Source organism: Sphingopyxis sp. LC81 (assembly GCF_000756375.1).
Lineage (GTDB): Bacteria > Pseudomonadota > Alphaproteobacteria > Sphingomonadales > Sphingomonadaceae > Sphingopyxis.
This window is the reverse complement of sequence record NZ_JNFD01000001.1, coordinates 57230-111183: the sequence shown is the minus strand read 5'-3', so window position 1 is coordinate 111183 and position 53954 is coordinate 57230. Positions and strand designations below refer to the sequence as shown.

Genomic DNA, 53954 nt, shown 5'->3' with positions numbered 1-53954 from the left:
ACGGGCTGTCGCCGGCGATCAGCATCGAGCAGAAGACGACGAGCCGCAACCCGCGCTCGACCGTCGCGACGGTGACCGAGATCTACGACTATATGCGCCTGCTGTGGGCGCGCGTCGGCATTCCCTATTCGCCGACAACCGGCGAGCCGATCAGCGCACAGACCGTGACCGACATGGTCGACCGCGTGATGGCGCTGCCCGAGGGGACGCGCGCCTATCTGCTCGCTCCCGTCGTGCGCGGGCGCAAGGGCGAGTATAAGAAAGAACTCGCGCAGTGGCAGAAGGACGGCTTCACGCGCGTCCGCATCGACGGCGAGTTCTACGAGATCGGCGAAGCGCCGACGCTCGACAAAAAGTACAAGCATGACATCGAGGTCGTCGTCGACCGCATCGCGGTGCGCGAAGGGCTGGGCACGCGGCTGGCCGACAGCTTCGAGACGGCGCTCAAGCTCGCCGAGGGGCTCGCCTATGTCGACCTCGCCGACGGCCCGGTTCCGGGCCGCGAGGAAGAGGATACCGGCGGCGCGATGAAGGGCGCAGGCATCCCCGCCAACCGCCTGATCTTCTCCGAAAAATTCGCCTGCCCCGTCTCGGGCTTCACGATCGCAGAGATCGAGCCGCGGCTGTTCAGCTTCAACGCGCCGCAGGGCGCGTGCCCCGCGTGCGACGGGCTGGGCGAGCGGCAGGAGTTCGATCCCGATCTCGTCGTCCCGAACCATGCGCTCAGCCTGAAAAAGGGCGCCGTGGTGCCGTGGGCGAAATCGAACCCGCCCTCGCCTTATTATATGCAGGTGCTCGAAAGCCTCGGCAAAGCCTATGGTTTCGACCTCACGACGCCCTGGCAGGACTTGCCCGGCGAGGTCCAGCTGATCATTCTCTACGGCAGCGGCGGCAAACCCGTCGAGCTGACTTTCAAGGACGGCAAGCGCAGCTACACGACGCACAAGGCGTTCGAGGGCGTGATCGGCAACCTCAACCGCCGCCTGCTGCAGACCGAAAGCGCGTGGATGCGCGAGGAGCTGAGCAAATATCAGGCGCCGCATCCGTGCGAGACGTGCCACGGCGCGCGCCTCCGCCCCGAACCGCTCGCGGTAAAAATCGCGGGCGAGGATATCAGCATGTCGGCGCAGCGCTCGGTGGCCGATGCGCTCGGCTGGTTCAGCACGCTCGACGAGAAGCTGAACGACACGCAGCGCCAGATCGCCAAGGCGATCCTGAAAGAAATCAACGAGCGGCTCGGCTTCCTCAACAATGTCGGGCTCGATTACCTCAACCTCAACCGCACATCGGGCACGTTGTCGGGTGGCGAGAGCCAGCGCATCCGCCTCGCCTCGCAGATCGGCAGCGGCCTGTCGGGCGTGCTCTACGTGCTCGACGAGCCGAGCATCGGCCTCCACCAGCGTGACAACGACCGGCTGCTCGCGACGCTCAAGCGCCTCCGCGACCTCGGCAACACCGTCATCGTCGTCGAGCATGACGAGGATGCGATCCGCCACGCCGACTATGTCGTCGACATGGGCCCCGGCGCGGGGCTTCACGGCGGCGAGATCGTCGCCGAGGGGACGCTCGACGAAGTGCTCGCGAACACGAAGAGCCTGACCGCGGCCTATCTGACGGGTGCGAAGCGGATCGAGGTGCCGAAGCATCGCCGCAAGGGCAACGGCTTCGACCTCGTGCTCAAGGGCGCGCGCGCGAACAATCTGCAGAATGTCACCGCGAAGATCCCGCTCGGCACCTTCACCTGCGTCACCGGTCTGTCGGGCAGCGGCAAGTCGAGCCTGATCATCGACACGCTCTATGCCAGCGCGGCGCGCGTGCTCAACGGCGCGCGGATGATCGCGGGGCCGCACGACAGCCTGAAAGGGCTGGAGCATTGCGACAAGGTGATCGACATCGACCAGTCGCCGATCGGCCGCACCCCGCGATCGAACCCCGCGACGTACACCGGCGCTTTCACGATCATCCGCGACTGGTTCGCGGGCCTCCCAGAAAGCCAGGCGCGCGGGTACAAGCCGGGGCGCTTCAGCTTCAACGTCAAGGGCGGGCGCTGCGAGACGTGCACCGGCGACGGGCTGATCAAGATCGAGATGCACTTCCTGCCCGACGTCTATGTGACGTGCGAGACGTGCCACGGCAAACGCTACAACCGCGAAACGCTCGAGGTGAAGTTCAAGGGCCACAGCATCGCCGACGTGCTCGACATGACGGTCGAGGATGCCGCCGAATTCTTCAAGGCGGTGCCGTCGATCCGCGAGAAGATGGCGATGCTGGTGCGCGTCGGGCTCGGCTATATCAAGGTCGGGCAGCAGGCGACGACGCTGTCGGGGGGCGAGGCGCAGCGCGTCAAGCTCGCGAAGGAACTCTCGCGCCGCTCGACCGGACAGACGCTCTACATCCTCGACGAGCCGACCACGGGCCTGCATTTCGAGGACGTCCGCAAGCTCCTCGAAGTGCTCCAGGCACTCGTCGACCAAGGCAACAGCGTCGTGGTGATCGAGCATAATCTCGACGTCATCAAGACCGCCGATTACATCCTCGACCTCGGCCCCGAAGGCGGGGTCAAGGGCGGCGAAATCGTCGCCGCGGGCACGCCCGAGCAAGTGGTGAAGGAGAAGCGCAGCTTCACCGGCCAGTATCTGGCGCCATTGCTGAAGTAATTGGCGCGCCCCACAGCAACGGGCCCGATTGACAAGGCACTGACAGCCTTGCAAGTAACTTCCGGCCGCACTCTGCGGCTTGGGGGAAAATGGATGAATTACCTGAGGGGCGCGGCCGCTTTTGCGGTCTCTTTTACCATGCTTTCGATTTCGGTTCAGGCGCAGGAAGCCGCGGCACCCGCCGCGACGGCCGAGCCCGCTGCCGTCGCCGAACCCGCCGCCACGCCGGCTGCGGTTCCGGCCGTTGCCGCCGCACCTGCGCTCGCCGTCGCGGCGCGGGCGCCCGGCCTGATGCTGCCGTCCTATACCGAAGTGATCCTGACGCCCGACGCCGAGGCGAGCAGCAAGAAATTGCGCGAGGGGCACACGGTGCCGATGCACACCGTCTTCGACGTGATGCACAATGGCGTCGTCGTGATCCCGAAGGGCACGCGCGGCATGGGCACCGTGACGTGGCGCACCGGCAAGGGCGCGTTCGGCAAGTCGGCGAAGATGGAAATCACCTTCAACGAGCTGACGCTGCCCAACGGGCACCGCCTGCCGCTGGCGGGCATGCACCGGCAGGAAGGCGAAGGAAACACCGGCGCCGCGGTCGGCGCGGCGATCGCGGTCGGCGTGTTCGGCGCTTTTGTCACCGGCAGGTCGGCGATCATCCCGAATGGCCAGCATCTGATGGCGCGGACGAACGAGGCGCTCGCCTATTCGATCCCAGCGGGTGCGGTGGTCATCCCGACCGCGCAGCTGGCCCCCGCGGCCAGCGTCGCGGTGGTGACGCCCGCAGCCGAAGCGCCGGCCCCGGCCGCGCCCACGGCTGGCAGCACGCCGACCACCGACTGATTGGACCGAAGGATGGGGGTCCCGAACGACATTTCGGGACCCTTCCCTTCGCGACTCCCGCTGGAGAAACCGCGCAGAGGCGGCTAAGCTGCGTGCATGATTTGCGGCGGGAGTTTTATCCGATGCCTATCGATCCTGTATGCCTTGCCCTTCCCTTCATCGCGGCGCTGCTGGCGGCCGCGCCCGCGGCAGCGGCACCAGCGCCGTCCTCACCCGAAGCCGCGCTCGAAGCATATGTCGACGGGCTGCGCACGGGGCGGGTCGAGCGGCTGCAGGCGCTGTTCCTGCCCGACGGGCAATTCTGCACGTTGGCAAAGGAAGGCGCTGCGCCGATCGGCTGCAAGCGCTTTTCCGAGGTGCTCGGCGACTGGGCGGCGCGGCCCGATCCCGCCGCGACCGGGCGCGTCCTCGACCGCCGCGACGCGACGCCGTCGATGAGTGCGGTCACCTATGAACTGCATTTCGGCGGCGACCGGTACGTCGACCAGCTCCTGCTCTATCGCACCGACGCCGGATGGCGCGTCGTCGCCAAGACCACCGCGATCACCGCCGCCCGGTAAATCAGGGCCACACCGCCTACGCCATCAGCTTCGCGGTGACATCCTCGGCGGCATAAATCCGGATCACCGGCTCCTCAGGCGACAGCGCGCGCATTTCGGCGACGAAGGAGGCCGAGGCGGGCACCGCGAAATGGGCGCGGACCGCGTCGACGCTCTCCCACTCCTCGACGAAGACGAGCCGCATCGCGTCCTCGACATCGACATGGCAATGATGCGCCAGACACCCCGCCTCACCGCGCGACCGCGCGCTATGCTCGGCGCCGAGCGCGATCATACCCGTGGCGTTCTCTGGGGTCATGATGACCTGGCCGGTGATGAGGATCATAATCTCTCCACAACATGGCGATAGACAAGGTCTTCCGGATCCAGTCGCGGTGCGCTCCTGTCGAGATACGCCCCGAGCCGCTCCGCTACGGCAATCGACTGCTGGTTCTGCGGATCGACATAGCTCACCAGATCGCGAAGACCGAGCATCTCTCCCGCCCAATCTCGCAGGGCAGCCGCCGCCTCCGTCGCATAGCCATGCCGTTCATAACCTTCATAGATCAGCCACCCCAATTCCTTCTCGGCAAACAGGGGGCCGTGGTTGATCCCGACCTGTCCGATGCACTCACCGGTAACCGAATGGTCGATCATCAACGCGCCATGACCAAAGAGTGCCCATCCCGCTACATCATGACAAAATAGTCCCCAAGCTTCCTTCATTGAATATGGGCCGCCCATACCTCGGGCGCGTGGCGAGGCGAGCATCGCGGCATATGCGGGAAAATCATCAATACCGGGCGCGCGCAAGATCGTGCGCTGCGTTGTGATCGTTGGAATTCCCCGTTCCTGCATATGCCGTCCTGTCCCTTTCCCGTCGAGCGCCCTATGAAGAGCCGTTCTCGATGACACATATATGACATCACCTGTCACATACACGTCACACAACGCGCCCAAATGGCCCTCAGCGAGTCGCCGCGGGGGTGGTGGCTTGGATCGGTAACGACCCCCTCAACAGGATTACCCATGCTGCAGAAATTCGCCCTTATCGCTGGTGCCGCGACGTGCGCGCTGGCGCTTTCCGCGTGCCAGGATCAGGCGTCTTCGGGCGGCGGTGCACGCGATTATATCAGCGCGGTCGGCTCCTCGACCGTCTATCCCTTTGCCACCGCGGTCGGCGAAAAGTTCGCCGAAGCGACGGGCAACAAGACCCCCAAGATCGACAGCACGGGCACCGGCGGCGGTTTCGAGCGTTTCTGCTCGGGCGTCGGCGGCGATACCCCCGACATCGCGAACGCGTCGCGCCGCATCAAGAAGAAGGAATTCGACACCTGCGCCGCGAACGGCGTGAAGGAGATCGTCGAAATCCAGGTCGGCATCGACGGCATCGCGCTGGGCGAAGCTTCGCGCGGCCCCGGCTTCAAGCTGTCGGAAGAAGACGTCTATAAGGCGCTCGCCGCCAACCCCTATGGCAAGCCGAACACCGCGAAGACGTGGAAGGACGTGAACCCCGCCCTCCCCGCAGTCGCGATCTCGGTCTTTGGCCCGCCGTCGACCAGCGGCACCTATGACGCGTTCAAGGAGCTGATCCTCGGCAAGGGCTGCGACGCCAATGCGGAGATGAAGGCGCTGAAGGACAGCGACAAGGAAAAGCATGAGGCGACCTGCACCACGCTGCGCGGCGCGCCCTATTATGTCGAGCAGGGCGAGAATGATAACCTCATCATCTCGAAGCTCGACAAGAACCCGACGAGCCTCGGCATCTTTGGTTTCAGCTATCTTGATGCCAATAAGGACAAGATCAAGGCGGTTCCGGTGCAGGGCGTAGCGCCCAGCTATGCCGCGATCGCCGACGGCAGCTATCCCGGTTCGCGCCCGCTGTTCATCTATGTGAAGAAGGCGCATGTCGGCGTCGTCCCCGGCCTCGCCGAATATGTCGCCGAGTTCCTGAAGGGTGCGGGCGAAGGCGGTTACCTCAACGCCAAGGGCCTGATCGTGTCGCCGAAGGCGATCGCCGATACCGCGGCGGCGAACGGCAAGGGCATGACCGCGCTGAACGGCGCCGAGCTGAAGTAAGTTTCCTCCCGCTGGTGGCCGGGCGGGTTCGCCCGATCCGGCCACCGACTTTTTTGATTTGTGCAGGACGGATATCGCGACGTGACCTTCAACGCCGCCGCCCTTTTGCTTTTGATCGCGGGTCTCGCGCTGATCGGCTGGCTCGCCGGCCGCGCGCGGTCGAACCTGCTGGCCGGCCGTGCGGGCGAAAAGCTGCATTCGCGCCCGCAATATCATGGCTGGTATGTCGCGCTGTGGCTGTTCGCCCCCGCGGCGCTGTTCCTCGCCGTCTGGTCGTCGGTCTCCCCGGCGCTGATCACCAATCAGGTGCTGGCGACCGAGGCCGCGCAATCGCTGCCCTCCTTCGGGTTCGAGCGCGGCGCGATCCTGTCCGACGCGCGCAGCGTCGCCGAGGGCAAGCAGGCCGACGTGCGGCTGCCCGCCGCCGCGCCGCTGGTGAAGCCTTACGCCGACGCGAGCCACAAATATGCGTGGATCGGCATCGCCGCGATGCTCGCACTGGCGCTCGCGGGCGGGCTTTACGCCTTCACGCGCATCCGCCCCGATTTCCGTGCGCGGACACGGGTCGAAAAGATCGTGATGCTGGTGCTGCTGCTCGCGTCGCTCGTCGCGATCCTCACGACCTTTGGCATCGTGCTCTCGCTGCTCTTTGAATCGATCCGCTTCTTCCGCCTCGTTTCGCCCACCGAGCTGTTGTTCGGCACCGAATGGGCGCCGACGAGCGGGGCGCCACAGCCCGACACATTCGGCGGCATCCCGCTCTTCTGGGGCACGATCCTGATCGGTGCGATCATCGCGATGATCGTCGCGATCCCGATCGGGATGATGACCGCGGTCTATCTCACCCAATATGCCGCGCCGACGGTGCGCAAATGGGTGAAGCCTTTGCTCGAAATCCTCGCGGGCGTGCCGACGGTCGTCTACGGTTATTTCGCCGCGCTGACCGTCGCCCCCGCGCTGCGCGAATTCGCGGTGATGCTCGGCATTCCGAACGCTTCGACCGAAAGCGCGCTTGCCGCGGGCATCGTGATGGGCGTGATGATCATCCCGTTTGTCTCCTCGATGGCCGACGACAGCATCAACGCGGTGCCGCAGGCGATGCGCGACGGCAGCCTCGCATTAGGGGCAACGCCGAACGAGACGATCCGCCAGGTGCTGATCCCCGCCGCGCTTCCGGGCGTGATGGGCGGCATATTGCTCGCGGTCAGCCGCGCGATCGGCGAGACGATGATCGTGGTGATGGCGGCGGGCCTGTCGGCCAACATGACCGCCAACCCCTTTGCCAGCGTCACCACGGTGACCGCGCAAATCGTCAAGCTGCTCACCGGCGACCAGGAGTTCGACAGCGCGAAAACGCTCGCCGCCTTCGCGCTGGGGCTCGTCCTGTTCATCGTTACGCTGCTGCTCAACATCGTCGCGCTGCGCATCGTCAAAAAGTATCGTGAAGCTTATGAATAGGCAGACCGCCCCCACCGACTGGAAAGGCGCCGTGATGCAGAAACGCATCGCCGGCCGCTACGCCGCCGAACGCCGCTTCAAGCTCATTGGGCTGGGCGCGGTGCTGCTCTCGGGCGCTTTCCTCGCTTTCCTGCTCTTCGTGATGGTCGGTAACGGCGCGCGCGGATTTATGTACACCCATGTCGCGGTACCTGTCGATTTCAAGGCGATGCCGCTGACGATCGACACGACGCGGCTCGGCGATGCCGACGCCGACCAGGTGATCGCAAACGCGGGGCTCGCCGACATCGTCGCCTTTGCCGCCGACGAGGCGCTGGGGACCGACGGATCGAAGCTGATTTCCGAAAATGCGTGGAAGGAAGTGCGCAGCGCGATCAAGGACGATCCCGAATTGCTGAACGGCAAGACGGTGTTTGAACTGCCCGCTTCGTCCGAAGTCGACATCGCCGCCAAGGAAGGCGCGAAGGGCGCACTCGGCGCGAAGGTCGCTGCGCTGGAGAAGGACGGCAAGCTGTCGACGGGCATCCACTGGCCCTTCTTCAAGAACGCCGACGCCACCGACCCCGCGGTCGCGGGCATCTGGGGGGCATTGAAGGGCTCGGTGCTGACGATCTTCATCGCCTTCCTCATCGCCTTCCCCACGGGCGTGCTCGCGGCGCTCTATCTCGAAGAATATGCGCCGAAGAACCGCTGGACCGACCTCATCGAAGTGTCGATCAACAACCTCGCCGCGGTGCCATCGATCATCTTCGGCCTGCTCGCGCTCGCGGTGTTCATCAACTGGTTCGGATTGTGTCAAGCGAGCCCGCTCGTCGGCGGACTGACGCTCGCGCTGATGACGATGCCGGTGATCGTGATCGCCAGCCGCAACGCGATCAAGTCGGTGCCGCCGTCGATCCGCGACGCGGCGTTGGGTGTCGGCGCCAGCCCGGTGCAGGTGGTTTTCCACCACGTCCTGCCGCTCGCGCTGCCGGGCATCCTGACCGGCACGATCATCGGCATGGCGCGCGCGCTGGGCGAGACCGCACCGTTGCTCCTCGTCGGCATGCGCGCTTTCATCGGCGACGTTCCGGGCGGCGTCTGCTCGCCCTCGACCGTGCTGCCGATGCAGATATTCCTCTGGTCGGACGAAGTCGACCGGGGCTTTGTCGAGAAAACCTCCGCCGCGATCATCGTGCTGCTTATCGTGCTGCTGTCGATGAACGCCTTTGCGATCTATCTTCGCAACAAATTCGAAAAACGCTGGTGAATATGACCCAAGACGATCTTACCATCGCCGATCCCAAGATGAAGGCAGAGGGCGTCAACGTCTTCTATGGCGAGAAGCAGGCGATCAACGACGTCTCGATCGACGTCGGCACCGACCTTGTCACCGCCTTCATCGGCCCGTCGGGCTGCGGCAAATCGACCTTCCTGCGGTCCTTGAACCGCATGAACGACACGGTCGCAAGCGCGAAGGTGTCCGGCCGCATCACGCTCGACGGCGAGGATATCTATGCGCCGTCGATGGACGTCGTGCAGCTGCGCGCGCGCGTCGGCATGGTGTTCCAGAAACCGAACCCCTTCCCCAAGTCGATCTATGACAATGTCGGCTATGGCCCGCGCATCCACGGCCTCGCGCCGAACAAGGCCGACCTCGACGTCATCGTCGAGCGCGCACTGGTACGCGCCGGCCTGTGGGACGAGGTCAAGGACCGGCTGGCCGAAAGCGGCACCGCGCTGTCGGGCGGCCAGCAGCAGCGCCTGTGCATCGCGCGTGCGATCGCGGTCGACCCCGAAGTCATCCTGATGGACGAGCCCTGCTCGGCGCTCGACCCGATCGCGACCGCGAAGATCGAGGAACTGATCCACGAATTGCGCGGCAAATATGCGATCGTGATCGTCACGCACAACATGCAGCAGGCGGCCCGCGTGTCGCAGCGCACCGCCTTTTTCCACCTCGGGACGCTGGTAGAGTACGGCAAGACCACCGACATCTTCACCAACCCGAAGCAGGAACGCACCAAGGACTATATCACTGGCCGCTACGGTTAAGCCGCAGCCAAAAGGACAAGAGTGATGGCACTAACGAACGATCATACGGTCAAAGCCTTCGACGAAGACCTCAACCGCCTGCGCGGGCTGATCAGCGAAATGGGCGGCCGCGCCGAACAGGCATTGCTCCAGGCGATGACCTCGCTCAGCAAGGGCGACCTCGATCTCGCGGCGCAGGTCGTGCGCGACGACAAGAAGATCGACGCGCTCGAGGCCGAGGTCGAACAGCTCGCGGTGCAGACGATCGCGCTCCGCGCGCCGATGGCCGACGACCTGCGCGAAATGATCGCGGCGCTGAAGATCGTCTCGGTCGTCGAGCGCATCGGCGACTATGCGAAGAATATCGCCAAGCGCGTCGCGCTGATGGACCAGACGCGCTCGATCGAGGCGATCCCGCTGCTGATGTCGATGTCGAACATCGTCGCCGAGCTGATCCACGACGCGCTCGACAGCTTCGCGGCGCGCGACGCCGAACTCGCGGTGCGGGTGACGGTGCGCGACAAGAATGTCGACGATTTCTACAACAGCATCTTCCGCACGCTCGTCACCTTCATGATGGAAAATCCCAAGTACATCACCGAAAGCGCGCACCTGTTGTTCGTCGCCAAGAACCTCGAGCGCATGGGCGACCATGCGACGAACATCGCCGAGATGGTCTATTATGTCGTCACCGGCGAACATATGGAGGAACGCGAACGCGGCGAGACCCCCGAGGACAGTGCGTCAGCGGAGCAGGAGCAAGGCTGATGCCGCAGCCCGACCTGCTGCTGATCGAAGATGACGAGGCGATCGCCGAACTCATCGTCTGGCATTTCGCGCGCGAGGGCTTTTCGGTCCGCCAGACCCCCGACGGCGAGCAGGCGCTCGTCCTTGTCGAGGAACGCGTGCCCGACATCGTCCTGCTTGACTGGATGATCGAGAGCCTACCCGGGATCGAGGTTTGCCGGCGCCTCCGCCGCAATCCGAAATCGGCGAACGTCCCGATCATCATGCTCACCGCGCGCGGCGAGGAAGAGGATCGCATCCGTGGGTTAGAGACCGGCGCCGACGATTATGTCACCAAGCCATTCAGCCCGCGCGAACTGGTCGCGCGCGTCCAGGCGGTGCTCCGCCGCCTGCGCCCTGCGCTGGCGGGCGAGATGCTGACCTATGCCGACATCGAGCTCGACTCGGTCGCGCACAAGGTCGTGCGCAACAGCCAGATCGTCGCGATGGGGCCGACCGAATTCCGCCTGCTCCGCCATTTCATGGAGCATCCAGGCCGCGTCTTCTCGCGCGGGCAATTGCTCGATAGCGTCTGGGGCCAGGACAGCGACATCGAACTGCGCACCGTCGACGTCCATATCCGCCGCCTGCGGAAAGCGATCAACCTGCCCGGCACGAGCGACATCATCCGCACCGTACGCTCGGCCGGTTATGCGCTGGATGCAGGCAAGAGCGTCTAACGTCAGGCACGCTCGTCGACGTTGAATTCCACCGGCAGGCCGGATAGATGTCCGGCGTGCCGAGAATAGAGTAGCAGGCTGGTATCTCCTGCGCCCGCTTGACGGGTTCTTCTCCGCCACGGCGCCAACCAGCCTTTGCGGCAGGTGGCGCTCAATTGCAGTTGCCGCCCCGCCGCCACCGACGACGGAGCATCGCCATGCAATATATCTACCTCGCCATCGCCATCGTTGCAGAGGTCATTGCAACAAGCTTTATGAGACAATCGGAAGGCTTCACGAAGCTGGTTCCGTCGCTGATTACCGCCGGCGGCTATATCGTCGCCTTCTACTTCCTGTCGCTGACCCTCAGAACCTTGCCCACGGGAATCGCCTACGCGATCTGGTCCGGCGTCGGGATCGTCCTGATCGCGGCGATCGCGTGGGTGTTTCAGGGCCAGAAGCTCGACACCCCCGCCATGGTCGGCATGGCGCTGATCATAGGCGGCGTGGTGGTGATGAACGGCTTTTCGAACAGCACCGCACACTGATCCCGGACAGGACCTACAGCTGCGGTCGCGCGCTACGGGAGCGACCGGCCCCTAGTCGGGCGCCATCTGGCAATTGGGGCCGACCCACTTGTTGACCGACGTGTCGAGCTCGTTATCCATCATGGAAGCAGTGCACACCGGATACCGGTCATCGCCACGCCGGGCCATGCTGAGATCTTTATATCGGCGAAGAAGGGCAGCGCGGTCGGGAGGCTGATGGCGGCGCTGCTCCAGCGAAAGCTGCAACATGCAATTGGCGAAAGCATCCGTACCTTCCTTGAATCCAAAGTCGGTACATTCCTCCCTGATTCCCGCTTTTTCACGAGAATTTGCTTCACCGGTCAGGAAAATCGCCAACAATCCGGCTATCAATAAAGACAGCATAAAGGAAAAATCACGCATCCGGTGCCTCCTTTGTGAACTATAATCTTTTTGAGCATGGGAAATGTGTCAGAAGATACGGACTTTTGCAATCGGCCTTCCAGCGACACCGCACGCCCTTCAGGAGCGGCCGCTTGTAAACACCCTGTTCCCGATCAGAGGCCCGGAAGTCCGCTAGCGCCCGGTTGCAGACGCCAATCTCCCCTCCCGCTTGCGGGAGGGGTCGGGGGTGGGCCAGTAACGTTGCGATCAGCCCACCCCGCTGCGGCTAGCCAGCAAGCCGGCAAGCCTCGCTGCCCCTCACGCAAGCGGGAAGGGAAATCGGTTCGTTGCTGCAACGGCCGATCACCGCCGCAACGGCTTCTCTTATTCGCTAGTAATAATCGTTTGCAATAAAGCATCAGGCTTGCCAATGATCGGGCATGGCTCGCCGCCCGCGCGCAGCGAGCCCGCTTGCAGATATTCGGCAAAGGAAACCGGCATGAAAAAATGGCTCGCTCCGCTTCTGGTCATAAGCGCCGCCGCCTCGCCCGCTGCGGCGCATGAGGTCTGGATCGAACGCGACGGCGCCGCTCCGGCGCGCATCTATCTTGGCGAGCCGGCCGAAGCGGTTCCCGAAAGCGGGGATCCCGAATTCCCGAAACTGAAAACGCCGGTGCTGTTTGCCGACAGCCGCGACCGCCCTGCTCCGCTCGTCCGCCGCGCCAACCATATCGAAGCCGCGGTTCCGGGAATGGGCGACGTCCGGCTGGTCGACGACAATGTCTTCGAACCCTGGGCGGGCGAGGACGGCAAGCTGAAGGGCGTCGTCTATCATGCCCGCGCGGGCCGCACCGAGACGCGCCATGCGCTCGACCTGGAAATCGTTCCGCTGGCCGCGGGCGGCGACAGCTTCGCGGTCCTTTGGCGGGGCAGCCCGGTTCCCGGCGCCAAGTTGACGATCATCGACCCCGACCGGTGGGCGAAGTCGACGCTCGCCGACGACAAGGGCGTGGTCGCGGTCCCGGCGCGCGGCAAGGGGCGCTACCTGCTGTCGACGACGCACGAGGTCAAAGGCGACCGCGTCCTTTCGGGCAAGCCGGTCGCCAGCGCGGTCCATGTGTCGACCTTGACCTACGTCGCGCCATAGGACTGGCGGCCATTCACCCGTTTCCGTCATTCCGGCTTTCGCCGGGAGACGGAAACCAGTCGTTGCCCGGGTCAGAAATCGATCTGTGTGCGCAGCCCGAAGGTATCGGCCGTATAGCTGCGGTCGCCGTTCGCTGCCGCGACGCGCGCGTCGTCGAGCCACAGCTTGCCGTAGTTGGCGGTGATACGGATATAGTCGATCGGTGCCCAGACAAGCCCGATCAGCGCCGTCTTTTGCTGCCCCCCGCGCACGCCCGCATCGTTGAGGTCGAGATAGTCGTAGCGCGCATTGACCTCGATCGCGCCGATCCCGCCGGCGGTGATCGGCTTCGACGGCTTGAGGCGATCGAACGCGCCATCCTTGTAGCCGCGCGCATCACCGGGGGTGAGCACCATGCCGACCTCGGCATAGCCGCCGAAGAAGGTCGGATCGGCGGCGGCGGTGCTGCGCTTGACGCTCTGCCAATAGGCTTCGCCCGCGGCGTGGAACGGCCCGGCGAGCACCGCGCCTTCGAGGCCAAGGCCGCGCTCGCTCGATATGTCGAGCAGCCCCGTGTCGACCAGCCGCACGTCGGTCGTGTGGACGAACGGCCGCGCACGGTAGCGGTTCGTCGCCGCGGGGTCGTTGGGGTCGCGGTAATGGCCCGATGCGGCAAGGTGAAGCTGCGTATTGCCAAGCTTCGGCATGAACACGACGCGGCCATCGACGCTGAGGCTGTGGTTGCTGTCGGTCAGGTCGCGGGCGTTGTCGCCGAACACCCCGCCCTGCAGCAGCACGGTCTTGCCCTTATATTGCGCCGACAGGCCGACGCGGCGCTCGAAACCGAATGCTTGCACGAATGCAGCGCGTTCCATGAAGCTCGTGAACAGGTCGCTCGTCATATCGTCGAGCCCCCAGAAGGGCTTGATCTGACCCGCAGTGACCGACAGCGGCCCGGTGCCGTAGGTCAGGTAAATGTCGGTGAGTTCGACCTCGCTGTTCGCGACATCGGCCTCGATGCGGTACGAAAAACCGCCCGGGATCTTGCCGTCGACGCCGAGGTAGATGCGGCGGAATTCGGTCGCGGTGCCGCCGCGGATGCCGGTGACGCCCGCCGGCGCGTCGATGCCCGCGACGTCGAGCTGGACGCGCCCGCGCGGCTTGAAGCTCCAGCCGTCGGCGGTCTTGATCTCGGGCGCGCCCTTCCAGCTGATCTCGGTCGCGGGCTTCGCGGTCACCGAAGGCGGCGCGGGCGTCGGCACCGGAGCCGGTGCGGGCGCCAGCTGCGGAGTCGCGGTGTCGAGCCGCGTCTCGAGCGTCTGGACCTTGGCCTTCAGCTCCGCGAGTTCGGCGCGCAGCTGCGCCGCTTCCTCGGCCGTCATCGCCTGGGCATGGGCGGCGGTCGGCAGGCTGAACATCGACGTCGCCAGCAGGGCGGCGGTCAGGGCGTGGCGCATGAGGGATTTGCTCCGTTGCGAAAGGGTGACAATCTGCGGGCGCTGTTATGACCGATATGTGACAGTTGCACGTCTTTAAGATGACATTTCCGTTGCAATCGGCATTTTCTCTCCCTCTTGCCAGCCGGGAGCGAACGGCTAAGGACGTTCCAGTTTTTTCGGGCAACCTTTCTTCGGGGCGGCCCCTACCGGGAGACCATCATGACGATCAAATTTGACGGCCGCGTTGCTATTGTCACCGGCGCCGGCGGCGGCCTTGGCCGCGCCTATGCGCTCGAACTCGCGCGGCGCGGGGCAAAGGTGGTCGTCAATGACCTCGGCGGATCGCGCGACGGCACCGGCCATTCGGACGCGGCGCTGCAGGTAGTCGAGGAAATCCGCGCCGCGGGCGGCACCGCCATCTCGAACGGCGGCAGCGTCACCGAATATGAACAGATGGTCGAGATGGTCGCCAAGGCGAAGGAAGAATGGGGCGGCGTCCACGTCCTGATCAACAACGCCGGCATCCTGCGCGACAAGAGCTTCGCCAAGATGGAGCCCGCCGATTTCGACCTGGTGCTAAAGGTGCATGTCAGCGGCAGCGCCAACGTCACCAAGGCGTGCTGGGACCTGATGCGCGAACAGGCCTATGGCCGCATCCTGATGACCGCATCGTCGACCGGCCTCTACGGCAATTTCGGCCAGGCCAATTACGGCGCGGCGAAGCTGGGCCTCGCGGGCCTGACCAAGACGCTCCACCTCGAAGGCGCGAAGTACAACATCCGCTGCAACACGATCGCACCGGTCGCGGGCACGCGCATGACCGAAGACATCTTCCCCGCCGAGCTGTTCGAAAAATTCACGCCCGAGAATGTCGTTCCGGCGGCGCTCTATCTGGTCAGCGAAGACGCCCCGACCAACATGATCGTCGGCGCAGGCGCGGGTGCCTATCACGCCGCCTATGTCACGATGACCCCAGGCGTCGCGCTTCCCGAGGGCGAGCGTACCCCCGAGGGCGTCGCCGCGGCGTGGGAGAAGATCATCGACCGCAATGGCGAAATCGTCCCACAGTCGGGCAGCGAGCAGTCGATGAATGTCATGAAGGCATTGATGGCGCTGGGGTGACCGAACCAATCCTCCCTGTCGCGAAGCCATGGGGAGGATCGAGCGCCACGCTGTATTGACACACTAACACGCCAATGCCATAAACATCGCGGGGCAAGGGGATCGGACAGAAGGACGACCCCGATGTATAGTGAAACCGACCTGCAAGCTGCGGTCGATGCAAAGGTACTGACGCCGGAGGCCGCGCTGGCTTTCCGGTCACATATCGCATCGGTGCGCGCCGCTCCCGGAGCGGATGAGGAATCATTCCGCCTTATTACGGGCTTCAACGACATTTTCGTCAGCATCGCGGCGGTCATCCTGCTCGTCGCGGTCGGCTGGATCGGCGCTTCGATCCATACCGCGCTCGGCGGCGCGTTCGTCGCCGGCTCGGCGTGGTTCCTCGCCGAATATTTCACCCGCAAACGCCGTATGGCATTGCCCAGTATCGTGCTCGTCCTCGCCTTTGCAGGCGGGGTGTTCGCGACGATGGTGGGTGTCCTCGTCGAGCATGGCGAGGCGATTTTCGGGAGCGATCCCGGCGAAACCGTCGGCGCGATCCTGATCGGGTCGATGGCGCTCGTCACCGCCGCGGCGACCTGGGCGCACTGGAAGCGTTTCATGGTGCCGATCACCGTGGCCGCGGGGACTGCGGCGCTTGCCGCCACCGCGGTCGCGCTCGTGCTGGCGATCACCGGAATCCCCAGCCCCGACGGCACGCTGCCGATGGTGCTCGTGCTGATCGCCGGGCTCGGTGTCTTCGCGCTCGCGATGTGGTGGGACCGCAGCGACCGCGTACGCCAGACGCGCCGCAGCGACGTCGCCTTCTGGCTCCACCTGCTCGCCGCGCCGATGATCGCGCATCCGATATTCCACCTGCTCGGCGTCACCCGCGGCGATGACATCGGCAGCGCGGCGGCGGTGATGGTGATCGGCGTCTATATCCTGTTCGGGCTGATCGCGCTCGCTATCGACCGCCGCGCCCTGCTCGTCTCGGCGCTCGCCTATGTGCTGTTCGCGATGACGCAGCTGTTCAACACCTTTGGCGCGGTCGAACTCAATGTCGCGCTCACGGCCTTCGTGATCGGTTCGGCGTTGCTGCTGCTCTCGGCCTTCTGGCAGAATGCGCGCGCGGTGGTGGTCGGCTTCCTGCCCGACAATCTCGCGAACCAGCTGCCCGCGACGATCCGTCCGGTCAGTCCGATACCAGCTTCATAAGCTTGCGTTCGACGGGGGCGAGCACATTGGAAAGCTCGTCCCCGCGCTTCAAGATCGCCCCGGCTTCGGAGACAAGGGCCCACATGCCCTGCCGGCTCCGCAAGGCGGGGCGTTTTTCTATGCGATATTCGGGCCGCTCGGCGGCGCGGCGAAAGGCCGAGAAGATTGCGGCGTCGCGGTGGAAGTCCATCGCATAATCGCGCCAGTGCCCCGCGGCGACCATGCGGCCGTAGAGGTCGAGGATGCGCATGAGTTCGGGGCGCTCGAAACCGGTTTGCTGCGGAACCGCTCTGTTATGGCCGAACGGTAGAGGCGTGACGGTTCCCATCAGGCGCCGGTCCGGCTCCCTTTGCGCCGCGGCGCTTCATCCTCGGCCGCGAGTTCGCGTTCGTCGAGCAAGGCCTTCAGCTGCTTCTGCATCAGATCGAGCTGGCATTGCAGCAATTCGACCTTCTGCGTCGCGGGGTCGAAAGTCTCGCTGCATGGTGTGCCATAGGGCACGAACTCGCGCGCATATTCGGTTGCATCGAGCAAGGTCGAGCGCGCCGGGATGCCGACCATCACCGCGCCTTCGGGCACATCCTTCGTCACGACGGCATTGGCGCCGACGCGCGCGCGTGAATGGACGGTGACGGGCCCCAATATCTGCGCGCCCGATCCGACGATCACATCGTCGGCCAGCGTCGGATGGCGCTTGCCGCCGATACCGTTCGCGGGGTCGGTCCCGCCCAGCGTCACGCCCTGATAGATGGAGACATTGTTGCCGATCTCGGCGGTCTCGCCGATCACGACGCCAAAGCCGTGATCGATGAACAGGTGACGGCCGATCGTCGCTCCCGGATGAATGTCGACCGCGGTCAGGAAGCGCGACAAATGATTGACGAAGCGCGCGAGGAAGAACAGCCGCGCCTCGAACAGCCAATGCGCGATGCGGTGCATGCCGACCGCAACCAAACCCGGATAGAGTAGAATTTCCCAGCGCGACCGCGGCGCGGGATCGCGCGCCTTGATCGAATCGAGATAGGCAATCAGCCCGTTGAACATATAATGTCCCCTGCGACCCTATTTTGTACCGGACAAGATAGATGTTCGGGCGCGGCATTTCCACCCCCGGTGCATTTTTATCGTCAGCGGCCGAACAGGCCGAGGCGCAGCAGGAGCAGTCCTTCGCTGCGCAAATGCCGCTCGCCATCCTGGCTCGCGATCATGCCGGCCCAGCGGTCGAGCATTAAGAGCGACCGGTTTCGACCAAAAATCCTGCGCGACGGCGCACCCAGTGCCTTCGCCTGGCCGAGCAAATCGCGGGCTTCGGCCTCGCTTTCCTCGACACCCGCGCCCCAGATCAAACCCCAGCGCTTTCCGCCGGCTTCGTCGCCGCCGGACAGTGCGAAGAGGTGTCCGCCAAAGCTTTCGGAGGCCGCGCGCCGATCGTCGGCGTTGTCGGCGAGCAACATCGCTTCCGCCGCGTCAACGAGCGCGTCGAGACCGCCCTGCCCCGCCCATGTTTCCTGAAGTTCGGCGAGCAGCGGCTCGCCCTTCGGCAGCGCGCCCGGATCGCTGGCGAGCATTGCCGCCATGTCGCGCCACCACGCAAGCTTGATCTGTCCGATCAGCGGCTCGCGCGCGTCGAGCAACAGCTTGGTCAGCCGCGCCGCCAATCCCCACAGCGCCGACAGCGCCGCGCGCCGCGCGTGCGGTACGGAGACCAGCACGCGCGGATCGCGCATATCGGGGTAGAAAGCCGTCTCTTGGTCGTCAGGCGCGATTGCGGACCGCCTTCACGGCTGCGACGACGCGCGGCGTATCGATCAGCGCGGCCTTTTCGAGATTGTGCGCATAGGGCAGCGGCACATCCTCGTTGCACACGCGCATCACCGGCGCATCGAGATCGTCGAAGCCATGCTCCATCGCGACCATCGCAAGCTCGCTGGCGATCGAACAGACCGGCCAGCCTTCCTCGACGATGACGAGGTGGTTCGTCTTCTTGAGGCTCGCGAGCACGGTCGCGGTATCGAGCGGGCGCAGCGTGCGCAGGTCGATGACCTCGGCGTCGATGCCCTCGCCCGCCAGCTCGTCGGCGGCTTCGAGCGCGAGCCCGACGCCGATCGAGTAGCTGACGATGGTGACATCGCTGCCCTGGCGCATGATCCGCGCCTTGCCGATCGGCAGGACGAAATCGTCGACCTCGGGCACGTCGAAGCTGCGGCCGTAGAGCAGCTCGTTCTCGAGGAAGACGACGGGGTCTTCGGTGCGGATCGCCGCCTTCATCAGCCCCTTGGCGTCGGCCGCGTCATAAGGCGCGATCACGATCAGGCCGGGGACGCTCGCATACCAGGGTGCGAAATTCTGGCTGTGCTGCGCGCCGACGCGCGCCGCGGCACCGTTCGGGCCGCGGAACACGATCGGACAGCGCATCTGGCCGCCCGACATATAGTTGGTCTTCGCCGCCGAGTTGATGATGTGGTCGATCGCCTGCATCGCGAAGTTGAAGGTCATGAACTCGATGATCGGACGCAGCCCGCCCATCGCGGCACCCGCGCCAAGGCCCGCGAAACCATATTCGGTGATCGGGGTGTCGACGACGCGCTGCGCGCCAAATTCTTCGAGCAGGCCCTGCGTGACCTTGTACGCGCCCTGATATTCGGCGACTTCCTCGCCCATCACGAAAACACGGTCGTCCTTGCGCATTTCCTCGGCCATCGCGTCGCGCAAGGCTTCGCGGACCGTCAGGCGGACCATTGCGGTGCCTTCGGGGATCGCCGGATCGGAGGCGCGTTCGGCGGCAGCGGGGGCCGCAGCCGGAGCGGCGGCTGGCGCCGGAGCGGGTGCCGGGGTTTCAGCCTTCGGTTCGGGCGCAGCGGCCGGTGCGGGTGCAGCAGCCGGAGCAGCCGCTTCCTCGCCCTCGCCCGTGATCGTCGCGATCACGGTGCCGACCTTCACATTGTCGGTGCCCTCGGCAACGAGGATCTGGCCGATCGTGCCCTCGTCGATCGCTTCGAATTCCATCGTCGCCTTGTCGGTTTCGATCTCGGCGAGAATGTCGCCCGACTTCACCGTGTCGCCTTCCTTGACGAGCCACTTGGCGAGTGTGCCTTCTTCCATCGTCGGCGACAGTGCCGGCATTTTCAATTCGATGGCCATCTCAATATTGCTCCACCAGCACGTCGGTATACAGTTCATGAAGTTCGGGTTCGGGCGCGCTTTCCGCAAAGTCGGCGGACTCGGCCACAATCGCGCGGATTTCCTTGTCGATTTCCTTGAACTTGTCTTCGGTGATGCCCGCATCGGTCATCAGTTTCTTCAGATGTTCGATGGAATCGCTCTTGTCGCGCACCGCCTGCACCTCCTCGCGGCTGCGATATTTGGCGGGGTCGGACATCGAGTGGCCGCGATAGCGATAGGTCTTGAGCTCCATCAGCACGGGGCCCTTGCCCGCGCGCACCCATTCAAGCGCCGCTTCGGCCGCGCCGCGCACCGCAAGCACGTCCATGCCGTCGACCTGCATGCCGGGGATGCGGAAGCTTTCGCCGCGGCGGTAGAGCTGGTCCTCGGCAGACGAGCGGTTCACCGAGGTGCCCATCGCATATTGGTTGTTCTCGATCACGAAGATGATCGGCAGCTTCCACAGCTCGGCCATGTTGAAGCTCTCGTAGACCTGGCCCTGGTTCGATGCGCCGTCGCCGAAATAGGCCATCGCCACACCGCCGTCGCCGCGATATTTGTGCGCGAAGGCGAGGCCCGTGCCGAGCGACACCTGCGCACCGACGATGCCGTGGCCGCCATAGAATTTATGCTCGACACTGAACATGTGCATCGAGCCGCCCTTGCCGCGCGAAATGCCCGCGGCGCGGCCGGTCAGCTCGGCCATGATGACCTTGGGGTCGATGCCGTAAGCGAGCATGTGGCCATGGTCGCGGTAGCCGGTGATCACGCTGTCCTTGTCGCCGTCGAGCGCCGACTGCAGGCCGACCGCGACGGCTTCCTGGCCGATGTAGAGGTGGCAGAAACCGCCGATCAGGCCGAGACCGTAAAGCTGCCCCGCCTTCTCTTCGAAGCGGCGGATGAGCAGCATCTCGCGATAGAATTTTTCCAGCTCTTCGGGCGTCGCGTCATAGGGGACGGGATCGCGCGGTTGCTCGCGGTTGCTCGCGGCGGCCGGGGTGGATGCAGTCTTTTTGGGCGCGGGGGAGGTGCGCGCGGGTGCTTTGGCCAAGGCGGGTTCCTTTGCAGTTAGCCGTTACGGCAAGCGCTCCCTATAGGAGAGCCGCGCGGCACTTGGCAACGCCCACCATGGGCGGCCGCTATGCCAACTTACGTATGCAGCAAAAGTGCAGCGACGCCGCAGCGAAAGCTCAGCGCTTCGCGTCGGGTTCCATCGGAATGATCACCTCGTCGGGGTGATAGGCGCCGAGCTTCTCGCGGACATATTCCTCGGCGAGGTCGGGATCGACGCGGCGCCGGTCGAGCAGGTTAACGCGGTTCTGGAGCTCGGTCTGTCTTTTGGTCAGCTCGCTCAATATGACGCGCTGCTTTTCGACCGACTGGCCGTAATCGCCCCAAGCGTAGAGGCCGGTCGGTCCAAAAATGATATAGCCGATCATCGCCAGCACCACCATCACCGCGATGGCGGGACCGGCGGCCCGGTGCATCGATTTGCGGAATTTGTGGCGCTGCGTCATTCCGACCCTTGAATCAGAGTTGATTCGCGGCGTCAAGGCGTCAGGCCACAGTTTTCCGCAGCTTTGCGATCAGCCGAAAATCGAAGCACCCGGATAGCGCGCCATGTCGCCCAGCTCTTCCTCGATACGGATCAGCTGGTTGTACTTGGCGAGCCGGTCCGAACGCGCGAGGCTGCCGGTCTTGATCTGGCCGCAGTTGGTCGCGACCGCGAGGTCGGCGATCGTCGAATCCTCGGTTTCGCCCGAGCGGTGCGACATGACGGCGGTGTAGCGGGCGCGGTGTGCCATATCGACCGCGTCGAGCGTTTCGGACAGCGTGCCGATCTGGTTGACCTTGACGAGCAGCGAGTTGGCGAGGCCGTCCTTGATCCCCTGTTCGAGGCGCAGCGGATTGGTCACGAACAGGTCGTCGCCGACGAGCTGGCACTTGTCGCCGACAAGGTCGGTGAGCGCCTTCCAGCCCACAAAATCATCTTCGCTCATGCCGTCCTCGATCGACTTGATCGGATAGTCGCTGACGAGCGCGGCGAGATATTCGGCCATCTGTTCGGGGCTAAGCGAAAGCCCTTCGCCGCTGATCTCGTACTTGCCGTTCTTGAAGAATTCGGTCGCGGCGCAATCGAGCGCGAGCACGACATCGGTGCCGAGCTTGAAGCCCGCCTGATCGACCGACGCGGCGATGAAGTCCAATGCAGCGCGCGTCGAGGCGAGGTTCGGGGCGAAGCCGCCCTCGTCGCCAACCGCGGTCGCGAGCCCCTTCGCCGACAGGCCCTTTTTCAGCGTGTGGAAAATCTCGCTGCCCCAGCGAACGGCTTCGGCGATGCTGCCCGCGCCGACGGGCATGATCATGAATTCCTGCACGTCGATCGGGTTGTCGGCATGCTCGCCGCCGTTGATGATGTTCATCATCGGAACGGGAAGCGTGCGCGCCGAGACGCCGCCGACGTAACGATAGAGCGGCAGGCCGCGCGCATCGGCCGCGGCCTTCGCGGCGGCGAGACTGACGCCGAGGATCGCGTTGGCGCCGAGACGGCTCTTGTTCGGCGTGCCGTCGAGGTCGATCATCGCCTGATCGAGTTCGCGCTGGTCCTCGGCATCGAGGCCGATCAGCGCTTCGGCGATGTCGCCGTTGACCGCGGCAACCGCCTTGATCACGCCCTTGCCGAGATAGCGCGTCTTGTCGCCGTCGCGGAGTTCAACGGCTTCGTGCGCGCCGGTCGAGGCGCCCGAGGGCACCGCGGCGCGGCCGAAGCTGCCGTCTTCGAGCAGGACATCGACTTCGACGGTCGGATTGCCGCGGCTGTCGAGGATTTCGCGGCCGTGAATGTCGATGATGGCGGTCATGGAATATGTCCTGCTGAAGCCCTGTCGACAGGGCGTAGGGAAAGGCGCCCGCCTGTTATCGGCAGGGTGACGTTAGTGCAACCGCTGCATAGGAATTTTGCGGAGGGATGGAACCATTGGCCTCGCCTTGCTATATATTGAGGCAGGACCAAAAGGGGACGCCCGCTGATGCGGCGCCCGTATAAGAAGAAGAGGACAAAGCCGATGGCCAAAGCCGCTACTCCCGCGACGAAGAAAGTTGCTGCTCCCCGTCCCAAAGCGCCCGTGAAGGCCGCTGCCACCAAGGCTGCGCCGGCACGCAAGCCGGCCGCCAAAAAGGCGAACGCCAAGGATCACCCGATCCGCGACCAGATCGCCGCGACGCGCGACACCATCAAATCCGAAGCGTCAAAGAAAGCCGCCTCGCTGAAGCAGGAAGCGACGACGCTGAAGAATCAGGCCTCGACCAAGGCGCGCGACGCCGCGAACAAGGGCAAGGACAAGGCGGCCGAAGCCGTCGGCAGCCTCGCCAAGCTTCTCGAAGACAGCGCCGGAACCGTCGACAGCAAGTTCGGCAAGCAGTACGGCGACTATGCCCGCTCGGCCGCGACGACCGTTGCCGGCCTTGCCACGACGCTCGACAAGAAGGATCTCGACGAGCTCGCCGCCTCGACCCGCGACATGGTCAAGAAGAACCCGGCAATCGCCGTCGGTGCCGCCACGGTGATCGGCTTCGTGCTCGCCCGGATGCTCAAAGGCAGCTCGAACGATTGACAGGGCGTTGGCATCTTCCGATCCGAATCCCCCGCCGGCGCCCGACGCGCGCAGCTTTGATGGCATAAGCCACGGCTACGCGCCCGATGGGCGTCCGGTCACGCCGCCCCCCGTTCCGCTCGAAAAGATTGTCGGCGACGTCGTCGACAATCTCTCGGCGACGGCAAGGGCGGAGTTTGCGCTGATAGAGGCACGGGGTCAGCTGGCGCTGCACGGCGCCAGCTGGGCCGCGGCATGGGGCACGATTGCGGCGTGCGCGCTCGGCATCGCGATGCTCGCGCTCGCGTTCGGGGCAATCCTCGCGCTCGCGCCGCATGTCGGGCCGTTCGTCGCGACGTTGATCGTCGTCAGCGTCTTGCTTGCCCTCGCCGCTTTTGCCGGATGGCGCGCGCAGCTCAGCTATGGCGACATTCGCACCGCGCTTCGGCGTGACCTCACGAACGAAGGGATCGACGATGCCGCGGACGCGTAACAGCCTGATCGCCGCCGCGCGCCGATCGATGCTCCAGCGCGCCGAACTGCACCGTCGGCTCGACGTTGCGCGCGCGGCGCTGAGGCCCAGTGCGCTCGTCGATCGCGGTAAGTACCGGATTGGCGAGGCCGTCGACGACACAGCGCATGCGGTGCAGCAGCAGTTCCGCAACAACCGCCTGCCGATCGCGATCGCGGCGGCGGCGGGCATCGCCTGGCTGCTGCGCGAACCGATCAAGGAACATGCACCGCGGCTGGTGCAAAAGATTCAGGACCTGGCGACCGACGTCGCCGATCATTTTCGTTCCGCCGATGCATCAGCGGACGAGGATGACATCGATTTAGTGGAGGAAGATGATGAAACCGTTCGGTGAAACCGCCCGCGAGACGCGTGCAAAGGCGAGTGAACTTGCGGAGAAAACCGCCGAAAACGCGCGACTGACCGCCGAGGCGGCAAAGGCGCGCATTCAGGACGGCTATGGCCGCGCCCGTGCCGCGACGGAGGATCTCGCGGCCAAGGCGAGCGAACAGGCCGGCGTTGCCCGCGAAGCCGCTGGCGAAGTCTATGAAAAGGGCAAGGCGCAGGCGAAGCGCGCGAACAGCAAGCTGAAGGATGCAGCCGAGAAGCAGCCGCTGGCTCTGGTCGCGGGCGCGGTCGCGATTGGCGCGCTGCTCGGCTCACTGCTACCGAAGTCCGGCTCGGGGGACCGCAAGGGCGAGGATTGAGCCGCACTTGCCGTAAGGGCAAAGCGCTGGTAGGGGGCGCGGCTTCTCCCCTACTAGCGTTTATCCGCAAGGAAAGCAGCCATGAGCAAATTGCATCTCGTGTTCGGCGGACGCGTCGCCGATCCGCAGGGTCTCGACTTCACCGACCTGCACAATCTCGACGTCGTCGGCCTCTACCCCGATTACAAGTCGGCCGAAAAGGCGTGGCGCAGCGCAGCGCAGCGCACGGTCGACGATGCCGAAATGAAATATGTCGTCGTCCACCTGCACAAATTGTTGCAGCCGGACGCCGAAGCCTGAAAAAGTCGCCCCAGCGAAAGCTGGGGCCGCTATCGTTCAGGCATAGCGCCTGCGATCCCAGCGTTCGCTGGGATGACGTGATTACCGGAAATTGTCGGCGTAAGCCTGAATCTTCAAGCGGCGCTCGGGGGTCGCGGTGATCTCGACCTCGATGCCATTCTTCTCGGCATAGGCCACCGCCTCTTCCTGGCTCGCGAAACCAAGGCGAAGCTGCCGCTGCGTGTCGCCGCTGCCCGCCCAGCCCATCAGCGGATCGGCCTTGCGCGCCTCGGCGGGGGCGAATTCCAGCATCCAGCGCTGCGTCCCGGCACGCCCCGACTGCATGGCATTCTTGGGCTTCTGGAAGATACGCGCTTTCATTGGGGTCGTCCTGTACTGGTGCCTGTGCCGCCGCCTTAGCGCCAAGCGGCGCACACGAAAAGAGGCCTATTGCGCATCGCGCCGCGCCTGCGCCGCTTTGGTCATCAAGCTTGGCCGCGCGTTCGCCGGATCGTCGGGCCAGCTGTGCTTGGGATAGCGCCCGCGCATCTCGCGCGCCACATCGTGCCAGCTGCCGCTCCAGAAGGAGACGAGGTCGCGCGTCGTCTGGATCGGGCGGTGCGCGGGCGACGTGAGCGCGAGTACGAGCGGCACCGGCGGATCGCCGATCGTCGGATGGCGCGCGAGCCCGAACAGCTCCTGCACGCGTACGCTGACCGTCGGCCCGCCGTCGGCGCCATAGTCGATCGAATGCCGGCTGCCGACGGGGGTCGTATAGTCGGCGGGTGCGTGCTTCTCGAGTAGCTGGCGCGCCGGCCAATCGAGCGTTGCCATCAGCGCATCAGCCAGCTTGCGGTCGCCGATGTCGCGAAGCCCGCGACACCCCGCGAGCAACGGTTCGAGCCAGAGTTCTAGGCTGTCGGCGAGCGCGCCCGTCGATAGCGCATCGATCCCCGCATAGGAGGCGCGCTGGCGCAGCGCCTGCGCCGCCGGTCCCCAGCCGATCAGCCCCAGCCCTTTGCCGCGCACGGCCGCCATGCGCACCGCGATATCGTCCTCGGCATTTTCGCTGCGCCCCGCCTGCCCGCTCGTCAGCGCAATCGCGCCGAGCCGTCGTTCGCGGCGATGATCGACACGGTCGTTCGCGCTATCGTAGCTGCTCGCCGAATGCGCAATAATGCGGTCAGCAAAGAGCGCTTCGACCTCGGCCTGTTCGATCGGCGCGGCGGCGAGGATGCGCACGCCCGCTGCATGCCCCTGCGCATCGGCGATCGCGAGCCATTCGCTGCCCGCGAGCGGGTCGACCGCGTCGATGCGATAGGCGCGGCCGCCAACGCTCAGATATTCGCCGCGCTGCCCCGCCCGCTGCCGCGCGACGCGGTCGGGCCAGGCGGTCGCGATCCAGCCGCCGATCGAGCGCGGTTCGGCATCGTCGGTCCCGGCCGCCAGCTTCTCGCCGATCGTCGCAAGCCGCCGCGCGAGCCGCCACGCGCCCTCGGACCTTTCGTTGCGCTGCCCGCGCCAGCGCCCCAGCCGCGCCTCGACATCGACGCCGCGCCCGCCGAGCCCCGGCTCGGTGAGCAGCACCGCGAGCCGCCCCGCCATCTCGGCCTCGCCCGCGCGCGCCGCGTCGAGCAGCATATGCGCGAGCGGCACCGGCAGCGGGATCGCGGCGAGCGCCTTGCCGTGCGCGGTGATGCGGCCGTCGCCAGCCAGCGCACCGATCGCCTGCAAACGCGTCTTCGCCTCTGAAATCGCAGCGGGCGATGGCGGGTCGAGCCAGCCCAATTGGCGCGGGTCGATAATGCCCCAGCTCGCGCAGTCGAGCACGACGGGCATCAGGTCATTCTCGTGAATTTCGGGCGGATCGAACGGCGGCATGCCCGCGGTCGCCGCGGCCTCCCACAGACGATAGGCAACGCCCGGCCCCTGCCGCGCCGCGCGGCCGGCGCGCTGCGTTGCCGACGCCTGGCTCGCACGTTCGGTGACGAGCCGCGCGATGCCCGCCGCCTTGTCGAAGCGCGGGCGGCGCGACAGCCCGGCGTCGATCACGATACGCACCCCATCGATCGTCAGGCTGGTTTCGGCGATGCTCGTCGCGAGGATCAGCTTGCGCCGTCCGTCGGCATCTCGAACAAGCGCCTTGCGTTGCAGCGCCGGGTCGATCTGGCCGTGCAGGCGGTGGACCGCGAGCGGCAGCCGCGCGTCCTCGACCGCGGTCGCGGCGCGTTCGATGTCGGCGGCGCCGGGCAGAAAGGCGAGCATGTCGCCCTCAGCTTCGTCGGCCAGCGCCTGCCGCACCGCGCCGAGCACCGACGCCTCGAGCCGGTCCTCGGCGCGGCGGCCGATATGACGCAGGTCGAGCGGCCAGATCTTGCCTTCGCTCTTCACGACGGGGGCGTTGCCGAGCAAGGCGCCGAAGCGCGCGCCGTCGAGCGTTGCCGACATCGCGACGAGGCGGAGGTCGTCGCGCAGGCCCTGCTGCGCGTCAATGGCGAGCGCGAGCGCGAAATCGCCGTCGAGACTGCGTTCGTGAACCTCGTCGAAGAGCACCGCCGACACGCCCTGCAGTTCGGGGTCGGCGAGGATGCGGTTACGGAACAGGCCCGGCGTCATCACAAGCAGCCGCGTCGCCGCCGACTGCTTGCTATCGAGCCGGGTCGCATAGCCAACCGTGCCACCGACCGCCTCGCCCATTTCCTCGGCGATCCGCTCGGCCGCGCCGCGCGCCGCGAGCCGGCGGGGCGACAGCAGCCACACCGCTCCCTTGCACCAGGGCTGATCGAGGATCGCGGGCGCCACGCGCGTCGTCTTGCCCGCGCCGGGCGGCGCCACGACGACGGCGTTAGGCTTCAGTAGCAGCGCCGCCATGATATCGGGCAGCACGGCATCGATCGGCAGCACCTGCATCATGTTCGCGCCGCAGGATTGCCCAGTTCGATATTGAGACGGAACGCCTCGGCGGCGAGCTTCGCGACCTGTTCGGCCGTCACCTCCGTCGCAGCGGCCATCACCAGATTGCCCAGTTCATATTTGCCGCTCGCCTTGATCCGGGAATCGACCTCGCGCAGCCGCTTGCCGCGCCAGAAGCCCAGCAGCACGCGATGCTCCTCGGCGCGGATCAGGATGCACGGACCGTTCGCGATGAAGACGAGGTTGGTCCATTTGATGGTTTCGTCGAACGGCGCCGCAGCCATGATCGCGGCGCGCATCATTTCGCAGCGTTCGCGCTGCCAGCCCGACAGCGCGGCGATATAGGCGTCGGGGCTTTCCGCCGCTGGGCCCATCATCGCCATCGCCGCCGCCTCAATAAGCGCGCGCGACCGCGAAGGCGACCGCTTCGGTCAACGCCGACTTCGCCTGGCTGGCGCTGAACCCCCCGATCGCATCGACGGCACGCTGGCCGTAGTGGCGCGCGCGTGCAAGCGTATCGGCGATCGCGTCATGCTTGTGAAGCAGGCTCGTCGCGTAGGCGAGATCCTCGTCCGACGTCTTGTGGCCGGTGATCGCGAGCTTCCAGAACTCGCGCTCCTCGGCCGATCCGCGCGCATAGGCGAGGATGACGGGCAAGGTCACCTTGCCGTCGCGAAAATCGTCGCCGACCCCCTTACCCATCGTTTCAGCGTCCGAAACATAGTCGATCGCATCGTCGACGAGCTGGAAGGCGATCCCGAGGTTGCGGCCATAGGCGTCGAGCGCCGCTTCGGTCGCCTCGTCGCGCTCGGCGACGACCGCGGCGATCTTGCACGCGGCGGCGAACAACTCGGCGGTCTTGGCGTTGATGATCGCGAGATACTGGTCTTCGCTCGTCTCGATCCGGCGCTGCGCTGAGAGCTGGTTGACCTCGCCCTCGGCGATCACTGCCGACGCACGCGACAGGATCTTTAGCACCTTCAGCGAGCCGTCCTCGACCATCACCTCGAACGCGCGGCTGAACAGGAAATCGCCGACGAGCACCGAAGCGCTGTTGCCCCAGATGAGGTTCGCGGTCTTGCGCCCGCGGCGGAGGTCCGATTTGTCGACGACATCGTCGTGGAGCAGGGTCGCGGTGTGGATGAATTCGACCGCGGCGGCGAGCTTGCAGTGGCGGCGCCCCGGATAGTCGAGCAGCTTGCCGCACGCGAGCGTGAGCATCGGGCGCATCCGCTTGCCGCCGCCCGCGATCAGATGACCCGCGAGTTCGGGGATCAGCGGCACTTCTGACTGCATCCGGTCGAGGATGACCGAATTCACCTCGTTCATGTCGGCGGCGACGAGCGCCATCATCGGGTCGAGCGAGGGCGGCCGGTCGCCGTGGAGCTGATGGATTTCCGCAGTCATAACGCGGCGAGCCTTGGCGCCGCAGTCACGATTTTGCAACGACTTTCGGCTTGCTTTGAAGCCCCGCCCGGTGCCAAGCGTGCCCGAGAAGAGAGGAATCGCGCACCCATGGACGACCAACTGAGCCGTTACCGCCAGAGCATCGACAATATCGACGCGGCGCTCGTCTATATGCTCGCCGAACGGTTCAAGGTGACCAAGGCGGTCGGCGAGCTTAAGGCGCGCGAGGGCCTGCCCCCCGCCGATCCGGGCCGCGAGGAACGGCAGATCGAACGGCTGCGCAGCCTTGCCCGCGACGCCGACCTCGACCCCGATTTTACCGAGAAATTCCTGCGCTTCATCATCGACGAAGTGATCCGCCATCACCAGCAAGCCAAGCGCGAGCAGAGCGCGTGAGCATCGACCATCCGATATTCGCCCGCTGGCCGGCGCAGTACCGCGACCGGATCCAGCTTTTCTCGGCGCCGACGCCGAACGGCGTAAAGGTCGGGATCATGCTCGAGGAAACCGGCCTCGCTTACGAACCGCACCGGATCGACATCATGGCGAACGAGAGCCACGATCCGGCGTTCCTCGCGCTCAACCCCAATGGCAAGATTCCGGCGATCTACGATCCGAACGGCCCGGGCGGAAAGCCGCTCGCGCTGTTCGAATCGGGCGCGATCCTGATCTACCTCGCCGACAAGAGCGGGCTGTTTCTTTCGGCCGATCCGGCGGAGCGTTATGAAACGATCCAGTGGGTGATGTGGCAGATGGGCGGCGTCGGCCCGATGTTCGGCCAGCTCGGCTTCTTCCACAAATTCGCCGGCCGCGACTATGAGGACAAGCGCCCGCGCGACCGCTACGCGGCCGAATCCGCGCGACTGCTCGGCGTGCTCGACGGACGGCTCGCCGAGCGGACGTGGGTTATGGGCGACGACTATAGCATCGCCGATATTTCATTGCTCGGCTGGGTCCGCAATTTGATCGGCTTCTACGATGCTGCCGAGATCGTCGGTTTCGACCGGTTCGGTCATGTCCAGCGCTGGCTCGATGCGGGCCTCGCTCGCCCCGCCGTACAGCGCGGGCTGGAAGTGACCGCGGCGTAAAAGCGACCGGTACTAACGACCGGAAGCGAACACTCTCCTTCATCGTCACCCCGGACGTGATCCGGGGTCCAGCTTGAGGCCGAAGCCAGTCGACGCGTAAAAAAGCGGGATCCCGGATCAAGTCCGGGATGACGAAGGGAGATAGAGCAACATCCGCTCTCCGCCCCAAAGCGGACCGTCCAGCTACGCCGCCGGCAACCTCAGCCGCACCAGCAACCCGCCGAGATCCTCGCTCTCCTCAAGCGCGATACTCCCGCCATAGATTTCGGCGACGTCGCGCACGATCGCGAGCCCCAGCCCGGTGCCCGGCTTGCCGCTGTCGAGGCGGACGCCGCGATCGATGACGCGGTCGCGGTCGGCGGGCAAAATGCCCGCGCCATCGTCCTCGATCAGGATTTCCGCCATCGCGCCGTCGCGCTGAATTGTAACGAAACCGCTGCCGCCGCCATATTTGGCCGCATTTTCGAGCAGGTTTCCGACGAGCTCGTCGAGATCCTGCCGCTCGACCCGCACGACGACGGTCTTGTCGCCCGCCGCATCGAGCCGCGCATCGGGATATAGCGCGGCGACCGCGCGCGACACGCTGCCCACGCTGTCCCAGACGGTCGCCCGCGCCTGCGCCGCGCCGCGCCGGCCGACCGCGCGCGCGCGGGCGAGGTGGTGGTCGACCTGCCGCTGCATCGTCGCGGCCTCGCGCCGCACCGTTTCGGCGAGTTCGGAATCCGAGCTCGTCGCGCTGTTGACGAGGACGGTAAGCGGTGTTTTCAACGCATGCGCGAGATTGCCCGCGTGGAGGCGCGCTTCCTCGGCCTGCTTCTCATTGTGCGCGAGCAGCGCGTTGAGTTCGTCGACCATCGGCTGCACCTCGAGCGGCAACGGCGCGTCGACGCGGCGGTTCTGCCCGCCGCGCATCGCCGCGATCGCGCGGCGGATATGCCGCAGCGGCCATAGGCCGTAGAAGGTCTGGAGCGCGGCGAGGATGATGAGCCCGAGCCCGAGCAGCGCAAGGCTGGGAATCAGCGTGGCGCGCACCGCGCGATTCTGGGTGTCGAGCGCCTCGCGCGACTGGGCGATCTGGAACCGCCAGTTGGTCTTGCTGCCCGGCAGGATGACGTTGCGTTCGAGCACGCGCAGTTCCTCGTCGGGAAACTGGGTGCTGTCGTACATGTGGATATGGTTGTCGACATGCGGCGTCGGCGCCTTCAGCGAGCGTTCCCACAGCGAGCGCGAGCGATAGGGTTCCTGATTGCCGCCGCTGATCTGCCAATAGAGCCCGCTATACGGTTCGAGGAAACGCTGGTCGCCAAGCGGTTCGACCAGCCGCACTTCGCCATCGGGACCGATCTCCGACGAGCGGATCATCGCGATCAGCACATATTCGAGGCTCGAATCGAAGTTGCGCGTGATCGCCCCGGTCAGCACGCGGTCGAGCGCAAAGCCGCCGCCGATCAGCAGCACCGAAATCCATAGCGCCGCGATCGCGATCATGCGGCGTGCGAGCGAGCCGGTGATGCGGCTGGTCAGCGCCGCCGGTTTTTCCGCCGCGTCCGGGTCCTCTACGACCGCCGGGGCGACGTCGGCCTCGCTCACGGCTTACTGCGGATCGTCGAGCTGGTAGCCGAGGCCGCGGATCGTCGTGATGATATCGGCACCCAATTTCTTGCGGATGCGCGTCACGAACACCTCGATCGTGTTCGAATCGCGGTCGAAATCCTGATCGTAAATATGTTCGATCAGCTCGGTGCGCGACACGACCTTGCCCTTGTGATGGAGCAGGTACGACAGCAGCTTATATTCCTGCGCGGTCAGCTTCACCGGCTCACCGGCGAGGGTGACGCGGCCCGAGCGCGTGTCGAGGCGCACCGGCCCCGCCGTGAGCTCGCTCGATGCATTGCCCGCGGCGCGGCGGATCAGCGCGCGCAGGCGGGCGATCAGCTCTTCGGTCTGGAACGGCTTGGCGAGATAGTCGTCGGCGCCCGCGTCGAGCCCCGCCACCTTGTCGGACCAGCTGTCGCGCGCCGTCAGGACGAGCACCGGGAAGTTGCGCTTTTCGCGGCGCCAGCGGTCGAGCACGGTGAGCCCGTCGATTTCGGGCAGGCCGAGGTCGAGGATCGCGGCGTCGTAATTTTCGGTCGAGCCGAGGAAGTGGCCGTCCTCGCCATCGGTCGCGAGGTCGACGGCATAGCCGGCGCCCTCCAGCGTCGCCTTCAGCTGCGGGCCCAGCGTGGGTTCGTCTTCGACAATCAAAATCCGCATTCAGGCGCCTTTCCGTTGCGCACCGGGCAACCCGGCCGCATGTTTCGACTGTGTATCAAGTCCGAACGATCATCGCAAAATCTCGTTGCGACGAAACGTCGGTTCACGGGAATGTCAGGGTTTGCGTCCCACGATCCGGCCGGTGCGGGCGTCGACATAGACGACGACCACCTGGCTGCCGTCCATGAATTTCAGGGCGTAGATCATCCGCCCCGCATCGAACTGCGGGCCGCCGAGATAGGTCATGTCATTATAGGGCGGGCGCGAACGGACGTCGGCGATCAGCTTATTGAGCGGGATAACCTGTCCCTGTGCCGCGGCTTCGCGCAGATTGTCCTGGTCGCGGTTGCCGCGCGCGGCCGCAGGCGCGCCCGCCGAGAGCAGCAGCGCGGAGATGAGGGAGAGGGTCAGTGTACGGATCATGGCCGTTTCTCTAACGCGAAAGCATTGAATAGGCGATGAATGGCCGGGTCAGCTCCGGTTTCGGTTCCTGCCATGGCCGGGAAGCCATGGTGGGCGCGACAGGGATTGAACCTGTGACCCCACCCGTGTGAAGGGTGTGCTCTACCGCTGAGCTACGCGCCCGATCGGGGCGGACCAATGGCCCGTCGTCCGAAAGCTGGACGTCCATAGCCGCTGCGACGGTGATTGCAACGGGCATTTGCTCAATCTTCACGCACAAACCGCATGGATCCCACCCGGCAGATACAAATCGGGCCGCAGCTTGCGCCACGGCCCGAGATGGTTTCACCAGAAGGTGCCTGTCAACTTAGTTGACGGCGTCCTTGAGGGCCTTGCCGGCCTTGAACTTCGGCTGGTTCGACGCCGCGATGGTCATCGTTTCGCCGGTGCGCGGGTTGCGGCCGGTCGATGCCTTGCGCTTGCTGACTGCGAAGGTGCCGAAGCCGACGAGACGGACTTCGCCGCCCTTCTTCAGCGAACCGGTGATCGCGTCGAACACGGCTTCAACCGCTTTGCTCGCGTCACCCTTGGTCAGGCCGCTCGAGTCAGCGACGGCGGCGATCAGGTCTTGTTTGTTCATGCCTAAGGAACCCCTGCATTATGGTTGGTTAAATGATTCTCATGGCCCGAAGCCATGGCGCGTCACTAACGATGTTTCGCCCTGTCTTGTCAAAGTAAAAAAGGGCGCAAAACGCCCCAAAACGTCGATTTTGCGACGAATTTGGGGCGAATTGCCGTCAGGCGGCGATAACTTAGTGTCGAATCGTCGTTTCGGGGTCGGCGCCCGAGGGAACCGGTGGCGACGCGGCAAGTTCGTCGGCCTCGGTCCATTCGATCGGGACGACGGGCGACACCAGCGCTTCGGCCAGCACCTGATCGACGTGGCTGACCGGGATAATCTTCAGCCCGCTCGTGATATTCGCCGGGATTTCAACAAGGTCCTTCTCATTCTCTTCGGGGATCAGCACGGTCTTGATCCCGCCGCGGAGTGCCGCGAGAAGCTTTTCCTTCAAGCCCCCGATCGCCAGCACGCGGCCACGCAGCGTGACTTCGCCGGTCATCGCGACATCGCGGCGCACCGCGATCCCGGTCAGCGTCGAAATCATCGCGGTGACCATGCCGACACCCGCCGACGGGCCGTCCTTCGGCACCGCACCTTCGGGCAAGTGGATGTGGATGTCCTTGCGCGCGAACAGGCTGGGCTTGATGCCATAGGCCGGCGCGCGCGCCTTCACGAACGACAGCGCCGCCTGCACCGATTCGGTCATCACTTCGCCGAGCTTGCCGGTGGTGCGGACCTGACCCTTGCCCGACGCGGTCACGGCTTCGATCGTCAGCAATTCGCCGCCGACCTCGGTCCATGCCAGCCCCGTGACGGCGCCGACCTGATCCTCCAGATCGCCCATGCCGTGGCGGAATTTGCGCACGCCCGCGAATTCGGAAAGATTGTCGGGCGTCACGGTGACGCTTTCGGCCTTGCCCTCGAGGATGCGGCGCAGCGCCTTGCGCGCCAGACGCGCAATCTCGCGTTCGAGCGTACGAACGCCGGCTTCGCGGGTGTAATAGCGGATCAGGTCACGGAGGCCCTCTTCGGTCAGCTCGAATTCGCCGGCCTTCAGGCCGTGCGCCTCGACCTGCTTCGCGATCAGGTGCAGCTTGGCGATCTCGACCTTTTCGTCCTCGGTATAGCCTTCGAGCCGGATGATCTCCATGCGGTCGAGCAGCGCCTGCGGCAGGTTGAGCGAGTTCGCGGTGGTGACGAACATGATGTCGCTGAGGTCGACGTCGACTTCCAGATAATGGTCCTGGAATTTGCCATTCTGTTCGGGGTCGAGCACCTCGAGCAGCGCCGACGCCGGATCGCCACGGAAATCCTGGCCGAGCTTGTCGATCTCGTCGAGCAGGAACAGCGGGTTCATCGTGCCGGCCTTTTTGAGGTTCGTCACGATCTTGCCCGGCAGCGAGCCGATATAGGTACGGCGGTGGCCGCGGATTTCGGCCTCGTCGCGCACGCCGCCCAGGGACTGGCGAATGAACTCGCGCCCGGTCGCCTTGGCGATCGACTTGCCGAGGCTGGTCTTGCCGACGCCCGGAGGACCGACGAGGCAGAGGATCGGCCCCTTCAGCTTGTTGGTGCGCGCCTGGACCGCCAGATATTCGACGATCCGGTCCTTGACCTTTTCGAGCGCATAATGGTCGTCGTCGAGGACTTCCTGCGCCTTCGCGATGTCCTTCTTGAGCTTCGATTTCTTGCCCCACGGCAGGCCGATCAGCGTGTCGAGATAGTTGCGGACAACGGTCGCCTCGGCCGACATCGGCGCCATCGCACGCAGCTTTTTCATTTCAGCCTGCGCCTTGGCCTTGGCTTCCTTCGACATTTTGAGGCTGTCGATCTTGAGCTGCAGTTCGGCGAGGTCGTCGCCGCCCTCGCCATTGTCGTTGCCGAGCTCGCGCTGGATCGCCTTCAACTGTTCGTTGAGATAATATTCGCGCTGGCTCTTTTCCATCTGGCGCTTCACGCGGCCGCGGATCTTCTTTTCGACCTGAAGCACGCCAAGCTCGCCTTCCATGAAGGCGAAGACCATTTCGAGCCGCTTCGACGGCGCATCCTCGACGAGCAACGCCTGCTTGTCGGAGACCTTGATGTTGAGATTGCCCGCGACCGAATCGGCGAGGCGCGAGGCGTCCTCGATCTGCGACAGCTGCACCGCGGTTTCGGCGGGCATCTTCTTGTTGAGCTTGGCGTAATTTTCGAACTGGTCGACGACCGAGCGCATCAGCGCGGCGGTGTCGACGCTGTCATCGACGGTGTCGCCGACCGGCTTCACGCTCGCCATCACGGCCTTGTCTTCGTTGGTGAGCGCGAGCAGCTTCGCGCGCTCCTTGCCTTCGACGAGCACACGAACGGTGCCGTCGGGCAGCTTCAGCAGCTGGAGCACGGTGGCGATCACGCCGACGTCGTAGAGATCGTCGCGCTGCGGATCGTCCTCGCCCGGATCGAGCTGCGCGACGAGGAAGATCTCCTTGTCGCTTTCCATCGCGGTTTCGAGCGCGGCGACCGAACGGTCGCGGCCGACGAACAGCGGCACGATCATGTGCGGGAAAACGACGATGTCACGAAGCGGAAGAAGAGGATAAGATTGCGTCATTACGGCTCCTGGACGGGCCCCGCGACCGGGCGCACCGCCCTTCTTATAGGTGGTTCTTCGCTAATATGGCGTAACTTGGCACGCATTCAATGTCGCTGTGCTGAACAGCGGGGCCCAGAGGGATTTGGGGCCGGCTCAAAACGGCAGCTTGAAGCCCGGGGGGAGCGGCAGGCCGCTCGTCATCTTGCCCATTTCTTCGTTACTCGCCGCATCGGCCTTTTCGCGCGCGTCGTTGAACGCGGCGGCGAGCAGGTCTTCGAGCATCTGTTTGTCGGCGGGCACGATCAGGCTGTCGTCGATCGATATTTCCTTGATGCGGCCCTTGGCGCTCGCACGAATCCGCACCAGACCGCCGCCCGAGACGCCTTCGACCTCGACGCTGTCGAGCTTCGCCTGCGCCTCCTGCATCTGCGCCTGCACCGTGGCAGCCGCTTCCTGCGCCGCCTTCATCATTTCTTCGATCGATTTCATGGGTTCGACTTATGGCGATTGTCGCCGGAAGGTTCAAGTTTCGCGTCGGGAAAAGCGGCCAAAGCGGCCTTCACCACAGGTAATTCGCGGATTCGCGCGTCATTGTCGGCCAGCGTTGCGGCGCGGATCTGGCCAAGGCTCGGCCGTCCCCCGCCTTCGCCTTCCCGCACCTGCCAGCGGCTGCCGGTCTGCGCGAGCAGCGCCTCGCCCAAGTCGCGCGCGAACGACGCGCCGAGCGCCGCCACGGGTGCGAAAACGAGATTGCCGGGTTCGAGGGTGATGATTCGCAGATGATCGTAGACATCGACCGCAAGCCGATGATTTCCCGTACTTTCGAGGAGCTGGTGGATCTGCGCCACGGTCAGCGCCGACGCGGGAGACTCGGCACTTGTGGTTGGGGGACTGTCGGCCGTGGCGACGGATTCGGCCGCGGTATTTTCCTGCGCCGCGGGCGCCGCCGGCGCGACCATCGGCGTCGCGGGCACGCCGCCTTTTTCGAGCAGTTTCGCAAGCTCGCCCGGGTCGGGCATCGACGCGGCGTAAATCACGCGCAGCAGCAGCATTTCGAGATGTTCGAGCGGATTGTTCGCGCGCAGCACCTCGTCATGCCCCTTGAGCAGCAATTGCCACAGCCGGTTGAGCGGCGCAAAACCGAGCTTTTGCGCCCAGTCGCCGATGCGTTCGCGGTCGGCTTCGGCCAGCGCCGGATCGTCGTGGCGCGACACTTTGGCGAGCGTGATCGCATGCGTGAGGTCCATCAGCCCGCGCACCATCGCGACCGGCTCGATACCGAGCGCATATTGCGCGCGCGCCAGATCGATCGCACCACCGGCATCGCCCTCGAGGATCGTCGCCATCAGCTGCCCGATCGCCGAGCGGTCGGAGAGGCCGAGCATCACGCGCACCTGATCGGCGCTGATCTTCCCGCCACCATCGAGGTCGGCGTGCGCGATCGCCTGGTCGAGGATCGACAGCCCGTCGCGCACCGATCCTTCGGCGGCGTTAGCGATCAGCCAGATCGCGGGCGCCTCGGCCTCGACGCCCTCTTTCTGCAGGATCGAACTGAAATGCGCGAAGAGCATGTCGGGGGTGATGCGGCGGAGGTCGAAACGCTGGCAGCGCGACAACACCGTCACCGGCACCTTGTTGACCTCGGTGGTCGCGAACAGGAATTTGACGTGCGGCGGCGGTTCTTCGAGCGTTTTCAGAAGCGCGTTGAAGGCGTTACGCGACAACATGTGCACTTCGTCGATGATGTAGATTTTGTAGCGCGCCGAGACGGCGGCGTAGCGCACCGCCTCGATAATCTCGCGCACATCGTCGACGCCGGTGTTCGACGCGGCGTCCATTTCGATGACGTCGATATGGCGCCCTTCGGTGATCGCGCGGCAGGGTTCGCACACGCCGCACGGATCGATCGTCGGCCCGCCCTGCCCGTCGGGGCCGATGCAGTTGAGCGCCTTGGCGATCAGGCGCGCGGTCGACGTCTTGCCGACCCCGCGCACGCCGGTCATCAGGAACGCATGCGCCAGCCGGTCGCGCGCGATCGCATTGCCGAGCGTGCGGACCATCGCATCCTGCCCGATCAGCTCGGCAAAGGTTTGCGGGCGGTATTTGCGGGCAAGGACGCGGTACGGCCCCGATGACGGCTGCGGCGCCGTCTCGGGCAGGTCCATTCCCAGCATCGGGGTTTCGTCGTCGGCGGAATCGCTCATGGCCCCGTCTTAGGGGCGCGCCGCGGTCTTGTCGAAGGGGGAAATGGGTGGGAGCCGGAACGACCCGCAGCGAATTCGTTGCGGCTGCTTCCTTCCGGACCTGACCGGGTTGGCGAAGACTGCGTCCGCCCGACTCCCGCGGCGCATATGGCGGCGGATGCAGCGAAATGCAAGCGCAGCAGTCAGCGGTCAGCGCGGCCCCTGCATGTTCCGGCTTTCGGGTGGGATGTGAACGGTGAGCCCATCGAGTTCCGCGGTGAGCACGATCTGGCATGACAGGCGGCTCGTCCGCCGCACCCCGGCGGCGAGGTCGAGCATATCCTCCTCCATCTCGCTCGCGGGTGGCAGGCGGTCGAAGTCTTCTTTGGTAACGATGACGTGGCAGGTCGAGCAGGCCATCTGGCCCTCGCACGTGCCTTCGAGCGGCATCAAATGCGCCTGCGCGACGTCGAGCAGGATCGAGCCGGGCTCGGCCTCGGCCTCGGTGCGCGCCTTGCCGTCGGCGTGGATGAAGGTGACGCGCATCAGTTTACACCCTGCAGCCGCGCGGCGACTTTGATCGCATCGAGGCCGTCGCGCAGGTCCTGCTCGCTCGTGTAGCGGCCCCAGCCGAGGCGAATCGAGGCGCGCGCGTCGGTTTCGCTGACACCCATCGCGCGCAGCACATGGCTGACCTTGCCCGAGCCGCTGCCGCACGCGCTGCCGAGCGAAAAGGCGATTTCGCGCGCGTCGGACAGTAGGCGGAGGCCGTTCACGCCTTCGCGCCGAACGTTGAGATTGCCGTGATAGCGCTGCGCGGCATCGCCGTTGATCGTCCATTCGGGGAGCATATCGAGTGCGAGCGACCAGAGGCGCTCGACATGTTCGGCGTCGGCTTCGAAGCGTTCGGCCGCGAGCGCCGCCGCGGCGCCGAAGCCGGCGCAGAGCGCGGGCGAGACGGTGCCCGAGCGCATCCCTTGTTCCTGCGCGCCGCCGAACATCAATGGCGGCAGGTCGACGCCGTCCTTGATCCACAGCGCGCCGATGCCCTTGGGCCCGTGGATCTTGTGCGCCGATAACGCGATCAGGTCGGCGCTTTCGGGAATTGCGACGCGGCCATAGCCTTGTACCGCGTCGCAGAGCAGCAGGCTGTTCTTCGCATGCGCGGCGGCGGCGAAATCGGCGACCGGCTGGATGGTGCCGACCTCGTTGTTCACGAGCATCGTCGCAACGATGCCGTTTTCGGGGATCGACGCATCGTCGGGCGGCAGAGCCAGCCCCTTACCATCAACCGGGAGGATATTTGCGTTCAGCCGCTCGAGGCATTGCAGCGAGGCCGCATGTTCGATGCTGAGCCCCGCGACGCCGCCCGGCTTCGTTTCAGCACCGCGCAGCAGCGCCCAGTTGAGCGCCTCGGTCGCGCCCGATGTGAAGAAGATACGCCCGCCCTTGGGCAGCAGCGCGGCGACCTGATCGCGCGCGACCTCGACCGCGGCGGCGGCAGCGCGCCCGCCCTTGTGCGTACTCGACGGGTTCGCGAATCCGTCGCCCTCACCCGGCCCTTCGAGCCAGCGCAGCATCGCCTCGCGCGCCTCGGGAGCGAGCGGCGTCGTGGCTTGGTAATCGAGGTAAATCATCCGGCGGACAGATCCTTATTGCGAGCGATTCGCAAAAGTTGCAACATGCTACGCAATTTCTATATAGGCGCCATCTTCGCTCCGCCACCCTGCCAGCCCGGCGATTCGGCGGCCAGCCATAAAAGATAAGAGGTGCTCCCATGCCCGACGTGATTTTCCCCGGCCCCGAAGGCCGCATCGAAGGCCGTTTCTCGCCCCCGCCGCGCCCGCGCGCGCCGGTCGCGCTGATCCTCCACCCGCATCCGCAGGGCGGCGGCACGATGAACGACCGCATCACGCAGGCGATGTACAAGAGCTTCGTCGCGCGCGGTTTCGCCGTGCTGCGCTTCAACTTCCGCGGCGTCGGCCGCAGCCAGGGGACGTTCGACAACGGCATTGGCGAGCTGAGCGATGCTGCCTCGGCGCTCGACTGGGTTCAGTCGATCCATCCCGAGGCGCAGACCACGTGGATCGCAGGCTTCAGCTTCGGCGCGTGGATCGGCATGCAGCTGCTCATGCGCCGCCCCGAAATCCGCGGCTTCCTGTCGGTCGCGCCGCCGGCGAACATGTACGACTTCAGCTTCCTTGCGCCCTGCCCCTCGTCGGGCATCATCGTTGCGGGCGGTCAGGACGAGATCGTTCCGCCGAGCGCGGTGCAGAAGCTGGTCGACAAGCTGCGCACCCAAAAGGGCATCACGATCCATCACGACGAGATCCCGCGCGCGAACCACTTCTTCGAGCATGAACTCGACCAGTTGATGAAGTCGCTCGATAACTATCTGGATATGCGGCTCGCGCCGGATTCGCCGATCCGCTGAGGCTACCGTCGCCCCCGCGAAGGCGGGGGCCGCTGGCGGTTTACGCGGCGATGCCGGACAAGACCGACAACGGCCCCCGCCTCCGCGGGGGCGACGCGCGCTATTTCACCGGCACCAGCCAGATCGCGACATTCGCGAACATCACCAGCGCCGCGATCAGCATCAGCAGCGCGCGGCGACGGTCACCCTTGCGAAAAACATAGACGGCGCCGCCGGTCAAAAGGACGCCGGTCAGCATCAGGACGGACATGATCGTGTCGGACATGGGGCGGCTTTATCGGCACCGTCACAAATTTGCCACCTCGCTTATGGCCAATCCGCGCCGCTTCGCCTAAAGGGCGCTCATCGATTCCCTATCGCCCCGCGGGAGCCGCATCATGCGCATTGCAATAGCCTCTGACCACGCCGCCTGGGAGCTGAAAGCCGCTCTCGCCGACTGGCTTCGCGAAGCCGGCCACGAAGTCGAGGATCTCGGCACCAACGGCCCGGACAGCGTCGATTATCCCGATTTCGGCTACGCCCTTGGCCAAGCCATCGCCGACGGCCGCGCGGAACGCGGCGTGGCCCTCTGCGGATCGGGCATCGGCATTTCGATTTCGGTCAACCGCAACCCGGCGGCGCGCTGCGCGCTGGTCGGCGAACCGCTGTCGGCGAAGCTGTCGCGCGAACATAATGACGCGAACGTCATCGCGATGGGCGCGCGCCTGACCGGCATCGACATGGCCAAGGCGTGCCTCGACGCCTTCCTCACCACCGAATTCGCCGGCGACCGCCACGCGCGCCGCGTCGACAAGCTATCCAACCCGCCCCAACTGGAGACCAGCCGATGACCACAGACACGCTCGCCAAGCCCATCAAGTCGGCCGGCTATTTCACCGACGGCGTCGGCACCGTCGACCCCGCGGTCGCGGCGGCGATGAAGCATGAGCTCAAACGCGAGCAGTATCAGATCGAGCTGATCGCGTCGGAGAATATCGTCTCGAAGGCGGTGCTCGAAGCCCAGGGCAGCGTCTTCACCAACAAATATGCCGAAGGCTATCCCGGCCGCCGCTATTATCAGGGCTGCGCGCCGTCGGACGAGGTCGAGACGCTCGCGATCGACCGCGCGAAGCAGCTGTTCGATTGCGGCTATGCCAACGTCCAGCCGCATTCGGGCGCACAGGCGAACGGCGCGGTGATGCTGGCGCTGACCAAGCCCGGCGCGACGATCCTCGGCATGAGCCTCGACGCCGGCGGTCACCTGACCCACGGCGCGCCGCCCGCGATGTCGGGCAAATGGTTCAACGCGGTGCAGTACGGCGTGCGCGCCGACGACCATCTCGTCGATTTCGACCAGGTCGAGGCCCTCGCGAAGGAACATCGCCCCGCGCTGATCATCGCGGGCGGCTCGGCCTATCCGCGCACGCTCGATTTCGCGCGCTTCCGCAAGATCGCCGACGATGTCGGCGCGCTGCTGATGGTCGACATGGCGCATTTCGCGGGCCTCGTCGCCGGCGGTGCACACCCTTCGCCGATGGAACATGCGCATGTCGTCACCACGACGACGCACAAGACGCTGCGCGGCCCGCGCGGCGGCATGATCCTGACCAATGATGAAGCGATCGCCAAGCGCATCAACTCGGCGGTCTTCCCCGGCCTGCAGGGCGGCCCGCTGATGCACGTCATCGCCGCCAAGGCCGTGGCGTTCGGCGAAGCGCTGCGTCCCGAGTTCAAGGATTATGCGAAGGCGACGATCGCCAATGCGCAGGCGCTCGCGAACCGGCTCAAGGACCGCGGCGCCGACGTCGTCGCGGGCGGCACCGACACGCACCTCGCGCTGATCGACCTGCGCCCGCTCGGCGTCACCGGCCGCGACGCCGACGAGGCGCTCGAACGCAGCGCGATCACCTGCAACAAGAACGGCATCCCCTTCGACCCGCTGCCGCCGGTCAAGACCAGCGGCATCCGCGTCGGATCGCCCGCGGGCACGACGCGCGGCTTCGGCATCGCCGAGTTCGAGGAAATCGGCGATATGGTTGCCGATGTGCTTGAGGCGCTGCGCGACAAGGGCGAGCATGGCGACGCCGATGTCGAAGCGAACGTACGGGGCCGCGTCCGCGCGCTGTGCGAACGCTTCCCTATCTATCAGGGATAAGGGCAATGGCGCGGCAGCACCCCGAGGAACCGACGCTGGTCGAACTCTCGATCGAAGAGGTCAAGGCGATGGGCAGGCAAGGCCTGGCCCATCCCTCGACGCGTCCGGTGCTGATCGGGGGCGCGGTCGGCGGCGCGATCGGACTGATGCTCGACGCGATCACCTGGCCGGTCGGCCTGTTCGCGGGCGCCCTGATCGCGCTCGTCATGCGGGTGAAGCGTTAACCGATGCGCTGCCCCTATTGCGGCCATGAAGACAGCCAGGTGAAGGACAGCCGTCCGACCGAGGACGGCGCCGCGATTCGCCGCCGTCGCCAGTGCGAGGATTGCGGCGCGCGCTTCACAACCTTTGAACGCATCCAGCTTCGCGAAGTCGGGGTCACCAAGGCCGACGGCCGCCGCGAACCCTTCGATCGCGAAAAACTGATGCGCAGCATCCAGATCGCGTGCCGCAAGCGCCCGATCGACGGCGCGCGCATCGAACGGCTGGTGTCGGGAATCCAGCGCCAGCTCGAGACCTCGGGCGAGAGCGAAGTGCAGGCGCAGCAGATCGGCGGCATGGTGATGGAAGCGCTGAAAGGCTTCGACAGCGTCGCCTATATCCGCTTCGCCAGCGTCTACCGCGAATTTACCGAAGCGAAGGACTTCGAGGAATTCGCCTCCTCGGTCACCGAGGCGGCGCGGCCGATCAAATGAGCGCGGCCGCCCCGCCCCCTGTCATCGTCCTCGTCCGTCCGCAGCTTGGTGAGAATATCGGCAAAGCGGCGCGCGCGATGCTTAATTTCGGGCTGACCGAACTGCGCCTCGTCACCCCGCGCGATGGCTGGCCCAATCCCGACGCCGGTCCGGCATCGGCGGGCGCCGACATCGTGCTCGCCGAGGCGAAGGTGTTCGACAGCCTCGCCGATGCGGTCGCCGACTGCACCACCATCTATGCCACCACGGTGCGCAAGCGCGGCGTGATGAAGCCCGTGCTGACCCCCGAAGCGGCGGCGCGCGAAGTTCATGCCAGCGCGGGCCGCTCGGCCTATGTGTTCGGTGCCGAACGCTCGGGGCTCGAAACCGACGATGTCGCGCTCGCGCACGCGATCGTCACAGTGCCGATCAACCCCAAATTCGCGTCGCTCAACCTCGCGCAAGCGGTCATCCTGCTTGCCTATGAATGGTCGAAAGGCGTCGCACTCACGAGCCCGCCCGAGGTGCCGCTCGATCCGCCCGCACCGCATGGCGAGCTCGAACAACTGATCGAACATCTCACGCGCGATCTCGATGCGAGCGGTTATTTCGTTCCGCCCGAGCGCACCGAGGCGACGCTGCGCACCTTGCGCACCGCGCTGACCAAGACGGGGTGGTCGCACAATGATATCAGGATGATGCACGGCATCGTGACCGCACTTGGCAGGAAGCCCAGGGCCGGATAACGAAGGCACATTCCTTGCTGGTGACCGCTCGATGTCCTTTTTGCTGATTTCCCTCGCCCTTTCGGTCACCGCTCCCGAGGCGAAGACCAGCGAGCAGAGGCCCGAAACCATCCCCGCGCCCGAAAGAAAAGCCGGGCCGAAACCGATCTGTCGTACCATCATCTACACCGGCAGCCGGCTCCCCCAGCGCGAATGCCGCACCCAGGAGCAATGGGACCGCCGGGCCGACGAGACCGGTAAGTGGATGGATCAATACAAGAATTGACAATCGATATTTGGCATGCTGCATGTCAATTCATCGCTCACCTTGCCGTGACGACCCGGTGACAATCCCCCAGGAGTTTGATTTCATGATAAGTCTATTGCTTTCGCTCGCCCTCGCGGCGGCCGGAGCCGATACGGCGAACACTCAGCCGGCGACCGAAACTGCTGCCAAACCCGCAAAAGCCAAGCCGAAGCTGATTTGCCGCCGCCTGGCCGACACTGGCAGCCGTCTGCCCGAACGCGAATGCCGCACGCAGGAAGACTGGGATCGCCAGGCAGACAGCATCAGCAAGAGGCTGAGCAACGAGAAATAAATGCCGCTGGTCGGCGTTTCCGAGGCACCGGTCGAACGGGTGCTTGGCGATTACGCCAAGACAAGGAGAGTGTGGTTTCGACAACCCCTTGGCTATTGCGGGAAATATCCCTAGGAAGCCACACCCCTCCAAGGAGCGAATATTGTTATGATCTCTGCGATACTTTCCCTGGCCCTTGCAGCAACGTCGCCGACCGTGGCCGCGGATTCGCCTGCAAAGCCGGCCAAACCCAAGAAGGTTTGCGAAAAGGTCGAAGTCACCGGCAGCACGGTGCCAAAGCGCGTGTGCCGCACGGTCGTCGAACCCGCAAAGCCGAAGGAAGAAGCGGTGCAGGCTGTCGTCGCGCAGCCCGCGGGCGGCAGCACCAACTAAGCCCGGCGGTCAGCTATCGGCGCGCAGGCGGTCCCACTGGGTCGCCTCATAGGCGATCGATTGTTCGACCAGTTCGTTCCACACGGCGCGAAGTCGCGCGGGTTCCAGTCCGGCGGCTTCGGCTTCGCGCGCGACATTGTCGAGCACCTGGGCCTTGCGGGCTTCGTCGCGAACGGCGCCCCGGTCGGCCTTGATGCGCGCCGCAGCGTCCATATAGCCGAAACGGCGGACGAGCAGCGCGACGAGTTCGCGATCGACCTGATCGACCCCGGCGCGGACATCGATCATCGTTTCGCACTGTTCGGGAAGTTTCGCGGACGTCATGCGCGCTGCCTTTAGCGGCTTTTTCGCCGCTGTCGAGCGGGTGGCTTGATGCTTGACTTTACGCGTCCCCCCGTCTAACCGCGCGCCTTCGCAATGGACCCCGCACCCCGGTGAAGCGGCGGTCGCATATGGCATTGGCTCATATGGTGCGACCCGGGAACCGCCGAAATCCTTCGGCACACAGCATATTGGAGACGACATATGTCGAAGCGCCAGAGCGCCAAGTATAAACTCGACCGCCGGATGGGTGAAAACATCTGGGGTCGCCCGAAGAGCCCCGTCAACCGCCGCGAATATGGCCCCGGCCAGCACGGTCAGCGCCGCAAGGGCAAGATGTCGGACTTCGGCATCCAGCTCCGCGCGAAGCAGAAGCTGAAGGGCTATTACGGCGACATCACCGAAAAGCAGTTCAAGAAGAACTATTTCGAAGCGTCGCGCATGAAGGGCGACACCGGCCAGAACCTGATCGGCCTGCTCGAGCGCCGCCTCGACGCCGTTGTCTACCGCTCGAAGTTCACCCCGACGATCTTCTCGGCGCGTCAGCTCGTCAGCCACGGTCACGTCTATGTGAACGGCGTGAAGTGCAACGTCGCCAGCCGCCTCGTGAAGCCGGGCGACGAAGTCACCCTCGGCAAGAAGGCGCAGGAAATGGCGCTGGTCGCCGAAGCGCAGAGCCTGCCCGAGCGCGACCTGCCCGAATATCTGTCGGTTGACGGCACCAAGTCGACCTACGTCCGCGTTCCGACGCTCGACGAAGTGCCCTATCCGGTGAAGATGGAACCGAACCTGGTCGTCGAATTCTATTCGCGCTGATCGAGTTCGCTATCGAATTCAAAGGGGCGGTCCGGCAACGGGCCGCCCCTTTTCGTTTCACTTCGGCAGGAAGGCCGAAATCTTGCGGAGCATGTCCGCACGCGCCTCCCCTGTTTCCAGGCTGTGGCCCAGTTCGGGATATTCCACCAACTCGACGCGCTTGCCCTTCGCCGTCAGTTCGCGTTTCATCGTCCGTGCCTGCGCGACGCGGACATTCTGGTCAAAAGTGCCGTGGAACATCAGCACCGGTGCCTTGATTGCACCGGCATTCTGCGCCGGCGATCCTTCGCGAATATGTGGACCGGTGCCGATAAACCGCGCGTTGATCGCGCCGCCGCCGGCATCCCCCTCTTCGGTGCGCAATTGCTCCAGGTCGGTGACAGGGGCGATGGCGACGATCGCTCGAAACAGATCGGGTGCGACGACACCCGACTGCAAAGCGGCATAACCACCATAGGACCAGCCCACGATCGACAATTTCGCAGGATCGGCCCCCTGCCCGGAAACCAGCCAGCGCCCCCCGTCGGTAACATCGCCCATCGCAGCCTTCCACGATTTGAACCCGTTCTTCTGATACCATTCGTCGCCATATCCCGACGATCCGCGGAAATTGGGCTGGAGCACCGCAAAGCCCGCCTGCGCGAAATATTGTGCCATCCAGTCGAAACCCCACTCGTCGCGCGCCGACGGGCCGCCGTGCGGCATCACGATGGCGGGCAATCCCTTGGCGTCATTGCGTCCCGGCGGAAGGGTCAGATAGGCGGGCACCATAGCCCCGTCGGCGGCGGAATAGGTGACCGGACGAACGGGCGACAGCGTCATTTCGGCCAGCGCGTCACGCTCGCCCAGCAACGGGCGCAGTTCCTTCGCCTTCGGATCGAACAGGAAATATTGGCCGGGGTCGACGTCCGAACTGGTCCGGATCAGATAGCGGCTTTCGTCGGCCGATGCATCGGCGATCATGATCTGCTTGCCACCCAGCACCTTTGAAAGCGCCGCCGTCATTTTGGCGAGCGCCGGATCCGTGAGCACCGAAACACGACGGTCGGTGGCATAGGAAACCCCGACGATACGGCCGTTGCGACCGACACGAACGATATTGTCGATATCGACTTCGGGATGTTTGAAAACGGTCGTGACGGCGCCGCTGCCGTCCAGCGCCATGGCGACAACGGCCTTGCGCCCTTCGACCGATTGCAGCCCGTAGACGCGGTCGGTGGCGGGATCGATCGCCAACGGGTTAAAGCCTTGCTCGCTCGCAATGTCATAAATGGACAGAGGCTTCCAGACGCTGTCGCCCTTTCCTCGGTAGAGGAAGCGAATGGCCGGGTCCATTTGGCCGCTATTTTGCGAATAGCCCTGCGTCGCCATCACGCGGACCTGCCCGTGGCCATCCGACAGATAATAGATCGCGTCGCGGTTCGGCGCTTCGACGCGTTTGCTTGTTCCGTTCGCGGCATCAACGCGATCGACGCCCAATCCCTCGCTCCGGCCGGCGATGAATGTGCCGGTATTGTTTTCGGGAACATAGGTTCGCGTCATCAGCAGCGACCCGTTTTCCGACGCCGACCAGTCCAGAACACTGCCGCCGCGAAAATCCGCATAGAGCGATCGCGCGCTGCGCCGGTTGCTGAGGGATTTGAGATTCCCGCCCGCCGCATCGATCGCAATGAGGTTGCTGGCGGCGACAATCTCACCCGCCAGCTTGTCACGTTGGTATGTCTGACACGCGAGCCGCGCGTTCGTCACCCAGCCGCACCAGCTCAGAAACCCATCTTCGCCACTGCTCGACAAGATCTGTTTGGGGGTCGCCCCTTCGGTCGCATCGACGACAAACAGGCGGCGCATCAACTTTTCGCCATTTTCGATGAAAGCGATCCGCGTGCCATCGGGCGACAGGCTGACATCCCGGATCGATTCGAGCGCACCGAAACGCGCCGCATTGTCCACGGCCCCCTGCGCAACGGCGCCCGAAAGCGCAGGCACAGCCGCGACCAGTGCACAAAGCGGAAGCGCACCGCGCCTCATCATATCAAGTTTCAACAAAAGCCCCTCCCGTTGCCCTTTTCAGGCGGTCCACGGTGAAGACCGCGGCCAATTTTTCAAGTGACTTTGGTACCTTGCTGGCAGCTTCGGCCAAAAAATCCGCCACGACCACCCGCCTTGCATCGGAGCGCCCCGGCTGGCACAAGCCCGCTCGTCGCAAATGAAACTTTCCGAGGAATTTCCATGCTTCGTTTCCCCCGAACGACCGCAGCCGTTGCGGTTCTCCTGACCGTTGCCGCGTGCAACAGCTCCGACAAGGCCGCGACGTCGGCCACCGCCATTCCCGACGTCCAGATCCCCGAACTGTCGCTCACGACCTTGCAGGAGGTGACGAAGGAATTGTCGTCGGATGCCTATGAAGGCCGCGCCCCCGGCACCCCGGGCGAGGAAAAGACCGTCGCCTATATCATCAAGAAATATGAGGAAGCGGGGCTGAAGCCCGGCAACAACGGCAAGTGGACGCAGGACGTGCCGCTGGTCGAAATCACCGCGAAGAATGCGACGCCGCTCACCTTCACCGGCGGCAAGACGCCGGTCACCGCGCAATATGCGAAGGATTATGTCGCGTTCAGCTATCGCGTCCAGCCCAAGACCGCGGTCAAGGACAGCGACGTCGTGTTCGTCGGTTACGGCATTAACGCCCCCGAAAAGGGCTGGAACGACTATGCCGGGCTCGACGTGAAGGGGAAGACCGTCGTCGTCCTCGTCAACGATCCCGACTGGCAGACCAAGGAAGCCAAGGGCGAATTCAACGGCCGCGCGATGACCTATTATGGCCGCTGGTCGTACAAATATGAGGAAGCCGCGCGTCAGGGCGCCGCCGCGGTGCTGATCGTCCACGACACCGAACCCGCCGCTTATGGCTGGAATGTCGTCGAATCGAGCAACACCGGCACCAATTACCTCGCCGAGAGCAAGAATGGCGGAGCCGACCAGACCGCCGCGAACGGCTGGATCCAGCTTCCGAAGGCAAAGGAACTCTTCGCGAGCGCCGGACAGGATTTCGACAAGCTGCGTGCCGACGCGGGCAAGAAGGGCTTCAAGCCCGTGGCGCTGGCCGGCGTGAAGGCGTCGTTCGCTTTCGACAACCAGATCGCAAAGAAGATGTCGCGCAACGTCATCGGCGTGCTGCCGGGTACGAAGCGCCCCGACGAATATGTGCTCTACACTGGCCACTGGGACCACCTCGGCCGCTGCACGCCCGTTGCCGGCGACGACATTTGCAACGGCGCGGTCGACAATGCGAGCGGCATCGCCGGTCTCGTGGCGCTGGCACAGGCATTCCACAAGGCGGGCGCGCCCGACCGCAGCGTCGTGTTCCTCGCGGTCACCGCCGAGGAATCGGGGCTGCTCGGGTCGAAGTTCTACGCCGAAAATCCCGTCTTCCCGCTCGCACAGACCGTTGGCGGCGTGAACATGGACTCGCTCAACCCGATCGGCCCCGCGAAGGACATCGTCGTCGTCGGTCGCGGCAAATCCGAACTCGACACTTATCTCGCCAAGATCGCGACCGCAGAAAAGCGCACCGTGGTCGATGAACCGACCCCCGAAAAGGGCTTCTACTACCGCTCCGACCATTTCAGCTTCGCCAAGCTCGGCGTGCCGATGTTCAACTTCGGCAGCGGCGAGGATCTGGTCGAAGGCGGCACCGAAGCCGGCAAGGCGGCGCGCGCGGACTATACCAAGAACCGCTACCACGCACCCGGCGACGAATATGAGGCCATCACCAACTGGGACGGCATGCTCGCCGACCTCCGCCTCTATTACGCCGCGGGCCGCATGCTGGCGATGACCCACGCGTGGCCGAACTGGGTGGAAGGCGATGAATTCCGCGCCGCCCGCGACAAGTCGCGTCCCGCAAAGTAAGCGGAAAGAGCGCGCGCCCATGACGCTGAAAATGCCTGCCGAATGGGCGCCGCACGTCGCCGTCTGGATCGGCTTCCCACACCTCGCCGAAGAGTGGGCGGGCGCGATCGAGGAAGGGCGGCGCGACGTCGCCGCCTTCGCCAACGCCGTCCATGACGGCGGCCGCGGCGAAGAGGTACGGCTGGTGGTCAACGACGCGCGGCAGGCGGATATCGCCGCCGCGCTCGTCGATCCGGGCGTGCGCATCCTCGTGCAACCACTCGGCGACATCTGGCTGCGCGATACCGGGCCGATCATCGCCGGCACAGGCGCAGCGCGCCGTGCGCGCAATTTCGAATTCAACTGGTGGGGCGAGAAATTCGTCATGCCGGGCGATCAGGAGATTGGCGCCGCGCTGGCGCAGGCAAGCGGCCTGCCCGTCGACGATCAGGACTGGGTGCTCGAGGGCGGCGGGATCGACGTCGACGGCACGGGCCTCTGCGTCACGACCGAGGAATGCCTGCTCAACATCAACCGCAATCCGACGCTGACGCGCGAGGATATCGCGGTGCGGCTCCGCCAGTCGCTCGGGATCGACCGGCTGCTGTGGCTCGGCAACGGGCTGGTCGGCGACCATACCGACGGCCATGTCGACAATCTGGCGCGCTTCGTCGGCGAAGGACGCCTCGCGCTTCCGGTCGCGGCGGGCAAGGATGACCCCAATGCGCATATCTATGCCGATGCCCGCGCGCGCACCGCGGCGTTCGGCGGGGTCGAGATCGTCGACCTGCCCTCGCCCGGCCGTGTCGAAGTGGGCGGCGAGATCGCGGCGGCGAGCTATATGAACTTCTACATCGGCAACAGCACCGTCGTCGTTCCGACCTATGGCGTTCCGAACGATCAGGCCGCGGTCGATACGCTCGCCGCGCTGTTCCCCGACCGCCGGACCGTCGGTGTACCGGCACGCGGGATCATCGTCGGCGGCGGCAGCTTCCACTGTTCGAGCCAGCAGCTTCCGGCCTAGCATCGAGCGCGAAGCCCCCTATATTCCGGCTCGATTCGAGCCATCACGGACCCGCCCATGACCCGCACCATCACCGTCGCCGCGCTGCAGCTTCCCCTGCCCGGCCCCGTCCAGCCCAATATCGAGGCCGTCACCGCACTCGTCGAGGAAGCGGCCGCGAAGGGCGCGCAGGTCATCCTGCCCCCCGAACTCTTCGAAGGCCCCTATTTTTGCCAGGTCGAGGATGAGGAATTGTTCGCATCGGCGCGCCCGACCGCCGAGCATCCGAGCGTGGTGGCGATGCAGGCGCTCGCCGCGAAGCTGAAGGTCGCGATCCCGACGAGCTATTTCGAGAAGGACGGGCCGCATTATTATAACACGCTCGCAATGATCGGCCCCGACGGGGCAATCATGGGGACGTATCGCAAGAGCCACATCCCCGACGGCCCCGGCTATGAGGAAAAATATTATTTCCGCCCCGGCAACACCGGCTTCAAGACCTGGGACGTCTTCGGCACCCGCATCGGCGTCGGCGTGTGCTGGGACCAATGGTATCCCGAATGCGCGCGCGCGATGGCGCTGATGGGCGCCGAGCTGCTTTTCTACCCGACCGCGATCGGGTCGGAGCCCTATGACGCCGACCTCGACACCAGCCGCATGTGGCGCCGTGCGATGCAGGGGCACAGCGTGTCGAACTGCATGCCGGTGATCGCGTCGAACCGCATCGGGACCGAGGGCGACGCGAACTTTTATGGCCACAGCTTTATCAGCGACGAATGGGGCGACCTGACCCACGAATATGGCGCCAGTGAAACCGGCGTGCTGGTCGCGACGATCGACCTCGACCGCGCGGCGAAGCACCGCGCCGGCATGGGCTTTTTTCGCGACCGCCGGCCGCAGCTTTATGGGCGGCTCGTCGAGGATATCTGACAATAAAGCGGGGGCGAAGCATGGAATTACCCGACGACATTTTCACCGAGTCTGAAGACGTCGATCCCGAGACGCTTGCGAACCTCGGCCCGCTCCGCCGCCTCGCCGGCATTTGGGAGGGACAGCGCGGGGTCGATATCAACCCCAAGGCCGACGGCCCCGAGACGCGCGAATATTATGAGCGGATCGAGATGCAGCCGATCGACCCGCAGGCGAACGGGCCGCAGCTCTTCTATGGGCTGCGCTATCATCTGCACGTCAACACGCGCGAAGAGGACATCGCCTTCCACGACCAGGTCGGTTACTGGCTCTACGAGCCCGGGACCGGCCTGATCCTGCAGACGCTGGCGATCCCGCGCGGCCAGATCGCGATTGCCGCTGGACATGCCGAGCCCGATGCAAAGCAGTTGGTACTGAAAGCGACGCGCGGCCAAACCGACTATGGCATTTGTTCGACGACCTTCCTCGAGCTCGCCTTTCGGACCGACAGCTATCAGATTACGGTCGATTTCCATGACGACGGCACGTGGAGCTATGTTTCGGACACGACGCTGATCGTCAAAGGCCAGGACGAGCCTTTCCTCCACCGCGACCGCAACACGCTGGCGAAGATCGCCGAGCCCGACCTCAACCCCTGGGCAAAGATCGCCCGCGGAGGCTAAGGTCAGCTTTCGAAGCGGCGGATGCTTTCGAGGTCTGCGCGGTCGAGCGGCTGGGTCAGCCACAGGCCGCCGCGCCCCGCGCGCGACCAGCGGACGATCGCGCGGCGCTTGACCCCACCCGCGAGTATCAGGTCGAGTTCCTTGCCGACTTCCAGATGACCGTCGTGGATGAAACCGGCGCCATTCTGCGACAAATCGACCAGTTCGATGCTCGTCGAGCTTTCGTCGGTGACCGCCTGCGCCTGCGTGCTCACGGGCAGGCGCGGCTGGCGATAGCCGGTGGCGCGTTGTTCGGCCGCCAATTGCTTCAGCACATCGGCGACATCGACTTCCTTGTCGAACGACACGCCGCACCGGCCGCCGTCGGACCAGACGACTTCGCCGCGGATCACAACCGTATCCGAAAGCGCAATCTCCAGCTTTTCACCGATCCCGATCGGAACGTCGGCCGCCAGCATCATGCCCTTGTCTGAAATATTACGCACGCGCCACAAGCCCGCATCGCCATTGCGCATCACCTTCGCGATCCGCCAGACCGTGCGATATCGGTCGCCGCCACGACGATCCGTGTCGGCCGCTTTTCCCTGCTCCTCTACCGGATCGGAGAGGCGACGCTGGTTCATATTATCTACCTTATCGAAACAGCACCGAACGGAAGCATGACTTCCTGTCTATACTGCAAAATACACATTCCCCACCACACCGCATTACTAGAATTAATCTTATAATTCAATCATAGTGCCGACCATAGCGAACATCACACCGGTCATAAAAATGCGAAAGCGCGCGGCCCGGCTGGTCGTTCGATAGCGAAGCATTCGTATTTTACACAATTTACGGTGCGTGCGCGCGGGGATTAAGTGCCAAAATGACGGCTC

General features: G+C 65.0%; 62 protein-coding genes, 1 tRNA gene and 1 other RNA gene (1 of these 64 cut by a window edge). 34 read left to right on the top strand and 30 right to left on the bottom strand.

Translation table 11 applies throughout. The features are described 5' to 3' along the window. The 3 genes from uvrA to FG91_RS21600 form a co-directional block, all read left to right on the top strand. Positions 1-2657 carry the 3' portion of an excinuclease ABC subunit UvrA gene (gene uvrA / locus FG91_RS00570; protein ID WP_037510509.1) on the top strand. 235 nt of this gene lie to the left of the window's left edge, so the window shows 2657 of its 2892 coding nt (coding positions 236-2892); its start codon lies beyond the left edge, outside the window; its stop codon occupies positions 2655-2657. A 93-nt stretch (positions 2658-2750) separates the two neighbouring features. Beyond that, complete coding sequence (locus FG91_RS21605; protein WP_152567949.1) at positions 2751-3494, top strand: hypothetical protein; 744 nt, start codon at positions 2751-2753, stop codon at positions 3492-3494. 122 nt (positions 3495-3616) lie between these two features. Then, positions 3617-4054, top strand: a complete 438-nt coding sequence (locus tag FG91_RS21600) for a nuclear transport factor 2 family protein (RefSeq protein WP_037510506.1) — start codon at positions 3617-3619, stop codon at positions 4052-4054. A gap of 16 nt (positions 4055-4070) precedes the next feature. Here the strand turns inward: FG91_RS21600 and FG91_RS00555 are convergent, their stop codons facing one another. Beyond that, positions 4071-4379 (bottom strand): putative quinol monooxygenase, encoded by a 309-nt coding sequence (locus tag FG91_RS00555; protein ID WP_037510503.1) that lies wholly within the window; start codon positions 4377-4379, stop codon positions 4071-4073. After that, positions 4376-4891: a GNAT family N-acetyltransferase gene (locus FG91_RS00550; RefSeq protein ID WP_037510498.1), complete on the bottom strand. Its 516-nt coding sequence runs from the start codon at positions 4889-4891 to the stop codon at positions 4376-4378. The genes FG91_RS00555 and FG91_RS00550 overlap by 4 nt, the downstream gene beginning before the upstream one ends. Before the next feature lie 171 nt (positions 4892-5062). On the opposite strand from FG91_RS00550, the gene FG91_RS00545 reads away from it, so the two are divergent. From FG91_RS00545 to FG91_RS00515, 7 genes are all read left to right on the top strand, one after another. After that, the gene (locus FG91_RS00545) at positions 5063-6112 is read left to right on the top strand and encodes a substrate-binding domain-containing protein (RefSeq protein WP_037510494.1); all 1050 of its coding nucleotides are present in this window, start codon (positions 5063-5065) and stop codon (positions 6110-6112) included. An 81-nt stretch (positions 6113-6193) separates the two neighbouring features. Beyond that, positions 6194-7570 (top strand): phosphate ABC transporter permease subunit PstC, encoded by a 1377-nt coding sequence (pstC, locus tag FG91_RS00540; RefSeq protein WP_037511021.1) that lies wholly within the window; start codon positions 6194-6196, stop codon positions 7568-7570. Beyond that, entirely contained in the window at positions 7563-8819 is a 1257-nt protein-coding gene (pstA, locus tag FG91_RS00535; RefSeq protein WP_037510491.1) for a phosphate ABC transporter permease PstA, read from the top strand. The genes pstC and pstA overlap by 8 nt, the downstream gene beginning before the upstream one ends. Before the next feature lie 2 nt (positions 8820-8821). Beyond that, positions 8822-9604 carry a phosphate ABC transporter ATP-binding protein PstB gene (gene pstB / locus FG91_RS00530; protein WP_037510489.1) on the top strand — a complete coding sequence of 261 codons (783 nt, stop codon included), beginning with the start codon at positions 8822-8824 and terminating at the stop codon, positions 9602-9604. A gap of 24 nt (positions 9605-9628) precedes the next feature. Continuing rightward, entirely contained in the window at positions 9629-10351 is a 723-nt protein-coding gene (gene phoU, locus FG91_RS00525; RefSeq protein ID WP_037510486.1) for a phosphate signaling complex protein PhoU, read from the top strand. Further along, positions 10351-11049 carry a phosphate regulon transcriptional regulator PhoB gene (phoB, locus tag FG91_RS00520; protein WP_037510484.1) on the top strand — a complete coding sequence of 233 codons (699 nt, stop codon included), beginning with the start codon at positions 10351-10353 and terminating at the stop codon, positions 11047-11049. Before phoU ends, phoB begins: the two co-directional genes overlap by 1 nt. Before the next feature lie 197 nt (positions 11050-11246). Continuing rightward, positions 11247-11576, top strand: a complete 330-nt coding sequence (locus FG91_RS00515; RefSeq protein WP_037510475.1) for a DMT family transporter — start codon at positions 11247-11249, stop codon at positions 11574-11576. Positions 11577-11627: 51 nt separating this feature from the next. Here the strand turns inward: FG91_RS00515 and FG91_RS00510 are convergent, their stop codons facing one another. Continuing rightward, positions 11628-11978 (bottom strand): hypothetical protein, encoded by a 351-nt coding sequence (locus FG91_RS00510; RefSeq protein WP_152567948.1) that lies wholly within the window; start codon positions 11976-11978, stop codon positions 11628-11630. Positions 11979-12438: 460 nt separating this feature from the next. Here FG91_RS00510 and FG91_RS00505 point away from each other — a divergent pair, with 460 nt between their 5' ends. After that, positions 12439-13086, top strand: a complete 648-nt coding sequence (locus FG91_RS00505; protein ID WP_037511018.1) for a nickel uptake transporter family protein — start codon at positions 12439-12441, stop codon at positions 13084-13086. Positions 13087-13157: 71 nt separating this feature from the next. On the opposite strand, the gene FG91_RS00500 is transcribed toward FG91_RS00505, so the two are convergent. Then, a complete protein-coding gene (locus tag FG91_RS00500) occupies positions 13158-14522 on the bottom strand; it encodes an OprO/OprP family phosphate-selective porin (protein ID WP_037510471.1) in 1365 nt (454 codons plus the stop codon). A 201-nt stretch (positions 14523-14723) separates the two neighbouring features. Between FG91_RS00500 and FG91_RS00495 the strand changes: the two genes are divergently transcribed. Then, positions 14724-15626: an SDR family oxidoreductase gene (locus FG91_RS00495; protein WP_037510469.1), complete on the top strand. Its 903-nt coding sequence runs from the start codon at positions 14724-14726 to the stop codon at positions 15624-15626. A gap of 123 nt (positions 15627-15749) precedes the next feature. Beyond that, positions 15750-16823: a hypothetical protein gene (locus FG91_RS00490; protein WP_037510468.1), complete on the top strand. Its 1074-nt coding sequence runs from the start codon at positions 15750-15752 to the stop codon at positions 16821-16823. On the opposite strand, the gene FG91_RS00485 is transcribed toward FG91_RS00490, so the two are convergent. The 7 genes from FG91_RS00485 to eno form a co-directional block, all read right to left on the bottom strand. Further along, entirely contained in the window at positions 16801-17151 is a 351-nt protein-coding gene (locus FG91_RS00485; RefSeq protein WP_037510466.1) for a DUF2794 domain-containing protein, read from the bottom strand. The two genes, FG91_RS00490 and FG91_RS00485, sit on opposite strands and share 23 nt — an antisense overlap. Further along, positions 17151-17867 carry a serine O-acetyltransferase gene (gene cysE / locus FG91_RS00480; protein ID WP_037510463.1) on the bottom strand — a complete coding sequence of 239 codons (717 nt, stop codon included), beginning with the start codon at positions 17865-17867 and terminating at the stop codon, positions 17151-17153. Before cysE ends, FG91_RS00485 begins: the two co-directional genes overlap by 1 nt. 83 nt (positions 17868-17950) lie before the next feature. Then, a complete protein-coding gene (locus FG91_RS00475) occupies positions 17951-18550 on the bottom strand; it encodes a hypothetical protein (protein WP_235211889.1) in 600 nt (199 codons plus the stop codon). A 28-nt stretch (positions 18551-18578) separates the two neighbouring features. Continuing rightward, positions 18579-19964: a pyruvate dehydrogenase complex E1 component subunit beta gene (locus tag FG91_RS00470; protein WP_037510459.1), complete on the bottom strand. Its 1386-nt coding sequence runs from the start codon at positions 19962-19964 to the stop codon at positions 18579-18581. A gap of 1 nt (position 19965) precedes the next feature. Further along, positions 19966-21036, bottom strand: coding sequence for a pyruvate dehydrogenase (acetyl-transferring) E1 component subunit alpha (pdhA, locus tag FG91_RS00465; protein WP_037510458.1), 1071 nt, complete (start codon positions 21034-21036; stop codon positions 19966-19968). 139 nt (positions 21037-21175) lie between these two features. Then, positions 21176-21502: an FtsB family cell division protein gene (locus FG91_RS00460; RefSeq protein ID WP_037510456.1), complete on the bottom strand. Its 327-nt coding sequence runs from the start codon at positions 21500-21502 to the stop codon at positions 21176-21178. A 69-nt stretch (positions 21503-21571) separates the two neighbouring features. After that, positions 21572-22846, bottom strand: coding sequence for a phosphopyruvate hydratase (gene eno, locus FG91_RS00455; RefSeq protein WP_037510453.1), 1275 nt, complete (start codon positions 22844-22846; stop codon positions 21572-21574). Between the two features lie 204 nt (positions 22847-23050). On the opposite strand from eno, the gene FG91_RS00450 reads away from it, so the two are divergent. From FG91_RS00450 to FG91_RS00430, 5 genes are all read left to right on the top strand, one after another. Next, positions 23051-23599: a hypothetical protein gene (locus FG91_RS00450; RefSeq protein ID WP_052187209.1), complete on the top strand. Its 549-nt coding sequence runs from the start codon at positions 23051-23053 to the stop codon at positions 23597-23599. 7 nt (positions 23600-23606) lie between these two features. Then, the gene (locus FG91_RS00445; RefSeq protein WP_037510449.1) at positions 23607-24071 is read left to right on the top strand and encodes a phage holin family protein; all 465 of its coding nucleotides are present in this window, start codon (positions 23607-23609) and stop codon (positions 24069-24071) included. Further along, positions 24055-24444, top strand: a complete 390-nt coding sequence (locus FG91_RS00440) for a hypothetical protein (protein WP_037510446.1) — start codon at positions 24055-24057, stop codon at positions 24442-24444. The genes FG91_RS00445 and FG91_RS00440 overlap by 17 nt, the downstream gene beginning before the upstream one ends. Further along, positions 24425-24796, top strand: a complete 372-nt coding sequence (locus FG91_RS00435) for a hypothetical protein (RefSeq protein ID WP_235211888.1) — start codon at positions 24425-24427, stop codon at positions 24794-24796. The genes FG91_RS00440 and FG91_RS00435 overlap by 20 nt, the downstream gene beginning before the upstream one ends. A gap of 81 nt (positions 24797-24877) precedes the next feature. Beyond that, positions 24878-25096 carry a DUF4170 domain-containing protein gene (locus tag FG91_RS00430; protein ID WP_037510444.1) on the top strand — a complete coding sequence of 73 codons (219 nt, stop codon included), beginning with the start codon at positions 24878-24880 and terminating at the stop codon, positions 25094-25096. A gap of 81 nt (positions 25097-25177) precedes the next feature. On the opposite strand, the gene FG91_RS00425 is transcribed toward FG91_RS00430, so the two are convergent. The 4 genes from FG91_RS00425 to FG91_RS00410 all read right to left on the bottom strand — a co-directional run bounded on the left by FG91_RS00425 (position 25178) and on the right by FG91_RS00410 (position 29395). After that, positions 25178-25456: an ETC complex I subunit gene (locus FG91_RS00425; protein WP_037510442.1), complete on the bottom strand. Its 279-nt coding sequence runs from the start codon at positions 25454-25456 to the stop codon at positions 25178-25180. 66 nt (positions 25457-25522) lie between these two features. After that, entirely contained in the window at positions 25523-27985 is a 2463-nt protein-coding gene (hrpB, locus tag FG91_RS00420; protein WP_037511013.1) for an ATP-dependent helicase HrpB, read from the bottom strand. Beyond that, a complete protein-coding gene (locus tag FG91_RS00415) occupies positions 27985-28371 on the bottom strand; it encodes a DUF1801 domain-containing protein (protein WP_037510440.1) in 387 nt (128 codons plus the stop codon). Before FG91_RS00415 ends, hrpB begins: the two co-directional genes overlap by 1 nt. Before the next feature lie 10 nt (positions 28372-28381). Further along, positions 28382-29395, bottom strand: coding sequence for a polyprenyl synthetase family protein (locus tag FG91_RS00410; protein WP_037510438.1), 1014 nt, complete (start codon positions 29393-29395; stop codon positions 28382-28384). 108 nt (positions 29396-29503) lie between these two features. On the opposite strand from FG91_RS00410, the gene FG91_RS00405 reads away from it, so the two are divergent. Continuing rightward, a complete protein-coding gene (locus tag FG91_RS00405) occupies positions 29504-29791 on the top strand; it encodes a chorismate mutase (protein ID WP_037510432.1) in 288 nt (95 codons plus the stop codon). After that, entirely contained in the window at positions 29788-30483 is a 696-nt protein-coding gene (locus FG91_RS00400) for a glutathione S-transferase N-terminal domain-containing protein (protein WP_037510430.1), read from the top strand. Before FG91_RS00405 ends, FG91_RS00400 begins: the two co-directional genes overlap by 4 nt. A 183-nt stretch (positions 30484-30666) precedes the next feature. On the opposite strand, the gene FG91_RS00395 is transcribed toward FG91_RS00400, so the two are convergent. The 11 genes from FG91_RS00395 to FG91_RS00350 form a co-directional block, all read right to left on the bottom strand. Then, positions 30667-31971: a sensor histidine kinase gene (locus FG91_RS00395; protein WP_037511009.1), complete on the bottom strand. Its 1305-nt coding sequence runs from the start codon at positions 31969-31971 to the stop codon at positions 30667-30669. Positions 31972-32076: 105 nt separating this feature from the next. After that, positions 32077-32739, bottom strand: a complete 663-nt coding sequence (locus FG91_RS00390) for a response regulator transcription factor (RefSeq protein WP_037510428.1) — start codon at positions 32737-32739, stop codon at positions 32077-32079. Positions 32740-32853: 114 nt separating this feature from the next. Next, positions 32854-33162 carry a hypothetical protein gene (locus FG91_RS00385; protein ID WP_037510427.1) on the bottom strand — a complete coding sequence of 103 codons (309 nt, stop codon included), beginning with the start codon at positions 33160-33162 and terminating at the stop codon, positions 32854-32856. 87 nt (positions 33163-33249) lie between these two features. Beyond that, positions 33250-33324, bottom strand: a tRNA-Val gene (locus FG91_RS00380). A 184-nt stretch (positions 33325-33508) separates the two neighbouring features. Beyond that, positions 33509-33781, bottom strand: a complete 273-nt coding sequence (locus tag FG91_RS00375; protein ID WP_037510426.1) for an HU family DNA-binding protein — start codon at positions 33779-33781, stop codon at positions 33509-33511. Positions 33782-33953: 172 nt separating this feature from the next. Continuing rightward, complete coding sequence (gene lon, locus FG91_RS00370; protein ID WP_037510423.1) at positions 33954-36350, bottom strand: endopeptidase La; 2397 nt, start codon at positions 36348-36350, stop codon at positions 33954-33956. Positions 36351-36485: 135 nt separating this feature from the next. Then, positions 36486-36821 (bottom strand): YbaB/EbfC family nucleoid-associated protein, encoded by a 336-nt coding sequence (locus tag FG91_RS00365; protein ID WP_037510420.1) that lies wholly within the window; start codon positions 36819-36821, stop codon positions 36486-36488. Next, a complete protein-coding gene (locus tag FG91_RS00360; protein WP_081940339.1) occupies positions 36818-38536 on the bottom strand; it encodes a DNA polymerase III subunit gamma/tau in 1719 nt (572 codons plus the stop codon). Before FG91_RS00360 ends, FG91_RS00365 begins: the two co-directional genes overlap by 4 nt. A gap of 43 nt (positions 38537-38579) precedes the next feature. Next, positions 38580-38677: signal recognition particle sRNA small type (gene ffs / locus FG91_RS21205), an RNA gene on the bottom strand. A gap of 48 nt (positions 38678-38725) precedes the next feature. Continuing rightward, positions 38726-39064, bottom strand: coding sequence for a 2Fe-2S iron-sulfur cluster-binding protein (locus FG91_RS00355; RefSeq protein WP_152567959.1), 339 nt, complete (start codon positions 39062-39064; stop codon positions 38726-38728). After that, positions 39061-40152 (bottom strand): cysteine desulfurase family protein, encoded by a 1092-nt coding sequence (locus FG91_RS00350; RefSeq protein ID WP_037510413.1) that lies wholly within the window; start codon positions 40150-40152, stop codon positions 39061-39063. Before FG91_RS00350 ends, FG91_RS00355 begins: the two co-directional genes overlap by 4 nt. A gap of 140 nt (positions 40153-40292) precedes the next feature. Here FG91_RS00350 and FG91_RS00345 point away from each other — a divergent pair, with 140 nt between their 5' ends. Further along, complete coding sequence (locus FG91_RS00345) at positions 40293-40949, top strand: alpha/beta hydrolase (protein WP_037510410.1); 657 nt, start codon at positions 40293-40295, stop codon at positions 40947-40949. A 100-nt stretch (positions 40950-41049) separates the two neighbouring features. Here the strand turns inward: FG91_RS00345 and FG91_RS22150 are convergent, their stop codons facing one another. Further along, positions 41050-41214 (bottom strand): hypothetical protein, encoded by a 165-nt coding sequence (locus tag FG91_RS22150; RefSeq protein WP_162835105.1) that lies wholly within the window; start codon positions 41212-41214, stop codon positions 41050-41052. 112 nt (positions 41215-41326) lie between these two features. Between FG91_RS22150 and rpiB the strand changes: the two genes are divergently transcribed. The 8 genes from rpiB to FG91_RS21940 all read left to right on the top strand — a co-directional run bounded on the left by rpiB (position 41327) and on the right by FG91_RS21940 (position 45453). Continuing rightward, on the top strand, positions 41327-41779 hold the full coding sequence (rpiB, locus tag FG91_RS00340; protein ID WP_037510407.1) for a ribose 5-phosphate isomerase B: 453 nt from the start codon (positions 41327-41329) through the stop codon (positions 41777-41779). Beyond that, the gene (gene glyA / locus FG91_RS00335) at positions 41776-43083 is read left to right on the top strand and encodes a serine hydroxymethyltransferase (protein ID WP_037510404.1); all 1308 of its coding nucleotides are present in this window, start codon (positions 41776-41778) and stop codon (positions 43081-43083) included. Before rpiB ends, glyA begins: the two co-directional genes overlap by 4 nt. Before the next feature lie 5 nt (positions 43084-43088). Then, positions 43089-43307: a hypothetical protein gene (locus tag FG91_RS00330; protein WP_037510401.1), complete on the top strand. Its 219-nt coding sequence runs from the start codon at positions 43089-43091 to the stop codon at positions 43305-43307. A gap of 3 nt (positions 43308-43310) precedes the next feature. Beyond that, positions 43311-43778 carry a transcriptional regulator NrdR gene (gene nrdR / locus FG91_RS00325; protein WP_037510398.1) on the top strand — a complete coding sequence of 156 codons (468 nt, stop codon included), beginning with the start codon at positions 43311-43313 and terminating at the stop codon, positions 43776-43778. Next, positions 43775-44503 carry an RNA methyltransferase gene (locus FG91_RS00320; RefSeq protein ID WP_037510396.1) on the top strand — a complete coding sequence of 243 codons (729 nt, stop codon included), beginning with the start codon at positions 43775-43777 and terminating at the stop codon, positions 44501-44503. The genes nrdR and FG91_RS00320 overlap by 4 nt, the downstream gene beginning before the upstream one ends. A 31-nt stretch (positions 44504-44534) precedes the next feature. Continuing rightward, positions 44535-44768 carry a hypothetical protein gene (locus FG91_RS00315; protein WP_037510392.1) on the top strand — a complete coding sequence of 78 codons (234 nt, stop codon included), beginning with the start codon at positions 44535-44537 and terminating at the stop codon, positions 44766-44768. 22 nt (positions 44769-44790) lie between these two features. Next, a complete protein-coding gene (locus tag FG91_RS00310) occupies positions 44791-45081 on the top strand; it encodes a hypothetical protein (protein WP_152567947.1) in 291 nt (96 codons plus the stop codon). A gap of 195 nt (positions 45082-45276) precedes the next feature. Continuing rightward, the gene (locus tag FG91_RS21940) at positions 45277-45453 is read left to right on the top strand and encodes a hypothetical protein (RefSeq protein WP_161785604.1); all 177 of its coding nucleotides are present in this window, start codon (positions 45277-45279) and stop codon (positions 45451-45453) included. 9 nt (positions 45454-45462) lie between these two features. Here FG91_RS21940 and FG91_RS00305 read toward each other — a convergent pair whose 3' ends face one another. Next, complete coding sequence (locus FG91_RS00305; protein WP_037510387.1) at positions 45463-45777, bottom strand: chorismate mutase; 315 nt, start codon at positions 45775-45777, stop codon at positions 45463-45465. Positions 45778-45978: 201 nt separating this feature from the next. Between FG91_RS00305 and rpsD the strand changes: the two genes are divergently transcribed. Continuing rightward, complete coding sequence (rpsD, locus tag FG91_RS00300; RefSeq protein WP_037510385.1) at positions 45979-46590, top strand: 30S ribosomal protein S4; 612 nt, start codon at positions 45979-45981, stop codon at positions 46588-46590. Between the two features lie 57 nt (positions 46591-46647). On the opposite strand, the gene FG91_RS00295 is transcribed toward rpsD, so the two are convergent. Continuing rightward, the gene (locus FG91_RS00295; protein WP_052187170.1) at positions 46648-48621 is read right to left on the bottom strand and encodes an alpha/beta hydrolase family protein; all 1974 of its coding nucleotides are present in this window, start codon (positions 48619-48621) and stop codon (positions 46648-46650) included. Between the two features lie 198 nt (positions 48622-48819). On the opposite strand from FG91_RS00295, the gene FG91_RS00290 reads away from it, so the two are divergent. The 4 genes from FG91_RS00290 to FG91_RS00275 are packed head-to-tail and all read left to right on the top strand — an operon-like array spanning position 48820 to position 53076. Beyond that, positions 48820-50502 (top strand): M28 family metallopeptidase, encoded by a 1683-nt coding sequence (locus FG91_RS00290; RefSeq protein WP_037510384.1) that lies wholly within the window; start codon positions 48820-48822, stop codon positions 50500-50502. 19 nt (positions 50503-50521) lie between these two features. Beyond that, on the top strand, positions 50522-51505 hold the full coding sequence (locus FG91_RS00285; RefSeq protein WP_037510383.1) for an agmatine deiminase family protein: 984 nt from the start codon (positions 50522-50524) through the stop codon (positions 51503-51505). A gap of 57 nt (positions 51506-51562) precedes the next feature. After that, positions 51563-52414, top strand: a complete 852-nt coding sequence (gene aguB, locus FG91_RS00280) for an N-carbamoylputrescine amidase (RefSeq protein WP_037510381.1) — start codon at positions 51563-51565, stop codon at positions 52412-52414. A 20-nt stretch (positions 52415-52434) separates the two neighbouring features. Next, positions 52435-53076: an FABP family protein gene (locus FG91_RS00275; protein WP_037510380.1), complete on the top strand. Its 642-nt coding sequence runs from the start codon at positions 52435-52437 to the stop codon at positions 53074-53076. A 2-nt stretch (positions 53077-53078) separates the two neighbouring features. Here FG91_RS00275 and FG91_RS00270 read toward each other — a convergent pair whose 3' ends face one another. After that, entirely contained in the window at positions 53079-53699 is a 621-nt protein-coding gene (locus FG91_RS00270) for a PilZ domain-containing protein (RefSeq protein ID WP_037510378.1), read from the bottom strand. Positions 53700-53954 lie beyond the last annotated feature (255 nt).

What these genes read in the sequence shown, in the direction of transcription:
- FG91_RS21605 (WP_152567949.1), top strand. Translation starts at nt 2,751, where the DNA reads ATGAATTACCTGAGGGGCGCGGCCGCTTTTGCGGTCTCTTTTACCATG.
- FG91_RS21600 (WP_037510506.1), top strand. Translation starts at nt 3,617, where the DNA reads ATGCCTATCGATCCTGTATGCCTTGCCCTTCCCTTCATCGCGGCGCTG.
- FG91_RS00555 (WP_037510503.1), bottom strand. Translation starts at nt 4,379, where the DNA reads ATGATCCTCATCACCGGCCAGGTCATCATGACCCCAGAGAACGCCACG.
- FG91_RS00550 (WP_037510498.1), bottom strand. Translation starts at nt 4,891, where the DNA reads ATGCAGGAACGGGGAATTCCAACGATCACAACGCAGCGCACGATCTTG.
- FG91_RS00545 (WP_037510494.1), top strand. Translation starts at nt 5,063, where the DNA reads ATGCTGCAGAAATTCGCCCTTATCGCTGGTGCCGCGACGTGCGCGCTG.
- pstA (WP_037510491.1), top strand. Translation starts at nt 7,563, where the DNA reads ATGAATAGGCAGACCGCCCCCACCGACTGGAAAGGCGCCGTGATGCAG.
- pstB (WP_037510489.1), top strand. Translation starts at nt 8,822, where the DNA reads ATGACCCAAGACGATCTTACCATCGCCGATCCCAAGATGAAGGCAGAG.
- phoU (WP_037510486.1), top strand. Translation starts at nt 9,629, where the DNA reads ATGGCACTAACGAACGATCATACGGTCAAAGCCTTCGACGAAGACCTC.
- phoB (WP_037510484.1), top strand. Translation starts at nt 10,351, where the DNA reads ATGCCGCAGCCCGACCTGCTGCTGATCGAAGATGACGAGGCGATCGCC.
- FG91_RS00515 (WP_037510475.1), top strand. Translation starts at nt 11,247, where the DNA reads ATGCAATATATCTACCTCGCCATCGCCATCGTTGCAGAGGTCATTGCA.
- FG91_RS00510 (WP_152567948.1), bottom strand. Translation starts at nt 11,978, where the DNA reads ATGCGTGATTTTTCCTTTATGCTGTCTTTATTGATAGCCGGATTGTTG.
- FG91_RS00505 (WP_037511018.1), top strand. Translation starts at nt 12,439, where the DNA reads ATGAAAAAATGGCTCGCTCCGCTTCTGGTCATAAGCGCCGCCGCCTCG.
- FG91_RS00500 (WP_037510471.1), bottom strand. Translation starts at nt 14,522, where the DNA reads ATGCGCCACGCCCTGACCGCCGCCCTGCTGGCGACGTCGATGTTCAGC.
- FG91_RS00495 (WP_037510469.1), top strand. Translation starts at nt 14,724, where the DNA reads ATGACGATCAAATTTGACGGCCGCGTTGCTATTGTCACCGGCGCCGGC.
- FG91_RS00490 (WP_037510468.1), top strand. Translation starts at nt 15,750, where the DNA reads ATGTATAGTGAAACCGACCTGCAAGCTGCGGTCGATGCAAAGGTACTG.
- FG91_RS00485 (WP_037510466.1), bottom strand. Translation starts at nt 17,151, where the DNA reads ATGGGAACCGTCACGCCTCTACCGTTCGGCCATAACAGAGCGGTTCCG.
- cysE (WP_037510463.1), bottom strand. Translation starts at nt 17,867, where the DNA reads ATGTTCAACGGGCTGATTGCCTATCTCGATTCGATCAAGGCGCGCGAT.
- FG91_RS00475 (WP_235211889.1), bottom strand. Translation starts at nt 18,550, where the DNA reads ATGCGCGATCCGCGCGTGCTGGTCTCCGTACCGCACGCGCGGCGCGCG.
- FG91_RS00470 (WP_037510459.1), bottom strand. Translation starts at nt 19,964, where the DNA reads ATGGCCATCGAATTGAAAATGCCGGCACTGTCGCCGACGATGGAAGAA.
- FG91_RS00460 (WP_037510456.1), bottom strand. Translation starts at nt 21,502, where the DNA reads ATGACGCAGCGCCACAAATTCCGCAAATCGATGCACCGGGCCGCCGGT.
- eno (WP_037510453.1), bottom strand. Translation starts at nt 22,846, where the DNA reads ATGACCGCCATCATCGACATTCACGGCCGCGAAATCCTCGACAGCCGC.
- FG91_RS00450 (WP_052187209.1), top strand. Translation starts at nt 23,051, where the DNA reads ATGGCCAAAGCCGCTACTCCCGCGACGAAGAAAGTTGCTGCTCCCCGT.
- FG91_RS00440 (WP_037510446.1), top strand. Translation starts at nt 24,055, where the DNA reads ATGCCGCGGACGCGTAACAGCCTGATCGCCGCCGCGCGCCGATCGATG.
- FG91_RS00435 (WP_235211888.1), top strand. Translation starts at nt 24,425, where the DNA reads ATGATGAAACCGTTCGGTGAAACCGCCCGCGAGACGCGTGCAAAGGCG.
- FG91_RS00430 (WP_037510444.1), top strand. Translation starts at nt 24,878, where the DNA reads ATGAGCAAATTGCATCTCGTGTTCGGCGGACGCGTCGCCGATCCGCAG.
- FG91_RS00425 (WP_037510442.1), bottom strand. Translation starts at nt 25,456, where the DNA reads ATGAAAGCGCGTATCTTCCAGAAGCCCAAGAATGCCATGCAGTCGGGG.
- hrpB (WP_037511013.1), bottom strand. Translation starts at nt 27,985, where the DNA reads ATGCAGGTGCTGCCGATCGATGCCGTGCTGCCCGATATCATGGCGGCG.
- FG91_RS00415 (WP_037510440.1), bottom strand. Translation starts at nt 28,371, where the DNA reads ATGGCGATGATGGGCCCAGCGGCGGAAAGCCCCGACGCCTATATCGCC.
- FG91_RS00410 (WP_037510438.1), bottom strand. Translation starts at nt 29,395, where the DNA reads ATGACTGCGGAAATCCATCAGCTCCACGGCGACCGGCCGCCCTCGCTC.
- FG91_RS00405 (WP_037510432.1), top strand. Translation starts at nt 29,504, where the DNA reads ATGGACGACCAACTGAGCCGTTACCGCCAGAGCATCGACAATATCGAC.
- FG91_RS00395 (WP_037511009.1), bottom strand. Translation starts at nt 31,971, where the DNA reads ATGATCGCGATCGCGGCGCTATGGATTTCGGTGCTGCTGATCGGCGGC.
- FG91_RS00390 (WP_037510428.1), bottom strand. Translation starts at nt 32,739, where the DNA reads ATGCGGATTTTGATTGTCGAAGACGAACCCACGCTGGGCCCGCAGCTG.
- FG91_RS00385 (WP_037510427.1), bottom strand. Translation starts at nt 33,162, where the DNA reads ATGATCCGTACACTGACCCTCTCCCTCATCTCCGCGCTGCTGCTCTCG.
- FG91_RS00375 (WP_037510426.1), bottom strand. Translation starts at nt 33,781, where the DNA reads ATGAACAAACAAGACCTGATCGCCGCCGTCGCTGACTCGAGCGGCCTG.
- lon (WP_037510423.1), bottom strand. Translation starts at nt 36,350, where the DNA reads ATGACGCAATCTTATCCTCTTCTTCCGCTTCGTGACATCGTCGTTTTC.
- FG91_RS00365 (WP_037510420.1), bottom strand. Translation starts at nt 36,821, where the DNA reads ATGAAATCGATCGAAGAAATGATGAAGGCGGCGCAGGAAGCGGCTGCC.
- FG91_RS00360 (WP_081940339.1), bottom strand. Translation starts at nt 38,536, where the DNA reads ATGAGCGATTCCGCCGACGACGAAACCCCGATGCTGGGAATGGACCTG.
- FG91_RS00350 (WP_037510413.1), bottom strand. Translation starts at nt 40,152, where the DNA reads ATGATTTACCTCGATTACCAAGCCACGACGCCGCTCGCTCCCGAGGCG.
- FG91_RS00345 (WP_037510410.1), top strand. Translation starts at nt 40,293, where the DNA reads ATGCCCGACGTGATTTTCCCCGGCCCCGAAGGCCGCATCGAAGGCCGT.
- FG91_RS22150 (WP_162835105.1), bottom strand. Translation starts at nt 41,214, where the DNA reads ATGTCCGACACGATCATGTCCGTCCTGATGCTGACCGGCGTCCTTTTG.
- rpiB (WP_037510407.1), top strand. Translation starts at nt 41,327, where the DNA reads ATGCGCATTGCAATAGCCTCTGACCACGCCGCCTGGGAGCTGAAAGCC.
- glyA (WP_037510404.1), top strand. Translation starts at nt 41,776, where the DNA reads ATGACCACAGACACGCTCGCCAAGCCCATCAAGTCGGCCGGCTATTTC.
- FG91_RS00330 (WP_037510401.1), top strand. Translation starts at nt 43,089, where the DNA reads ATGGCGCGGCAGCACCCCGAGGAACCGACGCTGGTCGAACTCTCGATC.
- nrdR (WP_037510398.1), top strand. Translation starts at nt 43,311, where the DNA reads ATGCGCTGCCCCTATTGCGGCCATGAAGACAGCCAGGTGAAGGACAGC.
- FG91_RS00320 (WP_037510396.1), top strand. Translation starts at nt 43,775, where the DNA reads ATGAGCGCGGCCGCCCCGCCCCCTGTCATCGTCCTCGTCCGTCCGCAG.
- FG91_RS00315 (WP_037510392.1), top strand. Translation starts at nt 44,535, where the DNA reads ATGTCCTTTTTGCTGATTTCCCTCGCCCTTTCGGTCACCGCTCCCGAG.
- FG91_RS00310 (WP_152567947.1), top strand. Translation starts at nt 44,791, where the DNA reads ATGTCAATTCATCGCTCACCTTGCCGTGACGACCCGGTGACAATCCCC.
- FG91_RS00305 (WP_037510387.1), bottom strand. Translation starts at nt 45,777, where the DNA reads ATGACGTCCGCGAAACTTCCCGAACAGTGCGAAACGATGATCGATGTC.
- rpsD (WP_037510385.1), top strand. Translation starts at nt 45,979, where the DNA reads ATGTCGAAGCGCCAGAGCGCCAAGTATAAACTCGACCGCCGGATGGGT.
- FG91_RS00295 (WP_052187170.1), bottom strand. Translation starts at nt 48,621, where the DNA reads ATGATGAGGCGCGGTGCGCTTCCGCTTTGTGCACTGGTCGCGGCTGTG.
- FG91_RS00290 (WP_037510384.1), top strand. Translation starts at nt 48,820, where the DNA reads ATGCTTCGTTTCCCCCGAACGACCGCAGCCGTTGCGGTTCTCCTGACC.
- FG91_RS00285 (WP_037510383.1), top strand. Translation starts at nt 50,522, where the DNA reads ATGACGCTGAAAATGCCTGCCGAATGGGCGCCGCACGTCGCCGTCTGG.
- aguB (WP_037510381.1), top strand. Translation starts at nt 51,563, where the DNA reads ATGACCCGCACCATCACCGTCGCCGCGCTGCAGCTTCCCCTGCCCGGC.
- FG91_RS00275 (WP_037510380.1), top strand. Translation starts at nt 52,435, where the DNA reads ATGGAATTACCCGACGACATTTTCACCGAGTCTGAAGACGTCGATCCC.
- FG91_RS00270 (WP_037510378.1), bottom strand. Translation starts at nt 53,699, where the DNA reads ATGAACCAGCGTCGCCTCTCCGATCCGGTAGAGGAGCAGGGAAAAGCG.